This is a genomic window from Microcystis sp. 0824 (assembly GCF_003112475.1).
In the GTDB taxonomy this organism is placed as follows: Bacteria; Cyanobacteriota; Cyanobacteriia; order Cyanobacteriales; family Microcystaceae; genus Microcystis; species Microcystis aeruginosa_C.
Map to the genome: position 1 here is coordinate 55,464 of NZ_BDSM01000003.1, position 57,671 is coordinate 113,134.

The window sequence follows — 57,671 nt, forward strand, 5'->3', positions numbered from 1 at the left end:
TTTAGCCAAGTTAGTTCACAAGTTCCCCATTGCCAGGGGACGCTATCTCTAACATCCCCAAGTTTTCCCTAACTTAAAATCAGTAGTTGGCGCTGTTGTAAAGAACGCACACCAGTTAATCCTAAACCAACTTGAGCATCGATTGCTCCCACGGTTAAACGACCATCACAAGCTTGTAAAAAAGCAAATTCTCTTTCCGAGAGATTAACTGGCCGATAATCGTAGTCTAGAACACTTGCACTAGGCCAACCGTAAAGACAGGGATGAACTTCGGCCACTGCATTCTCTAGGACTTGATCCCCGGACCAATCGGCAGTCAAAATCGGTGGTTTAGCGAGGAAAAATTCATAGTGGGTGATTTCCGGGTCTAATAATTCCGTCAAGCGATAACGTTCCCTTTCCCCTAAATTTTGCGCTCTAGCCATCAATTCGGGGGATTTACCCAATAAACGGTCTAATTGCCAGTAGGAAGGGTTAGAAAAGCCAATAAAGGCTAATCCTGACGCATCAATCAGTTGAAAGAGGGTATCGATATTATAGTCCACTTCCCGGGGGTGAACATACATATCAGCGAAGGACTCGTCGCGATGATTTTCCATTGACCAACGCTCTTTTTCCCGTTTCAAAATGCGATTATTTTCCGGTAGAGAGGCAAAAATCTCTCGGCCGACAGCGACCCCATCTTTATAATCCCCGCGTCGGTCTCCCTGCAAAAGTGCGATCGCAGATTGCATTAACTGGATTTCCCAGCGTCCCAATTGTGCATAGACGAAAATGTGCAGCAGACCACCGGGGGCCAGCTTTTGCGCGAGGGATTGAATACCTTTAATCGGGTCCGGGAGATGGTGCAGCACCCCGACGCAGTTAATTAAATCAAATTCTCCGGGGAGATTAGTGGCCGATTCAAGGGGTAAATGGTGAAAATCCAGAGAACCTCGGTGCTTTGTCGCAACTCCCGAACGATTACAGCGTTCTTTGGCAATTTCTAGAGCTTTTTCACTGATATCTATAGCGACTACATGAGCGAAAGGGTTGAGCGCGAGCAGATATTCGGTTCCCGCACCAGTACCACAACCTGCATCGAGAATGCGGATATCCTCTCGTTCGGGTTTACGATGACAACAAAAGTTATAGGCAGCAATCCAATTCCAGCGCCAATTGTAACCCGGAGGAGGTTCGTCTAGGAGCGGTTCGGGGGGGAAAGGATAGGTATTGTAGAGACGTTGTACAGCAGTGCGAATAGTAGCGTCGTCGGACATGAAAATTGGCGGAGTTTAGGATAACACTCGATCGATTGTCTCACAGACAGCAGCGATCGGGAAAGTCAGCCGGGGTTTTTTTGAGTTGGTCGAGGGTAAATGATAAATAATCATTATGACTATCCGGTTCTGTGCCAAAACTAGATATTATTTCCTTGGTCAATATTCTTTTCTATTCCTTGTCCTACTGTCTCTTAACCCTATCTAAGTTTTACTGGCAATTATTCGAGAGTCATTCTCTAACAATTATCTCAAATATAAGCAAATCTTGCCGATACAAAAGACCATGAAAATTAAGTCTATAAAGCTTGTTAATTATCGAGGTGTAGTCAGTTTAAACATCGACTTTCATCGGCAATTAAACGTATTTATAGGAGTTAATGGTGCGGGAAAATCTACCATTTTAGACAGTTTGGCTATTATGCTTTCATGGTTAGTTAATCGCCTAAAAAATACTAATGCCAGTGGACAACAGATTAGCAAAACTGAGATTAATAATGGTCAGGGGACGGCTATAATTGAAATCACTGGGGTGACGGAAGATAGTCAAGAGATTACTTGGAAAATAGTAAAAACTAGGACTGGATATATCCACGCTGGAGAACGGAGTAATTTTAGCCAATTAAATGAATACACTCAACAAATACAACAACGACAAATTACTGAACATCAAGGACAAATTAACCTACCTTTATTTGTTTATTATTCTGTTAATCGAGCAGTGCTGGATATACCCTTAAAAATTAAAACAAAACATCAATTTGAATCTCTAAGTGCCTACGAAAATGCTTTAACCAGTGGATCAGATTTTCGCACTTTTTTTGAATGGTTTCGCGAGCGCGAAGATTTAGAAAATGAAAATAGAAAATATCAGGATTATCTAATTAAACCAGAAGGTTTTTGTTTTCCTGATCCCCAATTGGAAGCGGTTCGGGAAACGATCGAACGTTTTCTACCCGATTTTAGTAATCTTAGCGTCCGTCGTAATCCCTTGAGAATGGAAGTAACAAAAAAGAATAAAATAGTTACTGTTAATCAACTTTCTGATGGAGAAAAATGTCTGATTGCTATGCTGGGAGATTTAGCTCGAAGAATGGCGATTGCTAATCCTCAAAATCCTTATCCCTTAACGGGTACTGGCGTTATTATCATTGACGAAATTGATTTACATTTACATCCTCAATGGCAAAGATTTGTAGTACCTAAATTACTAGAAGTTTTTCCTAACTGTCAATTTTTTATTTCCACCCATTCTCCTAATATTATCACTCATGTTCAACCAGAAAGTTTACACTTCATGGAACAAACAGAAATGGGAATAAAAGTTCATCCCGTGCAGGAGTCCTACGGCAAAAATGTTGATCGAATTTTAGAAGATTTGATGGGATTAGAGACAACTCGTCCCAAGGAAATCGCTGAAGCTTTGAAAGATATCTATGAACAAATTTCTCAAAATCAATTAGAGGCAGCTAAAAATAAAATCAATGATCTCAGAGCTAAAATTCAAGATGATCCAGAATTAATTAAAGCTGAAGTTATTATTCGACGCAAGGAAATTATCGGAAAATGAAGTATATTAGAAAAATACAAGAACCACCAGAGTTTAAGAATTGGAAAGAGCAAGCTAACTCAGATTGGCAGCCCTACTTTAGAAATTTAGCGGGAAAACCAAAAGAAATACTAATTAAAGCTTTGATGACAGAACAGGGGGAAATATGTTGTTATTGTGAAAGTCGATTGATTGATGGTAAATGGCATATAGAACATTTTAAACCTCAGAGTGATCCCAGTGTTGATCCCCTAGATTATGCCAATTTGCTATGTTCCTGTCAGGCAAATCTTAAGCCTGGTGAACCTCGGCACTGTGGTAATCTAAAAGATAACTGGTTTGATGAAAATCTCTTAATCTCTCCACTTAATCCCGATTGTGAGTCCCACTTTGCCTTTAACTATGATGGTACAATTAAACCTGCACAAGAAGATGATCAAAAAGCAATTAATACTATCGAAAAGTTGGGATTAAACCTCAATAAAATCAACGACTTTCGTCAGAAAGCCATCAAACCTTTTTTGGATGAGGAGATAGATAATGCTCAATTAAAAGTTTTTGTCAATGGATATTTATGCTTAGATGATCAACAAAGATACAATCCTTTCTGGACAACAATCAAATATTTGTTCAGCGATTTAATTGAATAATCTTTCCTTTACAAAAAGACAAGAATTTTTATAAAAGTTTGGATAAACAAGAAAAAATATAAAGTCTTATGAAGATTATTCAAGAATTATCTCAAAAGTCAACAATTGATGAGATTCTGGTCAGATAATTGGGGTGGAGGGGTGAATCAACCTGATCCGAAAAAGAGATTGTTGTCGAGAGTTGGAGAGAAAAGCAATGAATATCAAGGATACATTACACAATTTTGTCCAGTACCTAACAGAGGCTTTCGCTCGCATTTTTAGTCCCAACAGTGATGAATATCCCGATGTGGGGATGCAGCCTTTTGATTCTGAACCTTACCATGCTCCCAAGGGTAATTCTTAACTAAAAATGATGGGTAATTGCTTTGAGATAAAAGTTATGGGTAGGGATAATAACCCTACCTGATTTTATAGAAAAATAATTAATCCTCTGCTTGCCAATCGGGACAACTATCACTATCCCAACCGTAGGGATGGAAACCGCAGACGAGAAGATTACCTCCGTAGATATAACCGTGATAATTACGGCAACCGATACAAGCAGGATGGGTGTTAGGATCGGGGTTAACCTTAGGAGTGAGGGTAAAATCCGAGGGTTCATCTGATTCCGAAAAGGGGTATTCATCGAGGTTAAAAAATTCTTCTAATTCCTGGGGTAAAACCTCTTGAATAAACTGTTCCAGATCGATGATAATCTCCTCATTAATTTCTTCGATAGTTTGGGCTACTTCTTGGAAAAAAGTTTCAATTCCCAGGGCGACAGTTTCGATCACTTCCCAAAAATCTTTCTGCCAATCGTCCATGTTTATACTTGCATCCCTTGTCTGGTAATAATTAATTATTTGCCGCTAAAATCTAGGTTTTAATCCTGTTGCAGTTTCCGTAATTCTTCCTGAAGACGTTCCACCTTTTGCCGCAATTCATCTACTTTTGGATTGGCTGCCTTGGTGTCCTCCTCATCTTCAATAATTTCTATCCGTCGGGGTTCATGGGGAATATTAGATTCGTTACCTTCTACGGTTTGCTGTTGTGCCTGTTTCACCCACTCATCGACGTATTTGCGCGCTTCTTCCGCGTTTATTTCGCCGCGAGCAATCATCTCATCGGCTAATTTTTGGGCTTGATTTCTTAATTCTTGTAAATTTACTTCAGCTTTTTCGGCGGCATAAGCGGCAATGCCTACACCCAAATAAACTGCTTTTTTGACTAAATCACCTAAGTTGACCATAGCAAAAATCCTGAATTGATCGCTCTTACTTCCTAGAATAAACGATCCTTCTCCCAAATGGAGGCGGGTTTTGGGAGTGAGTGAACAGTGAACAGTAATCGGTGAACGCTTGCACCTCTATCCAAGAGAGCCATGAGTGAACTGAACTGAAAACTGATGAGGTAAAGTTTTGTAAAGAGATGCGGTGGTGGCGACAGCAAAATTGATCCCTATAAAGATGAAATTTTAGTCAAATTGCTGGTTTTTCGCCCTCAAAACGACGATAGAGCCTCATTAGGTCATTTTTAACCTAAATAGTGTGATTAAGCTCAAAATGACTAAATATTGCCGATAGCTGCCAGCAGCCCGCAGCCGGCTGAATTGATTTGTGTTCATCCTAACCAAAGATTTAAACTAAAGAATCGAGACCAGATTCCCGATTTAATCACAAAAAACTATGTTTCCTATTCATCGCCCCCGTCGTCTGCGTCAAACCCCTCAAATGCGCCGTCTGGTGAGTGAAACCGTCTTGACAGCCAATGACTTTATCTATCCCCTTTTCGCCACGACGGGGGAAGGTATCGCCCAGGAAGTGAAATCGATGCCGGGGGTGTACCAATTATCAATCGATAAAATTGTTGACGAAGCCAAGGAAGTGCGTGATTTAGGAATCCCAGCGATTATTTTATTCGGGCTGCCAGAAAGTAAAGACACAGAGGCGACGGGAGCATGGCACAATCATGGTATTGTCCAAAAAGCGGCCACAGCAATTAAAGAGGCAGTTCCCGATCTACTCATTGTCGCCGATACTTGTTTGTGTGAATATACCAACCACGGTCATTGTGGTTATCTGCAAACGGGAGATTTAACCGGCAGGGTGTTAAACGATCCTACTCTGGAATTATTGCAAAAAACCGCCGTTTCTCAGGTAAAAGCGGGAGTGGATATCATTGCACCTTCGGGAATGATGGATGGTTTTGTCCAGGCAATTCGTCAAGGATTGGATGAGGCTGGTTATAGTGATACACCAATTCTTTCCTATACGGCTAAATATGCCTCTGCCTATTATGGTCCGTTTCGGGATGCGGCGGATTCTACCCCCCAATTCGGCGATCGCAGAACCTACCAAATGGATCCGGGTAATGCCAGAGAAGCCTTAAAAGAGGTGGAATTAGACGTATTAGAGGGAGCAGATATGTTAATGGTAAAACCTGCCCTGTCTTACATGGATATTATCTGGAGAATCAAGGAAATGACTAATTTACCCGTGGCTGCCTACAATGTATCGGGGGAATATTCAATGATTAAAGCGGCGGCGTTAAATGGCTGGATTGACGAAAAACGGGTGACTTTAGAGACTTTAACCAGCTTTAAACGGGCCGGTGCCGATATTATCTTAACCTACCACGCTAAGGATGCCGTGCGCTGGTTAGCAGAGGGTTAAACTTGTTGATTGAACCCACCATGCTGATTATCGGTTAAACGGCGAAGCATCGGACCTACCATGACAATATAAACGACTCTCTCATGATTCCCTGGCAATTCCTCATAATTCCCACATAATCCTCTAGATTTATGCAACCCAGACCAAGTTCTCTCTATTATCCATCGCCGGGCTGCATTGGTGATGGTGAGATAGGAAGTTTTCCTTTTGGGTGGCCAGTCGTCAATAGCAACTTAGGTTATACTTCATCTTGAGGAGAAACGCTGTAATTATATTCTTTTGCCGCTTGTACTAAGGATAAAAGTTGTCCGGTTTGATCGGTTCCCGATACTCCTAAATCACTGTGACAGAGGATAACTTTTTCGCTTACCCTTGCTAATAAATCCCTTAAAACTCTCTGTAAACGGGCCTGATTTTCCTCTAATTCTGCTTCTGTTGTCCAGCGTTGATAGGGACTTTCTCGCCAAAAAATTGGCGCGGCAAAAAGAGTAGCAGCACCTCCTTGTTCCCAGAGTGGAGAGGAACAATCTAGCCAAAAATGCCAACGATGACTAGAACGAAAAGAACGATATTGAAAGATATTGCCTAGGGTAACTGCTGAGGAAGATTTAATAAATTGTCGCACAGGATAGGGATTAGCGGTAATTGTACCACGGCGCAAAAGTTGGATAAATTGATTAATAGTTTCGCTGGGACTTTGAAAAGAGGGTTCACTCTCACGCAAACGGCGATCGATCTCCCAAAAATGTTGGGCAGTTTCCATTAATTCTCGCAAAGCTGCCAAGTGATCGAAGGGCAAATTTTCCCCATCGTTTAATAATTGTTCGATCGCTTGATTTAAGACAAAAATCGGGAAAAGTTTCGCTTCTTGCTGCCGTTTTTTCATCCCTTCGATCCAGTGACAAATTCTTTCGTAGGCAGTACAAGCTTTTTGTCCTAAGCGATCCCAACGGGGAAAAGTTTTGATCGCTAATAAACGAGGATTTTCTGGATGCACTTGATAACAATGATCGGCAATTAATCCGGCGCGAACTGGATCGATATCGGGAATTAAATTTTGTTCTTCATCCCAGCGATAACGGCTAAAAATCACCAGCATTTCCGCTAGGGCCTCTTGGGGGGCTAAACGCCCCAAATTTGGGTAAACAAGGGCGAGAAGGGTCAATAATGCCCGAATCAGAGGACAACTGATCAGGGGTCGTTGTTCGTTCAGGGGTTGAACGGCTATCCCGGCACCGGTTAAAATTTCCATCAGGCTATAACGGGCGATTTCGTCTAAACCGGGAGCAATAACGGCGATTTCTTCGGGTTTTACTGCTCCTTGCTTGACTGCTTGAATAATAGCTGTGGCTGTCTTCCGTAACAATTCAGCGCGAGAGGTGGTTTGCAGGGAGATGAATTGATCGGGAAGATTGCCACGATAGTCACCGTCGCTAATTAGGGAGAGAACCGTCTCGCTAAACTGAGCAGCTAACCCGTTAGTGGTAGATAATGGCATAGTTTGACAGCGTGCCGCTAATTTTTGTAGATAATCGGGATCGGCAGTTAATCCTAAGCGAATTTTTCCCTGGGGATTGTAGGTAAAAACGCTAAAACAATCGTGATCGAGGAAAAAACTGAGTAAATCCTTGGCAATAGCCGGATAATCGTCCACATCGTCTGCAAAAACTCCCCGGAAGCGTTTTAATAGTTGCTGTTGATAACGACTATCAGGGAATAAATAGCGCCAATAGAGTTCGTAGATGATACCATAACTTAATAAACCACGTTCTAGAGACCAATCACGCCATTGAATGATTAATTCTCCCACTTTTTCTGGTGTTTCCTGCTCATTAATCGCTAAAACTCGTTTTAGATCTGTTTCTGATAATCCGTCGGCTAATTTTTGCGGGATTGTTTCTGCGGGAACACCACTAGCGCCGGCTAATTGTAACAGATCGAGAACTTGACGGACGAAACGATATTCATTTATGCTAGTAAGCTGGAAGAATTTAGCGATCGCTGGTTGCCAGAGACGGGTGGCGAGTTCCTGCTCCGTTTCTGGGCGTAATCGGCGGGGAAATTGGGCTTTTAGCCCCAAAAACTCGAAAATTAACGGCCAAAACAGGATGACTTCATCGGTGAGAAAACCTAAAGGGGTTTTGCAGAGAATCGGATGGCTACCCTTAACAGCAAGGGCTAATCGATCGGCTAATTCCCCTTTATTATCATCGTTGGCAGCGAAAACTAAGATCGATCGAGGAAGGGGGGATGATTTTGAGCGATCGCGAGACACCCAGCGCTGAAATTCCCTGACTAAAGCGGTGGTTTTTCCTGATCGCGTGCCACCTTCGATCCAAATTGGTATGATTGACATCGTTTTTTCTCAATTGTATTTGTTAAGATGACTGATCGGTACTCTAGCTTTTTCCTTGTGGAAGTAATTGTTTTCTATGAATCTTAATCGGATTTTGCAAGGTGTTAATCAATGGTTATTACAAACTCCTGAACGTTCTTTAGATGAGGCGTATCATGCAGCTTTGAAGATTAAGGAGATAGAAGACAAGCATTTTCAAGGGCGAAAAGTGGCGAATGGGTTCTCGAATTATGGCAGCAGCACTAATTCCTATTTTATCTCAGAAGTTAAAGGTTATCTGCAAAAAATTAAAGTCAGATTGACGGAGTTTAAAGCTAGTCGCTCGATCGTTAATACCTTTGGACCAAATCAACCGACAATTAATAATGGGGTGATTACTGTCACCACAGATGTTTGTCTGAAAAAACTTCAGTTTATTGATAGTATTATCGGAAAATATCAAGGTAACTATTGGCAAGAAGATCTTGAAGATGTTCCCAAAAGTCTCCAGAACAGAAATTTTGAGCAGGAAACAGCGAAAAACAAGACTTCTAGAAATCGCTCTTTTTTAGCGGCTGGTAGTCCTGAAGAGGAGGAAATAATCAAAAGTAATAAATCCCAAAAAGCTACGGAAAAACCGGGGGTTTTACCCCGTTCTTTTGTCAATACTTTTAATCGCATTAAACAGGAAATCGATCCGCAAGCGGAGGAATCGGAGGAGGCAGTTTTAAAGAAATTTCGCAATTCTCGTTATAAAACAGCCATTTCCCTCAAGTTTATTTTACTGTTAATTATTGTTCCTTTATTAACCCAGCAATTAACCAAAACTTTTCTGATTACCCCCTTGGTTAATAAATATTTCCAACAACAGGAACAGTTTATTTTTATCAATCAGGATTTAGAAGAAGAGGCTTTTTCGGAATTGAGAAGATTTGAGGAAGCTTTACATTTTCGAGGTATGATTGGTTTAGCCCCTAAATTATCTAAGGAAGAAATCGAGGGAGAAATTACTAAAAAAGCGGCGGTACTAAGTGAAGAATTTCGCCAACGAGGTTTAAATGCGATCTCCAATATTTTCGCCGATATTTGTTCCCTGATTGCCTTTGGTTTTGTTGTTGCTTTTAGTCGTCGAGAAATCGAGATTGTCAAGTCTTTTCTCGATGGCATTCTCTATAATCTTAGCGATTCAGCTAAAGCTTTTTTAATTATTCTCTTTACCGATATATTTGTCGGTTTCCACTCTCCCCACGGTTGGGAAGTGATCCTAGAAGGGTTAAGTCGTCATTTCGGTTTACCAGAAAATCGCCAGTTTAATTTTCTCTTTATTGCCACTTTTCCCGTGATCTTGGATACAGTCTTAAAATATTGGATTTTCCGTTATCTCAATCGCATTTCTCCCTCGGCAGTGGCTACCTATCGTAATATGAATGAATAGGGTAAAATCGGGGAGAAACTTGTTAATTTACCCTTCTAATTTTGGGAGGATAATCTTGCTGCTGTCTCTTGTACTTTGGTAGATTCTAATTGCAAAGCAGTGGCAATCTGTTCTATACTTAAACCTAAAGCTAGTAAACCAGCGATCGCTTCAGTTTTAGCTTCCTCGCGTCCTTCTTCACGACCTTCTTGTTTAGCTTCTTGATAAAGTCGAGTCTGTCTGAGATCATCTAATCCGAACATAGCTTCTAACTCCGTGCGACTAAGATTAGTAAATTTATAGGCTAAGGTTCTTTCAATTAATTCTATAACTTTTTGCTGGAAAACTAGATCATCAATTTGAGCGATCGCTTTTTCTAAAAGTGGTTTTCCTCGTTGCTGTGCTAATTGGGGTGTAGCGACAATTAACTGAATAATTCCTAAACCCAGAGACGGATCTGGACTATCGATTAATTCATCTAAATAAATACGTCTGATCTGTCCCGTTATCTCAAATCCCCGCAGTTGATAGGGAAAGTTATTATCCAGATCCCTGGAGGCAAATAAAGCGACAGCCATCCAATCCTGAACGGGTTTATACTGATTGAGATAGATGACAATTTCTGTTAAAAATCGCCAATAAAAATCACTTTTATCCTGAAATTGCACTTCAACAAAGTAAATAATTAGTTCCGGTGCTGCTGTGGTCGGTAAAAAAATACCGTCAAAACGACGCGCTAATTCTTTGATTTCTCGGGAGGAGAATTGATAATTTTTAGCTTTCTGGGTTGATTCTCCCAGTAATTCAAAAATTAACCCCGGAAAAGTTTGCAATAGTTGATAAAAAATTGTATCGGTCTTCACAAGCTTAAAAAAATCGAGATATTTACTAACAATTATTTACAAATCATCCAACAAGAGCGTAACTAACACCTTATCGACGCGATTACCGTCCATATCCACCACTTCCAAACGCAACCTTTGCCATTCAAAATGATCGGCAGCCCCCGGAATCCTACCAAGATGGGTAATAATAAAACCCCCTAGAGTGTGATAATTCCCCTGTTTTTCCCCCGGTAATTCACTGATTTCAAATAATTCTTTAAAATCTTCGATCGCCACTGTGCCATCGATCAACCAAGAACCATCTTCCCGCTGCACGATCTGAGCATCTTCAATATTATCTAATTGGGGTAAATCGCCGACAATTGCCTCTAAAATATCCTTGCGCGTCACCAATCCTTGAATCACCCCGTACTCATCCACTACCAAGGCAATATGATGACCACTTTGCTGCACCAATTCTAAAACCTTTAAACCCCTAGTGCTTTCCGGCACAAAAAGCGGCTGTTGTAAATCCTTCGTCAGGTCGAAACTTTCACCGTTTAAACAATCCGCTAATAAGTCTGTGACTTCGATTACCCCCAAAACCTCATCTAAACTGCCCTGACAGACTGGAAAACGGTTATGATTGCTCTCAATTAGCTTCTGGCGGTTAATTTCGGCGCTATCTTCCAAATCTAGCCAAATAATATCTGGGCGCGTGGTCATAATCTGGCTTACTCTGCGATCGCCCAATCCTAACACCCTTTCCACCATATCCTGTTCTGCTTCCTCAAAGGTTCCCGCTTCGGTTCCCTGTTTAAGCATAATTTTCAATTCTTCTTCCGTAATGGGGGAATCATTATTATTACCGCTAATCCCCAACAAACTGAGAATCAGATTAGTCGATTGACTTAAAAGATGGACAATGGGCGAAACAATTTTTGATAACCTATTCAGAGGATCAGCAACGAGGATAGCGATTTTTTCAGGATTACTTAAACCTAACCGTTTCGGCACTAATTCCCCCACCACTAGGGATAGATAGGTAATAATTAACACCACTAATCCTAATCCCAAAGCTTGACTGTAGGGGGCTAAAACAGGAACTTGCGCCAATAATTGCGCCACACTGACCGATAAATTAGCTCCTCCGTAGGCCCCGGCAAAGATTCCCACTAGGGTAATACCAATCTGCACCGTTGATAAAATTTGATTGGGATCATTGGCCAATTTTAAGGCCACCGCCGCCCGTCGATCATCTCTGGCTAATTGTTCTAAACGGACTTTGCGGGCCGAGACAATGGCAATTTCCGAGAGAGCAAAGACTCCATTGAGGAGGATGAGGAAGAAGATAACAAGAATTTCGGTAGTCGCCGAGAACATGGTTAAAACTTACAGGTAAAGGGGCGGATAGTTGTTTGGATCATAGGGCGAGAATCGGTTAAGTTCAGTAAAGAATCATCTTGATTTTTAACGAGTTACGAAGGCTTGTGTCTGGAGGGAGGTACTCCCAGTATAAATGGGATAGGATCAAGTTCGCACTCTTAGCTCAGTTAACAGTGAACAGTCAAGAGTGACCTGTTGCCAGTAAAAAAAGTTGTCCCTGGGAGAGTGGGGACAAACCATCTCAATCTATTCGCCTGAAAAATTATGATCGCTACACCCGTATCATCGAAATCGAACCCTATCACGGAAATACGCCCCGGACTACCGACTATTTGCGGTTGGGAACAGGAAATCGCGGCGATTGTCAATCACGATGATCCGATCTTTTTACCGACAACAAATCTCAAATTAGACAATATTAAGGCTGGTTTTGCCTGTGCTTTGCATATGCACCAACCCACCATCCCGGCGGGTGTTAACGGTGAATTAATCTGCAATCTCCAGCATATGTTCGAGAATCAGGGGGATGGTGATAACCATAATGCCAGCGTTTTTGCCTGGTGTTACAGTCGCATGGGCGATTTTATCCCAGAATTGGTGGCGGAAGGCTGTAATCCCCGGATTATGCTCGATTATTCCGGCAATCTCCTCTGGGGTTTGGTACAGATGGGACGGCAGGATATCCTCGATAAACTCAAATTAATCACCTGTAACAGTCAATATCAACCCTATGTGGAATGGTTGGGGACGATGTGGAGTCATGCGGTGGCTCCTTCCACACCGATCCCCGATCTAAAATTACAGATGCAAGCGTGGCAAACCTATTTTGCCTCGATTTTTGGTCTGGATGCCCTAAAACGAGTCAAAGGGTTCTCTCCCCCGGAAATGCACCTTCCTAACCATCCTGATACCCTCTACGAGTATATTAAAGCTCTGAAAGAATGCGGCTATCGTTGGTTATTGGTACAGGAACACTCGGTGGAAAATCTCGACGGTTCGGGATTGAGTCAGGAACAAAAATATATTCCTAATCGCTTGGTGGCCCGCAATTCTCGCGGTGAAGTGATTGCGATTACTGCTTTGATTAAAACCCAGGGTTCCGACACCAAATTAGTTGCCCAAATGCAACCCTACCACGAGGCTAAATGCCGAGGTAAACAGCAAATCGGCGGCGTTTGGGTTCCTTCCCTAGGTTCCCAGATTGCCGACGGTGAAAATGGGGGCGTGATGATGAATGAATTTCCTCGCGATTTTCCCAATCCTTGGCGGGAAATGCAGGGGGGTTCCAGTGTGGCAGGATTTAACGGCACGGAATATCTGGAGTTAATCGAGGCTGCTGGCGTTAATCCCGAAGATTATCCGGCAATTCAAGCCGTACACCAGCATAAAATCTGGCAGCGAGTTAATCCGGATGCCGCTACCCCAGAAGCGGTAGAACAGGCGATCGCTGAGTTAAAACAGTCCGACCACCGTTTTAGCATGGATGGGGCATCTTGGACAAATGATCTCAGTTGGGTGCGCGGTTACGAAAATGTCCTCGAACCGATGAACCAATTAAGCGCTCAATTCCACGAGAAATATGATCCTTTAGTACAGGCGGATCCTAGTTTTACCCGACGACCGGATTATCTGGAGGCACTGCTTTATAATTTGCTTGTGCAAACCAGTTGTTTCCGTTATTGGGGCCAGGGTACTTGGACCGATTACGCCCGCACTTTATACGCAAGAGGCGCGGCCCTAACCCGCTAGGATAGTAAGGTATCTAGGGCGCAGATTCTGCGCCCTAGTAGCACAGATGTATTAAACTAAATCCTGTTTAAAAGGTATCGGGGAGCGGGGAGAAACAATCCATCTTCTTTACATTAATTTACGAACGTTCTCTTAACTGTTTTTTAGCTTACCAAACAGCCCCAAGGTGATTCTCCCCGTTGGCAACCCTAATCCCGCAACAATTAGAGGCAACACCGATGATGACTGGCGCTTCCCCTGCTTTCCACTCACCCGCCGATTCTTCCGGGGCAAAAGTGCAATGCCATGGACGAGTATTATGGCTAGGCATAGGTTGCATCCGTGGCACGGAGAAAGCGGTCATAGATAGGGCAATTAGGGCTGTTTTTCAGCGTTATCACCTCTCTTTAGCCGCTATTGCTGGTATCGCCACCCTTGACATCAAAGCTGATGAACGGGGTTTAATTGCCTACTGTCAGGAGAAAGGATTACCCCTAAAAACTTTTACTGCCGAGGAGTTGAGAGATATTAAGGTCCCCAATCCCTCAGCTATTGTCAACAAGCAAGGGGGAACCCCTAGCGTCGCCGAAGCTGCCGCTTTAAAAATGGGCGAGACTTTGCTAGTCAGCAAGCAAATAGAAGCCAAATCGGTGACGGTGGCGGTTTCTTTGGCAGCAAGGGAATAGAGAGGATACCAAATCGATGCTTAAACAGGTTTTATTTCTTAGTAATGGTCATGGCGAGGATTTAAATGCTAGTTTAATTGTGGGGGAATTACAAAAAATTCAGCCCCAATTATCTATAGCTGCTTTGCCTCTAGTGGGAGAGGGAAAAGCTTACCAAAAATTGCCAGTACCAATTATTGCCCCCACTGCCACTATGCCATCGGGGGGAATTATTTATACCAATCCTTTTAATTGGATTAAAGATATTGGCGCGGGATTAATTAGTCTAACTATTAAACAAATTCAGGCAGCTTTTAAAGTTAGCAAGAATTGTGATTTATTGATAGCAGTGGGGGATATTGTACCGATTGCGATCGCTCGTTTAACTGGTCGTCCTTTTCTGGCTTTTATTGTTTCTACTTCCAGTTATTACGAAGGCACAATTAAATTACCTTTACTCACAGAATTATGCTTAAGATCGAAGAATTGTTTAAGGGTTTTCACCAGAGATAAATATACAGCAACAGATTTACAAAATCGGGGTATTAAAAAAGCAATTTTTGCTGGTTATCCGATTATGGATGTCTTAACACCAACGGGTAAAGATTTAGAATTAGATAGTCAAATTCCCATGATTGCTTTATTAGCGGGGAGTCGTTTACCCGAAGCTTTGAGTAATTTAGCTTTACAGTTACAAGTCTGTGAGGAAATAGTTAAAATTAAACCGATGCAGTTTCGGGCTGCCATCGTTCCTAGTATCAGAGAAACCGACTTAGAAAATTTAGCTAAACAAGAGGGATGGCATTATTTAGGAGCGGGAAAATTAGAGAAAAATGGGGCTTTATTGTGCTGTTATCGTGATGCTTTTGCCGATATTCTACACCATTGTGACGCTTGTTTAGCCATGGCGGGAACAGCAGTAGAACAAGCGGTAGGATTAGGAAAACCAGTCCTACAAATACCCGGATTTGGTCCCCAATTTACCTACCCTTTTGCTGAGGCACAAATGCGCTTATTAGGGGAATCGGTGATAACTATTGGACAGAAACCCACGGAGGTAAATTTATTTAAAAATGCTGCGGTTAAAATTATCGATATTTTGGCAGATTCTCGGTATTTACACAGATGTTTAGAGAACGGCAAAATTAGAGTGGGAGAATCCGGAGGTAGCAGGAATATTGCCGAGGAAATTTATATAAACTTAGGGTGTTAGGGCAGCGTAATCCAGCTTAAAATTAGCTCAATTACCTTCTAATTAAACATCGTCATTTTCCTGAACGGATAAAAACTCAGCCACCGCTTGATTAAAAGTTTCAGGTTCCCCTAAAAATGCCCAATGATTACCCGGTATCTTTTTAATTTCTAGAGACTTTAAATACTTTTTATAGGATTGAATTTGCCAAGCAGTGCGATTTAATCCCTGTTGGGGAAGGATCAATAAACTGGGAATATCTAAAGTTTTAGTTAATCCAGCAAACCCCATGACATCCTCAAAAATTTCCCCGCGTGCCGATAAAGTAAATTTACTGCTCCAACTGCCATCAGCTTTTTGTTCGATGGCATTTTTAAACACCTCTTCCTGTAAATTTGACCAACCTTTATATTGTTTTAATTGACGAGCGATCGCTTCTATGCTCTGATAACTATCAAAGGAACGAGTAATCTTTAAAAAGGGCAAAACTTGATAGAGAATTGGAAAAGTTATCCTAATCCAACTAGGCATTTTATCGATAAAAAAGGGATCGACTAAAATTAAACTCTTAAATACTTCCGGCTGTTGAGTTGCCCAAATTGCCGCTATTTTAGCACTCCAAGAATGACCTAAAATATGTGCTTGCGTCCAACCTAAATGATTAATTAAAGCCCTTAAATCGCCGATATAATCCTGAAAGTGATAACCCGTTGCCGGTTTACCGCTTTCCCCATGTCCCCGCAAATCTGGGGCAATAACTTGATAATTTGAGCTTAAATAATCGCCCAAGCTTGACCAAACCAAAGCATGATCCGCCATGCCGTGCAATAATAATAGAGGCATACCTCGATCGCTCCATTGTAAATAGGAAATTGCCATCGAGTTATTGGTAAAAGTCCGGCGTTGTGGCATAAATTCTCGGCTGATTTTTACTCTATAATTTAAATATCACTTAATAAAACTTCATACAATGGCGCTACAATCTCCGATCACTGCGACTAGCTTAGAGCAATTGTCTTGGACATGGCAAGGTCACACCATCCCCTACACCGTGCGGGGAGAAGGACAACCCCTAGTCTTAATTCACGGTTTTGGGGCATCTATCGGTCATTGGCGCAAAAATATCCCCGTTTTAGCGGAAAATGGCTATCAAGTCTATGCCCTAGATCTTTTGGGATTTGGGGGTGCGGATAAGCCCGCTTTAGATTATAGTCTCAACCTTTGGCAGCGGCAAATAAAAGACTTTTGGCGGGAAAAAATCGCAAAACCGACGGTATTTATCGGTAATTCCATCGGGGGACTGATTACCTTAATGCTGATGGCAGAATCTCCCGAAATCACTGCCGGAGGCGTAATTATCAACTGTGCCGGGGGATTAAACCATCGTCCCGAAGAATTAAATTTCCCTTTGCGTTTAATCATGGCTGCCTTTACTGGTTTAGTTAGTTCTCCCGTGACAGGAAAGTTTATTTTTGAACAGGTAAGACAGAAAAATCGCATCCGGAACACCTTAAAACAAGTTTATCGCGACCATACCGCGATTACCGAGGAATTAGTCGAAATTCTCTATCAACCCTCCTGTGATGCGGGTGCGTGGGGAGTGTTTGCATCGGTGTTGACAGCCCCCCCCGGACCATCTCCCCAGGAATTATTACCGCCAATCGATCGCCCTTTATTGGTACTCTGGGGAGAGGATGACCCTTGGACACCGATCGCCGGTTCGGTAATTTACCAAGAAAGAGCTAAAATGGGAGATAATACCCAATTTTATCCGATTGCCAAAGCTGGTCACTGTCCCCACGATGAACATCCCGAAAAAGTTAATCAATTAATTTTGAGTTGGCTGTCGGAAATGGGGATTTAGCCAGTTATCGAAGATTTTAGCGATTAATAGTTACTGGAGAAATCTGCCAATCGGGGCGAAGATTTTTCGCCCCCCGGAGATAGACGTGCTGCATTTCCCCTTGTAGTTTGGGAGTATTAACGTGGAGAATTACGCGAATACACTTGTCCAGACTACCAGCGACCTGCATCTGTTGCACATCGAGGAGGGGGACATTTTGCCAATGGGGACGTTCGCGAGCGATAGCAGCGGGGAAAATCACGTCTAAATCCTGAGTTGCCGTAAAGATAACACTAACAATATCATCGGGGTCGAGACTATTGTGGATTTCGATCGCTTCGAGGAGTTCTGTTACTGCTTCTCGTATAGCTTCAATAGTATTAACCGTTACTGTCGTCGCTCCCCGAATGGCTCGAACCTTCCACTGCACGATTGTCATCCTCCGCTAATCCTGATGAGTCAATTTTAGGGGTTAACGCGCCCTTTTTCTCGACTTTAATCTGGTCATCAGGGTCGGTATAACCACAATAGTTGTCCGTTAACTTCCAATTCAAATTCTAGACGCTGTAGGGTTTTTTCTAATCCTGGGGGTATTTGGGAACGATTGCCCGTCAGACGACTGAGCAGGGGTTTCGGTTCTTCGATAGTCTGACATTTAGTTTTATCTGGGGGTAATCCTGCCAATTCTAGCGCCCAAAGTCGGGCATCTTCCTCGGTTCCCAGGCGATCAACCACTCCTAATTCTAACGCCTGTTGACCGGTAAAAATGCGCCCATCGGCAAAACTTTTCACCTGATTGACATCTAAATTTCTGGCTCCGGCGACGGTTTGCAGAAATTGCTGATAACTGGTATCGATCATATCCTGGAGAATTCTTTCTTCTTCATCAGTTAATTCTCGATCGAAGGAGAGAATATCTTTATAAGGGCCCGATTTAATCACTTTAAACGAAACTCCCACCTTATCCAACAATCTTTCCAGATTGTTCCCTCTCAGGATAACACCGATCGAGCCGGTAATCGTGCCGGGGTTGGCCATAATATAATTAGCCCCCATACCGATATAAACGCCGCCAGAGGCGGAAATATTGCCAAAACTAGCGATTATTTTCGTGGTTTTTTGTAAGCGCTTCAATGCTTCATAAATTTCTTGGGAATCCCCCACGGTTCCCCCGGGGGAGTCAATGCGGAGAAGTAGGGCGGGATATTGCTTTTCTTTGACGATTTCTAGGGCTTTTAAGACCCTTTTGCGGGTATCGGAGGCAATTGCACCTGTAATTTCTATTCGAGCGATTTGTTTGCGGGTTTTCGGTTTAAAAGGCCAGACCATCAGGTTTAAATATCTCTCAAAAAAGGACTCTTTCTAATCTAACGCTTTGATCGTTCTAGGTTAAGCAGACATTATATTTCAGAATTTAAGGACAAAATGTCTGGTTAAGTGTATAATAGCATTAAGTGACCAGAGTTGAGGTAGGCGAGGTGAACATTTGGGCAAGGTGGAATCCTTTAATTTAGATGGCTTAGATCTGTTTTTCAATTCTCACGATCATTGGCCACCTCATTTTCATGTTCGTAAACCTGGCCAATGGGAAATTAGAGTTTTTTTCTTACTTTGTAATCAAGAAAATGGTCTAAATTTTCAGGTGAAATGGCCCGCCAATGCCAAAATATCTAGTAAGGAAAAAAAGCAAATTCTTGACCACGTTTTAGCGAATCGTTCTGCGCTCCTGATTGAATGGGAGGCAAAAGTCTGTACCCAGGGGAATTAATCATGTTAAATAAGCCAGAAATTACTGTTATAATTGAGGATAAAGAAAGTTATAATTTCTTGCCAGAGTCTCAATCTGTGCAGATTCTTTCTTTACTGGATTTAAAGAATATTGATTCTTTAAAAAACATCTTTATTTGTACTTCTTTGACCAGTTTAAAAGCAGTGTCAGATATTGCCAGAAATGCTAATGATAAACATCATCTGCGAGGTCTTTTTATCCGAGCAGACATTGATTCTATCTGGTTGCCGCAACTATTTAAACGGGCCAATTTACGCACCCTCCGAAATACCCTCGTTTATCGAGATTTTACTTTACCGACAAGGGTGATTAATGCTTGGAGTTGGGGAGCGCAAGAGCATTTAATCGCCACAGCTTTAGTTATTGGGGAAAGTTTATTAATCAGTCGCTGTGATCTCAATGAGCTAGAAATTCCCTTTGCATCTATGCCAGCTTTACAGCGTATTCCTCTAGAAGAAAGAGAGAAGTTTATTATAGCAGAAGATGGTAGTTATATTCATTGGCCAGTCGTGGACATTCATCTTGATATAGAGGCTTTTTTGAGTGTGATTGAACCAGTAGCAAAACAAAAGTTTGCAGCGATTAAATTAAAACATGATCAGATTTTTGGTCGAGCGATTGCCTCTTTACGCAAACAGCATCAACTGCGACAATCAGATATTATAGGAGTATCCGAGCGTCAAGTGAGACGCATTGAACAGGGAGAAGGAACAAAGGTAGAAACCCTTAATTTATTTGCCCAAGCTCACAAAATGGAACTTAATGATTATCTTGATGCTGTTGCTGGGTTAATCGATAATACTTCAGTAGATTTGGATAGTTTTACTCATCCAAATATCCCAGAAATAGATGATTTATTTAAACTTATGGGTACTGAAAATCCTGTTGAAGTAATAGAAAAAAAAGTTAACTCCGAATATATCAGTAGAGAGGAGTGTAACTAATGAAAGTTTTAATTGACCAAGATTTAATCACAGAAATATTGCTTAATCGTACAGGTAATAAATCATGTGAGTCGGGTAGGAAGCTTTGGGAGGTTATTAAAAGTCCCCATCAATCTCAAGAAATAATTTTTTATATAACTAGGCCGTGCGTTCAAAGGGTTTATACCCTGAGCAGTATGAGTTCATCAAAAGATGCTGATAAATTGATTAATCTTCTGGAGTCTAGATTTCATATCTGTGAAGGTTCACCTACTATTTTTCAGAATGCGCGTCAATACGATTCAGATATTGAATCAGCCATCGAAGTAGAGTGTGGTTTGGCCATACCAGTTGATGCAATTATTACTCAATCTCCCCAAAAATATGTCTTTACTAAACAAAATTTATCTCTTTGGTCGGTAAAAAACTTTATTACTCGTTATGAATGGAACCTTTTACTAAAACAAGAGCATAATAATTACAAACCCAAATACGAACAGCTAACTTTATCTCTAAGTTTAGAATTTCTAGTAGATAAACCTTCCTTATCAACTTATATGGTACGAAATTCAATTACTACAGTAATCGAAGCATTAAAAATAATTCAAACAAGTGGCTACAAAGGTATAACCAAAAAAGAACTTAAGCAAAAATTAGAACGAAGAGACACAACAATTAATAGTCTTATTTGGGATTTGGAAAATTTTGACATGATATTCATCAATCATGAGAAAAAAATCTTAGCGGCAAGAGAGCTTATAGGTAAAGGAGAAGATGATATTTCTCAATATTTATCATTCGCCCTCAAAAAACATATTCTTATACAAGAAATCTATAAAGAATTAGAAATTCATAAGTCAATAACCCCCTGGCGAGTAGAAGAAATTATTGCTAGTATCTGTACTTCTACTTCTGGTAAACGACCCAAAGATAAAACCCTTAGAGATTATCGTTCTAGGGTGATTTCTTGGCTTACTTTTACTCGATTGCTAGAAAAGGGAAGATATAATACATTAACTATACCACGAGATAAAAGCTCTCATAAGATTAACTCCTCTATAGAATATAAACAATTACATTTGCCTCTAAATGGTATGTAAAATTATTTAACTTTGCTTCTGTAATATTTTCTCAGAACAAGTCTTTTTAACGTCAAATAATTATATTTAATCCTCGATTAATTCGAGTAATTGTGCTTCGGTTAGCTGAGTAATGCCCAATTCTAGGGCTTTTTCTAGCTTAGAACCCGCCGCTTCTCCTAGCACTAAATAATCAGTTTTTTTGCTGACAGAACCCGTCACTTTCCCCCCAGCTTTTTCGATTAATTCTTTCGCTTCCTCCCGTTTAAGAGTTGGTAAAGTGCCAGTAATCACAAAGGTTTTCCCTGCTAAAGTCGCTTTAGTGGTGGTGGTTTTTGCTGCTGCGGCAAATTGTAAACCAGCAGCCTGTAATTTAGCGACTAAATCCCGATTAGCGGCGATTTTAAACCAATCATAGACCGATTGAGCGATTTCTTCACCGATACCATAGATAGAGGCTAAATTAGTCACGCTGGCGTTAGCTAACTCCTCCACAGTCCGAAAACTTTCGGCGAGAATTTTGGCGTTAACGCTGCCCACATAGCGGATTCCTAGCCCATAAAGTACCCTCGACCAGCTTTGATTTTTGCTCTGAGCAATAGCTGTAATCAAATTTAAGGCTGATTTCTCGCCCATTCGGTCTAATTTGGCAATTTCCGTTTTTTCGAGGCTGTAGAGGTCAGAAATGGCGGTAACTAATCCCTGTTCAATCAGCAAAATCACCACTTTTTCCCCTAATCCCCGAATATCGAGAGCATCGCGACTGGCCCAATGTACTACACTTCCCCGCAAAATCGCCGGACAGGAACTATTAACACAGCGCGTCACCGCTTCCCCCACCGGACGGACTAGGGGAGATTGACATTCAGGGCAATTAGTGGGCATCTGGAAGGGTAAAGTCTGGCTAGGACGCAATTCTGGCAGGATTCTCACCACTTCCGGGATAATTTCCCCCGCTTTGCGGATAATTACCGTGTCACCGACTCGGATATCTAATTCGGCCACTCGATCGCTATTATGTAAAGTAGCCCTTTGTACGGTGGTCCCTGCTACCTGTACCGGTTCCATCACCGCCATGGGTGTAACCGCACCGGTGCGTCCCACATTGACGATAATATCTTTAACTACCGTGGGGACTTCTTCGGCGGGATATTTTAAAGCTATGGCCCACCGAGGGAATTTTTGGGTGAATCCTAAGCGATTTTGTCGCTGTAAATCGTTGATTTTGACTACGACACCATCGGTCATGTAGGCTAATTGATGACGTTTTTCTTGCCAATCTTGATAGTATTGCGCCACTTCTTGCAGGGATGGACAGAGTTGACGGTGGGGATTAACCAGAAATCCCATGGTTTCTAATCTATCTAAGGATTGCCATTGAGTAGTGATATGGTTATCGTCTAAATGCAGGGTATAGGCAAAAAATTGTAAGCGTCTTTTATCAACTATTTTCGGATCTAATTGTCGTAGGGTTCCGGCTGCGGCATTGCGAGGATTAGCAAAGAGAGATTCCCCTTTTTCTTCTCTTTCCTGATTGATTTTATCAAAGGTATCGAGGGGTAAAAAAGCTTCGCCGCGCACTTCCACAATTGCCGGGGGATTATCTATATTTAAGCGTAAAGGAATAGAGCGAATTGTCCGCACATTGGTGGTAATATCTTCGCCAGTGACTCCATCCCCTCTAGTAACACCTCTGACTAAAAAGCCGTTTTCGTAGGTTAAAGCTAACGCGGAACCATCGATTTTTAATTCACACACATATTCCGTGTCTTGGGTTTCATTTACATATCTTTGCCAACGGCTGCCCCATTTATTTAATTCTTCGAGGTTAAAGGCATTTTCGAGACTATACAGGGGAATATTATGACGGACAGAAACAAATTGACTAGAGATTTTATCCCCGACTCTTTGGGTGGGACTATCGGGGGTGATTAATTGGGGATAACGCTTTTCTAGGTCTTCTAATTCCCGATAAAGTTGATCATAAACGCTATCGGGTATAAAAGGATCATCAAGAACATAATAAGCATAACTGGCCCTTTGTAGTTCTGTTTTTAGTTGTTGGCAACGTTGTTGAATTTCTAAGGGGATAGTCATAATCGTTAATAATGCTACTGGGCAAAGACCATTTGAGGAGTTAATTGTAAATCGGGAAATGTCACCGATATTATTCTATCTTCGTTGTTAAATTCTGCCAGTTCATAAAATCCCGAAATCAGGGTTAAAACTGATATTTTTACAGCAATAGGATCGATAATCCAGTATTCAGGAATGCCTCTTACCGCGTATTCTGAACGTTTATAACGGTAGTCATCATCGGCATTACCCGGGCTAACAATTTCTACAACTAAGAGGGGAGGAAATTCAATCACTGCTGTGGTCATATTTCTAATCTCTTGACATTGTTCGGCAGTTAAAATCATTAAGTCTGGAATTCTCGATTTAGCTTTATCGGTGCGAATTCCTACAGTAGCAGGCATGACTTTGCAAGTTAGATTTAATCTTTTAATTTCTGCCATTAAATAATCATAAAGAAAGGCATGAATTAAAGCATGAAAGCCACTAGCGGGAGGCATGGAAATTAATTCTCCGTTAAATAATTCGTACTTATTATCTGTGGAGTCCTGATAATTTAAATATTCCGCAAATGTATATGTTTTTTGTCGGGTAGCAATCATGATAACATAACCTCCAGCCAAGATTTTACTATTCAAAGACCATTTGAGGAGTTAATTTTAAATCGGGAAATGTCACCGATATTATTCTATCTTCGTTGTGAAATTCTGCCAGTTCATAAAATCCCGCAATCAGGGTTAAAACTGATATTTTTAGAGCAATAGGATCGATAATCCAGTATTCAGGAATGCCTCTTACCGCATATTCTGAACGTTTATAACGGTAGTCATCATCGGCATTACTGGGGCTAACAATTTCTACAACTAAGAGGGGAGGAAATTCAATAACTGCTGTGGTCATATTTCTAATCTCTTGACATTGTTCAGCAGTTAAAATCATTAAGTCTGGGATTCTCGATTTAGCTTTATCGGTGCGAATTCCCACCGTAGCGGGCATAACTTGCCAGTCTAATTGTAGCCTCTCTATTTCACTTTCTAACACCTTAAATATATATCTAAGTATCAAAGCATGAAAGCCACTAGCGGGAGGCATAAAAATTAATTCTCCGTTAAATAATTCGTATTTATTATCTGTGGAGTCCTGATAATTTAAATATTCCGCAAAGGTATATATTTTTTGTTGGGTAGCAACCATAATAATCTCTAAAAAAAACTTAATTTAATCTCCTTTAAAGACAGATTTTACCTTTAATCCCCCCTCAATAAGGGGGTTAGGGGGGAGGTGACAATTTTTAAAACCTAGCTTTTTACTTAGATTCGATATCCTCAACTTTTTTGGGAACTGTTGCAGTTAAAACCTCATTTCCTGTGGCAGTAACTAACACATCATCTTCGATACGGATACCGATACCTCGCCATTTTTCCGGCACTTCCGGCTGTCCTTCAGCCGGTTTAATATCGGGGGCGATATAAATACCGGGTTCCACGGTTAAAACATGACCGGGTTGCAAAGTTTGCCAAGTTTCTTCGTTAACTTTATAACCTCCCGCATCATGGACATCTAATCCTAACCAATGGCCGGTTCTGTGCATATAAAAAGGCTTATATTTTTCCTCTTTAATTATCTCATCAATGTCGCCGACCAATAGCCCTAAATCCACTAATCCCTCCACAATTGTCCTCACGGCTGTGTCATGAAAAAGATTATAAGGATTACCGGTTTTTACCACTTCAATCGCCTTTAATTGAGCTTCCAGAACAATTTCATAGATAATTTTTTGTTCGGGGGTAAATTTACCATTAACGGGAAAAGTGCGGGTAATATCACCGTTATAGTAATTGTAGGCACAACCGGCATCAATTAATAAAAGCTCATTTTCTTGTACTTGGCGATTATTGTTGATATAGTGCAGAATACAGGCATTAGCACCACTAGCGACAATAGAAGGATAAGCAGGACCCATACCCCCTTCTAGACGAAAAGTATGCTCAATTTCCGCTTGAATTTGATACTCGTAGTGACCAACTTTGGTAAATTCTCTGGCCCGATTATGTGCCTGTGCTGAAATAGCAGTTGCTTGGCGAATATTGTCCAATTCGGCCTCGGTTTTCAGCAAGCGCAAAGGATGGAGAATAAAATTAGTATCCTCTAAAGCAGTCGGTCCGGTGCCGCGACGGGGAAAAGTGGCGATTAATTTTTGCCAGTGCTTGAGAACATTTGTATTAAAAGTTTTGTCCCGTCCGAGATGATAATAAATTCGGTCGGCTTTTTCGAGATATTGCGGTAATTTTTCCTCCAATTCTTCGATAGAATAGGCCTCATCAGCAGCAAAAATCTCCTTTGCTCCTTCCACCCCGTGGAGATAGCCGGTCCAGGTTTCTTTTTCCGGGTCCTTTGGCTGCACGAACAGGATAAACTGATGTTCGGGGTGATGGGGTGCTAAAACCGCCACCGCATCCGGTTCATTAAATCCTGTCAGGTAAAAAAAGTCACTATCCTGACGATAGGTGTATTCTACGTCATTGTGCATGACCGCCATGGGCGCACTGCGAAAAATTGCCGTTCCATTGCCGATTTTTTCCATTACTTGCTGACGACGGTGCTGAAACTCTCTGCGATCGATGCCCATAGATATTCCTAAAAATGTCACAATAAGTCCTAGAGTCTATTATCGCTAATATTTTTAGTTTATGACCCCTGAAGAACCGGATTTTTCCCAAGATATCATCGAAAGGCGCGAGTTTACCCTAGCAGATTTTATCGCTCAAGAGGGGGCGGATTTCCTCAAAGGGGAATCTCCCGTCCCCAAATTAGTGCAAGTTACCACAGAGATTAAACAATTTATTGCCGCTAATTTAGGGGATTCTTCGGGAGCTTTGCAGATAATTTTACAGCTTATCGTCGATGAAGAATTAACAAAAGTCAGTCAAAATTTAGATAATCCCGTTCAAGCTTTACAGTTAATCCTAGAAGAAATTTTAGACAATCAAGAATTACTCTATGAATTAGTACACCGAGTCGATGTGAAATGGGGACAATTATACGGGGAACGTCCCTATTTTCAACAACCCCATCAAAAACCCCACCCTGAAGACGAATACACCCACAATTCCGTCAGAGATAAGTTAGTCAGTTTATTAGCCAGATTAGAACCGAATAAGTAGTAGAGTTATTAGGAGACTCCGAGACGATGCCCTATCAAGACATACCTTATCTTTATGAAAAACTCTGTATTTTAATTATTTCTTAATAGAAACCAACAGGACTGACAAGGAGAATCTATCCCTAGACAGACAACCGGGGGGCGGTCAGAGGTGAAAATAGTTGTAAGATCAAAAAATTCTCCGATAACTGTTGCCCTATCCCCCGCGTGCCTACCTATTCCTACTATACCGCCGATGTTTTTAGTGATCGCGTTTTTGGCGGTAATCCCCTGGCAGTTTTTCCGGAAGCGTCTGGATTAACCCGCACCCAGATGCAAAAAATCGCCGCCGAATTTAACTTCTCAGAGACAGCCTTCGTTTTTCCGCCAGAAACACCCCAAGGCACCAAAAAAGTCCGGATTTTCACCCCCAGTACCGAATTACCCTTTGCAGGTCATCCTACCGTCGGCACAGCCTATATTTTAGCCCTAATCGGTGCTATTCCCCCTTACCGAGAAACCACGATTTATCTAGAGGAAGGAGTCGGTTTAGTACCGGTAAAAATTCTCATGGAGGGGGAAAAACCGGTCTATAGTGAGTTAAAAGTGGCACAATTGCCGGAATTAGTGACGGATACTTATGCTCTCGATGATTTAGCGGCGATTCTTTCCCTAAGCGTTGCCGATTTCTTACCCGGTTATCCCCCCCGCGCCTTTTCCTGTGGTCTCCCTTTTTTATTCATCCCCGTCAAAAATCGCGATATTTTAGGGAAAATAAAACTAAATCTAACTCTCTGGTCATCATTATTAGGTCAATCCCCCGCTAATTCCCTTTTTGTCTGCTGTTTTGACCTAGAATCACCCCAATCTCGTATTTATGGCCGAATGTTTGCCCCCGGTTTGGGAGTTATGGAAGATCCCGCCACTGGTTCGGCTGTGGCCGCTTTGGCGGGCTACCTAGGGGCCTTAGAATCTTCTGGGGAAGGGATGAATCAATGGACGATAATCCAGGGGGTGGAAATGGGCAGACCCAGCAGTTTACAATTAAAGTTTCAGAAAAATAACCGGTCAATCACGAAAGTTTCTGTGGGTGGTGCATCAGTTCTAGTCTGCCAAGGTAAGATGATAATTCCCGATGGGGAAACAAAAAGCGATATAAGTAGCTGGTTATAATTAAATTAAAAATGGATTTTAGATTCGATCCCCCCTGCCCCCCTTGATAAGGGGGGTGCCGATAGGCGGGGGGATCTGACAACTTTTAACGCCTACCTACTTAAAAAGGTCATTGTGATACTAAATCTGTTGAGTATAGGCTACTTATGAGGACAGGCAAAAGGCAATAGGCAATAGGCAAAAGGGGGAATAAATAATCATTCTTGAATAACCGGATTTAGTATCACTGTCGAGTCAAGAGGCAAAAATACAAATAAAGCGAGAACTGTCGCCCTTGCAGTTCCCGCTCTATTATTGTTGTATTGTTGGAGTATCTAACCCCCGAATATTGAGTTAAATTAGTACAAACCTTCTTCTTTGTGAGTTTCGATCACACAGTCAGAAGTAGGATAGGCAACACAGGTGAGGACATAACCCGCTTCAATTTGATCCGTATCTAAGAAGGATTGTTCGGATTGATCGACACTACCACTTATAAGTTTACCAGCACAGCTGGAGCAAGCACCAGCGCGGCAGGAATAAGGTAAGTCCAGTCCTTGCTCTTCAGCTACATCGAGAATGTACTCATTATCGGGAACATTAATTGTATGATCGCCATCCGGTGTTTTCAGGGTGACTTTATAAGTTGCCATAGGTTGTTCTGCTTAATCAATCTAGTGAAAACGGAAGTCTCAAAATCCCTTCTCTCCCCGTTTAGACTGAACGGGTCGAATGAGTTTCCTTTTTGATACTACGCGAAAATTTACCCGGCTCAACTTACCATTAGTAATGACAGCCTTAAATAAACTTAAAATAATATTTACTTATCTCTTGAGTAAATAACTCCCGATAGTTGTGGATGAATCGTCAAATAATTTCATCAATCTTTAGGTAATAAGTAGTCGGACAACATTAAAGTTTTTTAGCCATCAGCTAGAAAAGCTAAAAGGCAAGAGTTAGGAGTGGGCGAGATGCAGAAGAAAAAAGCTTAATCCTGCAAAAAAGCGAGAGGATAGCTCATATTCTTAGCAAAGCCTAAGATGCCTCCATCTCGATGCTCATAGAGTAAATTTCCTTGACTATCAAATAAAAAAGTCCCTCCCCGTTGGGTGAGATAACTACTATCGGGGACATAGGTTGACCAATTGCCCAAAACTTGACTCATATTACGGAGTCTCAGGGTGGCTAATTCAAAAGGTCGCTGAAAACCTTGACCCCCGGCAAGATTGAATAGGGAACCCCGGAAAGCTGGTAAAGGCCGCGCTTGTATTGTTTCCTCCTCGGCAATTAATTGGGGAGCTTTGCGATCGCCAAGATAACCCCGCAGCACTTCGGCCAGAGTCCCCGGACTACCCACACCCGCACACATCAAAATTAGATTTAACCAGGCATTTTGTCCGGGGGAAAATCTAGGTAATTTTAACGATAAACCGCGATAAAGTCCTAATAAATTGTGTAATTCAGCTTTGGGGTCAACAAAAAGCCAATCTTGCCGAAATTTCGTATATTCAGAGAATTTTAAGCCCGAATTGCGATCGCCGATACCGATGGCACGAATGGTTATCCCGGCATTTTGCCAAAGGGCTGCCTCTTTTTCTAACCACCAAGCATATTCGAGACTGTCAAAATCTCCCAATTGCGGCCAAACAAGAATTAAAAGACGTTTGTAGTCGGCACAATCGCTTAAAATTGGCACTATTTGCCCATCGCTGACCCTTTGGCGTTGAATTGTTGAAAATATTTCATAGCTGCTGCTCATAGGTAAATTTCTCCTAATAAAACCGCTGCTTTTGCCCCCGTGACTTGCGGTAAATTACCGGGGAAATTGTGCCAGCGCCAATAGGCCAAAAGGGCAAAAGCGATCGCTTCTTTAAAATCGCTATTTAATCCTACCTCATCGGTGGTCAAAAGCTTGACATTTGACCCCAAATGTGCTAGAAGGCGTTGCCGCAGGTAGGCATTACGAGCGCCACCACCGCAGAGCAGCACTTCTGCGGGCATTTCCGGCAAAAAGGTTTGATAGCTGTGAGCGATCGAAATGGCGGTTAAATCGGTTAAACTGGCCAACCAGTCGGCATCACTGAGGGAATAAGCTTGGGCATCCTGGTGCAATTGGGCTAGATAGGCGGGACTAAATAACTCTCTGCCAGTGGATTTAGGGGGATATTGTTGAAAATAAGGCTCCTGTAGCCATTTATGAACTAATTCGGAGCAGGGTTGACCCTGGGCCGACCATTGACCGTTATGGTCGTAGGTTTGTTGGCCTTGGCTCAAAAATTGTACGGCCAAATCGATAAGGACATTGCCGGGGCCGGTATCCCAACCGAAAATTTTTTGCTGCCAATTTTCCCTTTGTCGGGGGGGTAGATAGGTTAAATTGGCAATACCGCCGATATTTTGCACGCAGCGGGCTTTAGTGGGGTGAGAAAGCAGATAAGCGTCAATTTTCGGCACTAGGGGCGCACCGTGACCAGCTTGGGCGATATCGGCAGCGCGAAAATTACTAATGGTGGGAATACTGGTAATTTTTGCGATCGCTGCTCCCCGTCCTAATTGTACCGTGTAACCGAGGCGATCGTTTGCGGGGGGTCGATGAAAAACGGTTTGACCGTGACTGCCGATTAATTGGGCTTTTGAGGCTTCTTTTTGGATATTTAAGGCGGATTGGGCGAATTCTGCGGCGATATCATCATCTAAGCTGGCTAAAGCTTCAATAGATAGCTTTTCTCCCCCACAGACTTGCAAAATTGTCTCTCGTAATCGGGGGGAATAGGGATAGGTTTCCCCTGCTAATAACTGCACCTGTGGAGATTCCACTGTACCGCTAATCTCCACTAAAGCGGTATCGATGCCATCCACCGATGTGCCACTCATTAAACCGATAACTAACAAGTTTTTTCCCTCAAGTGTCGATTGTTGATTATTTTATCCCCCTCCGACAATAGTAACAATTTCTAATTTATCCCCCTCCTTGATTTCCGTGTTTTCCCAATACTGACGATGGAGGATTTCCCCGTTATATTCCACTGCAACTAACCGAGGATTCATACCCAAATTTTCTAGCATTTGCGGTAGTTTAGTTGCTGGTAAACAGGTTTGAGTTTTGCCGTTGATTTGCAAGGTTATTTCTGACATGGATTTGGATATGAACAAATGAATTAATCGGAGTATTTAGGAGACAGGAGACAGTATTCAGGAGACAGGAGGCGGTCGGCAGGAGGCAGCTTTTTTCTCCCCACACCCTACACCCCACTTCATAATTCATAATTCATAATTCCCCCTCCCCACACCCTACACTTCACTTCATAATTCATAATTCATAATTCATAATTCCCCCTCCCCACACCCTACTTTAATTGGGTTAATAATTGTTGTGTCACCACATCGGGGTGCTGCGCTTCCATGATGGCCCGGACTACAGCTACCCGTTGCGCTCCTGCCTCTAAAACTTCTTTAATGTTACTACTATCAATACCACCGATCGCAAACCAGGGTAAAGGGCAATTTTCCCGCGCGTAACGGACGTATTCCAATCCTGCGGGAGTTTTTCCCGCCTTGGTGGGGGTGGCATAAACTGGACCGACTCCCACATAATCGGCCTTTTCTTGGATTGCTTTGGCCATCTCTTGGGGATTAGTGGTGGACCTGCCGATAATTGCCGTCGGACCGAGAAATTGCCGCGCTAGGGAAATCGGTACATCCTGTTGACCGAGGTGAACACCATCAGCATGAATGGCCTGAGCAATATCGACGCGATCGTTCATAATAAATAAAGCATCGTAACGGTGGCATAATTGGCACAGTTTAGCGGCTTCTTCTAAACGAATGGTATCAGCGGCGGTTTTGTGGCGGTACTGCACCAATTTTAAACCTGCTTTTAGGGCTAATTCGACGATTTCTAGCAGATTTTCGGCAGGAGAAGTGACTAGATAGAGGGGAGAGGCTTTCAGTTTTTCCAAAGGTGGAGAAATTAATAGTTTACTCTCTAGCTGATAAACCCGATAGCGCAGCTGTTTACAGGCTATCCCTAGCTCCAGATCATAGAGTTTACCGTATTCTTCTAAAACCCTAAAAGCCTCCTGTACGCGAGCGAGATTTGCCTGCAGCAGTCCCTCGACAGTCTCCCGGATTTCTTCCCTGGGATGGCTTAAATCCGTGCCGATATCGCCGGCTGTGTCCCGATGTAGTTTAAGATCGATCGAGTGCCAACTAGCTAATTGATGGCGCATTTCTTTACATTCTTGGGCTAAATCGGGATTATCTAAGCCAAAACGACACCATTCTTCGATAATTCGCAGTCCTTCTCTAGCGCGGTCAAGGTTAGCATCGATAATCCGTTTAATCGCCGTGGTTTCTAGTTTCATTTGCCGTCAATGGGGAGTTATTATAGCCGTTAGCCGTCAGCTAAAATATTACTATTCTTGGCCCTTGTTCGGGGAACAGTAGAAGCAGCATCAGACAGCTAAAAAGAGGGGTAAGAAACCGATGCCAAGAATAATTTTAAGCCACACGGACATTCTTGAGCGCCCCTAGGTATTCTAGTAATTGCTGATGAGCCGGGTTATGTAGTGGATAGAGACGATTGTAACAGATGGTGACGAGGGCTTGCAGATCGTCCACTAAATCCTCAGCTGCAATGGATTCATGGGGTTGATTGAGGAGAATGACTTGGATTTTAAAGAGACTGCACAAACCCAAAATAAAATCATGAGAAAAGCGACTAACAGTTTCCGCATGGGTTAAAACTAGAGATTTCACCTCACCGCGACAAATCATCTCCACTAGACGCATAAAATTAGGGCGATTGTAGCTGACTCCATCGCCGATATCGATGAGAATTTCAAAGGGTTGACCCTGCTGATGACAAAAATATTCTAAAGCTTTTATCTGGGTGTCTAATTGTGGTTTTTGTTCAGGTCGATTAACACGAGCATAGCCAATAATAGATGAGTTTGCTTGGCCTGATTGTAAGAGATCTTGCCGTCGAAATCGGCGATGACCGCCGGGGGTACGAATTGAGGAAATTTTCCCCTGTTGTTCCCAGCGCCGGAGGGTTTTAACGCTAACTCCGAGCAAATCGGAAGCTTCTCGAATAGTGATGAGGTTACTCATATATATAACTCGGTTTTAAATTAAAGAAATTTATCGGGTGAGAATTGTCCAACTTGAGATAGTCAGTTGTCCACTTTCATACTTTGATCATCTCTCATTAGTGATTGTAGATGAGTTAGAAAAATTAATAATATCCCTTGAGATAGAGATATTAAACGGGATTTTTTATTTTTCTACAACCTAAGTTTGACAAGGGATCGCAAGGGGGACATTTTTATAGGAGTAAAAATACGTTGCTGTAGGCGCAAGTGCATTTTACAGAACGTTTTGCCTGTTTTTTACCGTTAGGGAATTGATTGTTATGGAAGTCGACTTTTAAGGAGCAAAACTTTTCATTTTTATATATTATTTCTCTCTTGATTAAAATTTGTAATCACTGGAGATATTTTTAAAAAGTATAGCTTATTTATTTGTCTAAATTTCACGAAAAAGCTTGGGTATATTTGTCCATTTTTGGGCAATTATGTTTAAGAAAAACTCCTATAAATTGGACAAAATATATACAAAATTTTCCCAAAAAAAACTTCCCAAAAAACAAGTTTTTTGGGAAAAATTTTGTTATATTGCTGTTAAGCCAAATAAAAAGTTATCAGCGAGCTTAACGCTTGTCTAAATTTTTTTGATGGCTATAGTACACATAATCAACAATGAATAATTCAGTTATAATGACAACAAACAAATTAACCAAAATCCTTTCCTGTGTAGCCACCCTCGGTATCGCCACCGCTATGGCCACCCCCGCTCAAGCGATTAATCTTAATCCTTCTCCCGTTACACTCGGTACAAATGGTAATGGTTTTGTAAATAGCAAGATTGCCTTTGAAAATGGCACCTTTGGTGTTCAGATTGAGGGCTCTTTCTATGATTCTGTTGAGCTTGGCGACCAATTGTTCTCCGATTTCAGTTTCGGTGGCGATGTTGGTGTAGGCGATACACTGAGATTCATTCTCAATCAAGATGTTTGGACTGTAAATTTTCGTGAAGAAAATAGCTTGGGTGTTGCCAATGGTACATTGGAATACACAGTCAAGATTGTCGCTGTTTCAACCCCCCCCCTAGTTTTCGATACGATTAGATTCGATACAGATATATCTGGACCGGGTGGAAGCACAAATTATCTCGCTACCAAGCAGGTTTTCACACTAGATAATAAGCAGCTTATCAACCTAAAGTCCACGAACGGATCTGACGACTTCGGCAGTATTCTGTCTTTCAATGCTAGTCCCATCAAAGTGGTCGATACCTTCACAAGTGGTGACAATGGTAAATCTCTATTACAATCTTCCACTAACAGCTTCACTCAAGACCTAGACCCCCCTAGTTCTATCCCCGAACCTGGTACTATCCTCGGACTTCTCACCGTTGGTGGTTTAGGATTGGTTTCCCGCTTCAAGAAACAAAAATAACAGTTACCAATGTCTTGCACACATTGATAACTGTGACGTTGAACAAGAACAGCTAAAGGTTAGCTCCCCCTCTGGGTTTCTAGCTTTTAGCTTTCCCTTTAGTATTAATTGTAACCCAAGCCAAGACCTGATTTTTGCTTTTAATCAAGGGGTCGTTAGAGGGTTTTGGGGTTTTCTAGCGATTCTCGCGCCTAAAAACTGGACATCAGACTAAATCCAGTTATTAAAGACTGATTATTTATTCCTCCCCTTGCCTTTTGCCTAAAACCGATAACTTTTGTACCTCAGCAGACTGAAAAACGCTATATATAAGTAGGTAGGCGTTAAAAGTTATCAGATCCCCCCACCTATCGGCACCCCCCTTATCAAGGGGGCTATCCCTTATAGGGATCTTTCTTAACAATTTTTTCAGTAAGCACTCCAACCCTTATCCTGACTTGATTTCAGTTTTTTCTTTGTCAGTAAGGGTGTCAACAAGGAATATTGCAAATTGTTAACCGAGTCTTGAAAGCCTTATGCTACAAAGGTTTGAAATGTTAAGAAAGATGTGACTAAAGGACAGATCAAGGGGGGCAGGGGGGATCGAACCTAAAATTCATTTTTAATTTAATTATAACCAGCTACTTAACTCGGTTTTAAATTAAGGAAATTTATTGGGGGAGAATTGTCCCAATTGGGACAGGAGGAAAATTAATAATACACCTTTAGATAGATGTATTAAACGGGATTTTTTGTCTTTCTAAAACCTGCGTTTGTCCCGGGGTTGCACGGGTTATCTTTTTATAGGAAAAAAAGGAAGTTACTGTAGGGGTGAATTGCATTCGCTCCCTTTTTTCCGTTTTCTTCTGTTTTCTTACGTCAGGGAATTAATTCTTCTGCAACTCTAGTTTTGACGGTCAAAACCATGAAGTTTTATATATTTTTCCTCTCTTGATTAAAATTTTCTAATCACTGGGGAGATTTTTAAAAAGTAGAGCTTATTTATCTGTCCAACTTTGACCAAAAAGCTTGGGTATATTTGTCCATTTTTGGGTAATTATGTTTAAGAAAAACTGCCATAAACTGGACAAAAAATGTAGAAATAACTGCCAAAAAAATCTCCAAAAGCTACTTGATTTTCTTGAAAAATTTCGCTATAGTTCTGTCAGGTCAAACAAAAAGGTATCAGCGTGATTAACGCTTTTTTAACTTCTTTTAATGGCTAAGTACAGACAATTAACGATGGATAATTCAGTTATGATGACAACCAACAAATTAACCAAAATTCTTTCCGGTGTAGCGTTGCTCGGCATCGCCTCCGCTATCGCCGCTCCCGCTCAAGCTGTTACTCTTGCTTGGCAAGGGAAAACCTCCAGTTTCTTAAATGATGTTAAACCCGGTAGCAACGATACTTTCTCGGTCACTTTCAGCCCTAGCACAAACAATCCTAGCCCGGACAATATCGCCTTCATCACGACCGCCACTGGCGTATTCAACCCTGAATTCAACCCCGCTCCCCAAAAATACAAAACGACGACAACAGCCACAGGAAACTTTGCATACAGTGCGAACCAAATGGGTTTAGCTACTGGTCAATTCAGATATGAACTTACCTCCAACCTAGCCTTCTCTTTCCCCGTTACCAATGAAGGTAGCGGAGCGTCGGTGACTTGGGCGACTGGAACCACTTTCATAGGTTTTTTTGAGACCAAAAACTATGTAAAGTTTGACGTAGAGGATCCCTCCTTGCCAACTGTTACTGGGATATCACCAGCCGATGCTATTCTATTTGACAGACTTCACTTCTACGACCGTTTTAATAGTGGTGGTAATGGTTTTGGTAATAGTCGCTATGACGCATTAATCCGAACTACTACTACTCCTGACGTTCCCGAACCGGGTACTATCCTCGGACTTCTCACCGTTGGTGGTTTAGGATTGGTTTCCAGCTTGAAGAAACAAAAATAACAGTTACCAATGTCTTGCACACATTGATAACTGTGACGTTGAACAAGAACAGCTAAAGGTTAGCTCCCCGTCTGGGTTTCTGGCTTTTAGCTTTCCCTTTAGTATTAATTCTAAGGCAAGTCTTGACCTGATTTTTGCTTTTAATCAAGGGGTCGTTAGAGGGTTTTGGGGTTTTCTAGCAATTCTCGCGCCTAAAAACTGGACATCAGACTAAATCCAGTTATTAAAGACTGATTATTTATTCCTCCCCTTGCCTTTTGCCTAAAACCCATAACTTTTGTACTTCAGCAGACTGAAAAACGCTATATATAACTCGGTTTTAAATTAAAGAAATTTATTGGGGGAGAATTGTCCCAATTGGGACAGTAGGATAATTAATAATACTCCTTTAGATAGAGGTATTAAACAGGATTTTTTGTATTTTTAAAACCTGAGTTTGTCCTGGGGTCGCACGGATTATATTTTTATAGGATCAAAAGGACGTTAATGTATTGCCATCAAACTCTAGCTTTGACTGTCAAAACTATTCCTTTTTATATAAGCTGTACTGCATTAGAACTGCCCATTAAAAAATTTAGTACAAACGCTCAGAGCTTTTCTCAGCGTCTCTGTTACTCCCTGTCTTCATTTATTACACCCCTCTTGATTAAAATTTCTAATAACTGGAGATAGTTTCAAAAGCTAGAGCTTATTTATCTGTCCAACTTTCACCAAAAATCTTGGGTATATTTGTTAACTTTTGGGTAGTTATGTTTAAAAAAAACTCCTATAAATTGTACGAAAAAATAGATAAATCTTGCCGAAAAATTTTTCTAAAACACTTGACTTTTTTTGAAAATTTTCGCTATAGTTCTCTCAAGTCAAATAAAAAGTTATCAGCAAGCTTAACCCTTGCCTAACTTCTTTTGATGGCTATAGGACACACAATTAACGCTGGATAATTCAGTTATGATGACAACCAACAAATTAACCAAAACCTTTGCTTCTGGCTCTCTAGCCATTGGGGTTCTCGCCGGCGCGGTGCTTACCGCTACCAGTGCGAGTGCCATGACGTTAACTTGGCAGGATTGGACGGGCGGAACTCCTCTTGAAAATGGCGACAAAAAAGTTACGTTCGTCTCGGAAAGTGGCTTTGGGGCCGAGCCGCTGGATACGGTTACTCTGAGCTTGATTGGTGATGAGTATGATTTCATATACAGTGCTCTTCCCGATGCCATTGACAATAATAGCAATTCTGGGTCTTTCACATATACAATCGAGGTCACTGACCCCAACAAGTTTTTAACTGGGGTTGCACTGGATTCAGACGTAACAGCCACTGACTACGGGACTGTAACCAAGACATTTGCTGAGATACCGCTCACCTTAACTTCAACAGGTGGTTCAGCGGATCCTCTTGTTGGTTTTTACCCTATCGCCCCCACCCAACTGTTGACCGTCACAGATACCCTTGCTCCTAACTCCGGTGAAACTCTATACACCTTGAGCAATGCTTACAAACAAACTCCCGAACCGGGTACTATCCTCGGACTTCTGGCTGTGGGTGGTTTAGGAATGGTTTCCCGCTTGAAGAAACAAAAATAACAGTTACCAATGTCTTGCACACATTGATAACTGTGACGTTGAACAAGAACAGCTAAAGGTTAGCTCCCCCTCTGGGTTTCTAGCTTTTAGCTTTCCCTTAAGTATTGATTTTAACGCAGGTCTTGACCTGATTTTTGTTTTTTTAATCAAGGGGTCGTTTGCTCCCCCCTGCCCCCCTTAATAAGGGGGGTGCCGATAGGCGGGGGCATCCCCCATCCCCCTTATTAAGGGGATTTAGGGGCCAAATCTTCATCTTTCCAGAAAATTAGAGTATAGATATTTTTTTCCTTTTTCCTTTTTTCTTTTAACTTTATCCCTTAAATCATCGCCCATGTTCTCTATCTACATCCTTACCCATAACGAAGAAATCGATATCGCCGCCTGTATTGAATCGGCACAACTATCTGATGATATTATTGTGGTGGATTCCTTTAGTAACGATCGCACTGTGGAGATTGCCCAACGTTATCCCGTCCGGGTTATCCAACACACTTTTGAAAGTCACGGAGAACAACGCACCTGGATGTTACGTTCTATTCTCACTAAACACGAATGGGTGTATATTTTAGAGGCTGATGAACGGATGACCCCGCAGTTATTCCGAGAATGTTTACAGGCAATAAAATCCCCGGATAATGTGGGTTATTACGCGGCCGAAAGAGTGATGTTTATGGGGAGATGGATTCGTCACAGTACCCAGTATCCCCGCTATCAATTGCGTTTATTGAAAAAAGGACAGGTCTGGTTTTCCGATTATGGTCACACGGAAAGAGAAGTTTGTCTAGGAGCAACCGGTTTTCTGCAAGAAACCTATCCCCATTACACCTGTAGTAAAGGTTTAAGTCGCTGGATAGAAAAACACAATCGTTATTCTAGCGATGAAGCAAAAGAAACTCTCTCTCAATTGGAAAATGGTGCGGTGAAATGGTGGGATTTATTCTTTGGTGACAACGAAGTGGCCAGAAGACGCGCTTTAAAAGATTTATCCCTGCGTTTACCCTGTCGTCCCCTCTTGCGTTGGTTGTATATGTACTTTGTTTTAGGGGGAATCCGCGATGGAAAAGCCGGTTTTGCTTGGTGTACTTTACAGGCTTTTTATGAGTATTTAATTCTTTTGAAAGCTGAAGAAATCAAAACCGAGAATTTTACCGTTAATGATCAGATTATCATTGAATCGGAACCAGTGATCGAGGTGACATCCGATTGTTGTTAATTAACTGGTCGGACAGAAATTTTCTTGTCTATCTTAAGAAATGTAAACTTTCCTCACTCACCGTTGATGTAATTCTCTGCGGCCATTTAGGGGCATTCCTCAAGGCTATATAATTAAGCTTTGGGCAATTTGTCCCACCATAATTCTTGACCGCGAAAAACTGATGTCCTCTTTACTCTCCGCTATTCCCCTCGACGCGATCGCTTATAATTCCCAGGGTTTAGTACCAGCGATCGCTCAAGACTATCTTGATGCTACAGTGTTAATGATGGCCTGGATGAATCGGGAATCCCTCGAAAAAACCCTCACCACCGGGGAAGCGTGGTATTGGAGTCGTTCTCGTCAAGAATTATGGCACAAAGGAGCCACCTCGGGCCATATCCAAAAGGTGCGTCAAATTCGCTACGATTGCGATAGTGATGCTATCCTACTGACTATTGAGCAAATCGGTGATATCGCCTGTCATACCGGCGAAAGAAGCTGTTTTCACCAAGTAAATTGGCAAAAATCACCGCCAGCGGCCGACACCCTCTCGGAATTGTTTAAGGTAATTTGCGATCGCAGAGACGATCCTCATCCGGAATCCTACACCTGTAAACTTTTGGCCGGGGGAGATAACAAAATTCTCAAGAAAATCGGCGAAGAATCGGCAGAAGTGGTCATGGCCTGCAAAGATAATGATGGCGATGCTATTGCCTCAGAAGTGGCCGATCTTTTTTATCATACCCTCGTCGCCCTCGCCTATCATCAAGTCCCCCTGCGAGATGTCTATAAAAAACTACAAGACCGGCGCCGGTAATCAGTTATCAGTTATCAGTTATCAGTTTTAAGTGTTAAGTGTTAAGTGTTAAGTTTCCGATTCCTGAATACCGTCTCCTGACTCCTGAATACTGTCTCCTGAATACTGTCTCCTGAATACTGTCTCCTGAATTCCGACTCCTGACTCCTGAATTCCGACTCCTGACTCCTGACTCCTGAATACTGTCTCCTGATTCCTACTTTATATTTGTGGTTTACGACTTAGTAATTATTGGTGCCACTCCTGCGGGGATAGAAGCGGCTTTGTTGGCTGTTCACCTCAAAAAAAGGGTGGCTTTAGTGCAACAGCCTTCTAGGGACAATTTAGAGGCATCTGAGGACGTTTTTAGCAAGGGGTACAGCCAAATTATCCATCTCTATAAACTGCTTAATCATTGGCAAGAAACGGCTATTTATCCCCAATGGCAACGGTTGCGGCAATGGTTAGAGGAAGTGGATAAAACTATTAATAAATATCATTCTTTGGCAAGATTAGCCACGGAAGGAATAGATGTGATCCCGGGTGGGGGGGAATTTGTCCGGCTGCCCCATTTGGGATTCGTGGTTAACGGTCGGCAATTGTTGGCTAAACACTATCTTATCGCCCCAGGTTTTTATCCACAAGTACCGAAAATTTTCGGCTTAGATGAAGTTAATTATTTTACCGCTCAAACCCTTTGGCAAGAGCCAAATTTAGATAAGTTGGGACAACATTTAGGGATTATTGGCAACAGCAGCATGGCTGTGAGTTTAGCGCAAATTCTCCGACGTTTGGGGAAAGAAATTAGCTTAATTATCGAGGATAGTTATCTACTGCCGGATATTGATCGGGAAATTTCCCATTTAGTTACTGCCATTTTAGAAGCGGAAGGAATTAAGATTTTACCCGGTTATTTTCCTAGTCAAGTGAAAGCGATCGAGGGTCAAAAATGGCTACAATTAGGCAATCGTGTTATCCAAGTTGATGATCTGATTTTTGCTGGTAATTATCAAGTGGATGAACAGGGATTAAATTTGGCTGGGGTGGGAGTTAAACTAGAGCAAGGACTAATCAGGGTTAATCAGCAATTACAAACCGATAATTCCCGCATTTATGCCCTAAATTTGCTCAGAAATAATTATCCCGATCCTACTTTAAATCACCGGGCTGCTTTTGGGTTAGTCAAGCATCTGCTCACGGGAGAAAAATTTAACTTTAATCCCAATCAAATTCCCTCATTTATTGCTTTTGATCCGGCTATTGCTTGGGTGGGTTTAACTGGAAAAGCGGCCCAGGAGAGCTATGGTAAGGAGGTAAAGATGATCAACTATCCCATCAAAAATATGGTCTCACAGCAAATCTGGGGAGAAACCACGGGATTTTGTCAGTTAATCTACCGACAAGATGGTAAAATACTGGGAGCGCAAATAGTCGGTAATCAAGCAGCAGAAATGATCGGTATAATCAGTTTAGCTTTACAAGAAAATTTAACCATACAATCCCTCAATAAAAATATTTATACCTGGGGAAGTATGGGAGAGATTATCGGAGAAATGACGCAATTAATCCCCCAGAAAAAATCTTGGTTAACTTGGCTAAAAAAATTATTCAGATAATTAGATTGATAAAGAAGATTAAATTATGAAACCGAAATTTATTGTCTTTGAAGGTATTGACGGATCGGGAACAAGTACCCAAGCAAAACTACTACAAGAATATTTTTTTAAGCGAGGGGAAAAAGCGGTTTTAAGTCCAGAACCTTCCGAGGGAGTTATCGGTCGTTTGATTCGAGAAATAATGCAAACTAATCTTATTTCTATCCAAGATCAAAATCAATTTGACCGACAAATGGCTTATCTGTTTGCAGCTGATCGCCATTATCACTTATATAATGATCACGATGGCGTTTTTAAACTTATTCAGCAAGAACAAACCCACGTTATCACTACGCGTTATTATTTTTCTTCCCTAGCCTACAATGGCAATAATCCCGAAGAATTGGCTTTTATTCGGCAGTTAAATCAGCATTTTCCCAATCCCGATTTAGTCATTTATATCGATGTTCTTCCCGATATTTCTCTGGCAAGAATTAAAAACCGAGCCATCACAGAAGTGTACGAAAAACAAGAAAAGTTAATGAAAGTTCGTCAGATGTTTCTCCAGATATTTAAAGAATATAAAGATGATTGTTTACAACTGGATGGCAGTGATACAATAGAACAACTTCACCAAAATATTATTAATTATCTTGAACGATTAATTTAAATCCATGCTCAGTATAGAAACCACCCCTAAATTCATCTACCAACCCCACTATAAACCTAATCAATTAATCTGCGGTCACGGCCAAACGGCAATTATCACGGGATGGACAGTAAAACAGTCCCTTGCTAAACATTTAAATCCCGACCAATACGCAGTAATTGGCAATCTTTATAGTCCCACCAGAGGAATTAATCCCCTGCTGAGAAACTTAATAGCAAATCCCCACGTTAGATATTTAGTTATTCTCAACGCTACCAAGGAAGATAAAAACTCCGGTAGCTGTCAATGTTTACTAGACTTTTTTAGTCAAGGATTTCAGTTAGGAAAAAGTGACACAGGTAGAGAATGTTGGTTAATTAATTCTCCTATCACGGGATATATTGACAAAGAAATTGACCGAGAAACCCTCGAAAAATTACGTCAATTGATTCAATATCAACCAGTTAAATCCATCCAAGAAGCGATTGAAACTGTCAAAAATTATGCAGAACAATCTCCCTTACCAACTTGGGGAGAACCCTTAATCTTTCCTCTCTTAGAAAATCTTCCTTCTCTCCTACCCGGGACAAGATACGGTCATCGTATTGAAGGAAAAACTATTGCCGAAACTTGGGTAAAAATTCTCCAAAAGATTAAAACCACCGGCACAATTAGACCCACAGGATATGATGGTAAATGGCAAGAATTAATTGACCTAATGGCCGTTGTCACCGATGAACCCCCAGACTTTTATTTTCCCGAACCTAATTATTTGCCTATAGATAGAGCTTTTCTCACCGAATATATCGGACAAATTCTCGATGATTCCCCTATACACCAAGGAGTTAAATACACCTACGGTCAAAGATTGCGCTCTTGGTTTGGCCGAGACCAAATTGCACAGGTTATCAATAAATTAATCTCAGAAATTGATGCCGCTAGTGCAGTCATGTCCCTCTGGGATGTAAAAGACCACGAAAAGGGAGGTAGTCCCTGTTTAAATCATATTTGGGTGCGAGTGGTGGAAAATGAATTATCTCTCACCGCAATATTTAGAAGTAATGATATGTTTGCCGCTTGGCCGGCAAATGCCATGGGATTGCGTGCTTTACAGCAACATATTAGAGATGAGATTAGCAAGCGCTCCGACTACAATTTATCCATGGGTCCATTGATTACTATCAGTCAATCGGCCCATATATACGATGATACTTGGGAGAATGTCGAACGATTAATCGCCACCCAGTACGATAAAATTGTCAATCAGCGCGATTTCTTTGACCCTAGTGGTAACTTTTTGATTTCTGTGGAAAAAGAACAAATTCTTGTCCAACAAACTACCCCCGGCAGCGGGGAAGTTGTCGCTTGTTATCAAAGCAAAAATCCCCTGAAATTAATCCGCGAGATTGCCGCTACCAATCCCGCAATTATTCCCGAACATATCGGTTATCTGGGAATCGAGTTACAAAAGGCATACAATTGTCTCAAAAATAATCAGCTTTATATTCAAGACCAGTAGGAATTGGGAATTATGAATTATAAATTATGAATTATGAATTGGGAATTGGGAAGTATTTTCAGTGAACAGTGAACAGTAAACAGTAATCAGTGGGGTGCATCTCAATAATATTATTGTAGGGGCGAATTGCATTCGCCCTCTTTTAATAACTTCTGCTGCTCACCATAAGTGAGAGAAAATCACAAATACAAGATGCACCTAATCAGTGAACTGAAAACTCAAATCTGATAACTGATAACTGATAACTGATTACTGATTACTGATTACTGATTACTGGTCCTTGTTTGCCGAACCAGCACCGCGATATTTGAGAGATGAGGAGCGAATTGGGTTAGCCACCGTGGGATTATTGGTGATTTTAACCTCCGCACCGCGATATTTACCCCCTCGCTCCTTGACAGGAGCCTCGGCGACTGTTGGCTCGATATAGGTGGCCCCACGATACTTTTTCTCGCCGGCGGTTTCCGGAGTAGGGACGGGGACATTCTTCTGCTCTTCTCGTCCTTGCCATAAAAAGGTGACGACAATCACAACTGTTAAGAGAATTAATAGCTGAATCTGCCAAGGAGCTAAAACCAGACTCAACACTAAACTAATTACCGTGGCAGCACTGGCGAGATAAGCGATCTCATCGCTGGACTTCTGCCAGAAATAGGCAGCCAAGGCAGCGGTGAACAGTGGCAACAAAAACAAATAGGACATTCTGGGTACACCTTGTCACGCTAGTGAACCAATCTCCCTATATATTACCTCCCTAGCTTCGATCGGCGAAAAATATTAAATCAGCTTATAGCTCATATAAGTTTTATTTTGTCAATCCTTCTTTACAATTCGTAAAAATATTGTTACATTTATTTACATGAACTAAAAGTTAAAGCAAAACAGCCAAGACAGCAAGCCAGTTCAAATTGTCTCGAGGAGTATCAGACAGCTTATGATTCGTTTGGCTCCAGACAATGGCGAAAAACTTGGCCTACTAGCTTAAAAAAGTTTTCGGGGTTTGGGTTTACCCCATTGACAGATTTGCTTGAGTTCTCCTACATAACTTAGCGCTACCTCGGCTGGACACCGGGGTTTTTTATTTAGTTACAACGTTTTCGACTAAGTCAAACGTAGATAAATTATTGCTATCTAACAATTAATTGAGATTACCTACTTAATTAAAAATTAACTTCATTTTGATGCACGGAATCCAAATAAAACTTGATTACATCTTCTGATGTACCCTGACATTGCAACTGGCCTTTATTCAGCCAAATTGCTTGGTCACAGGACTCTTGAATTAAAGTCAAATCGTGGGAAACTACTAAAATAGTAGCGTTAGAATTCCAGAATTTTTTTAAACGTCGTTTACACTTATTTTTAAAACTTTCATCCCCAACGGAAAGGACTTCATCAAGAATAAGAATATCGGGGTGAACCTCTGTGGCGATCGCAAATCCTAAACGAGCCACCATCCCGGAAGAAAGAGATTTCACCGGCGCTCCCATATATTCTTCTAACTCAGCAAAGTCAAGAATATCTTTGGTTTTTTCCTTCATTTCCTGACGAGAAAATCCCAGCATTACCCCATAGAGAATAATATTATCTTTTACTGGTAAATCTGGATCAAAACCTGCTCCTAATTCAATTAGAGAGGCAATTTGTCCCCTGACTCTCACCTGTCCTTTTGTCGGTTCCAGAATACCACAAATGACTTTTAGGAGAGTAGATTTTCCCGCGCCATTAGCTCCAATGATACCTAATTTTGCTCCAGAATTAATGACTAAATCTATATCATCTAGAACTAATTTTTTGGCAGGTTGACGATATTTACCTTCAAGAATAGAGAAGATTGTCCTTTTTAGATCGTAGGAAAATTCTTCTTGAGTACGTCTTTCGAGAGACACTTGATCGAGTCGAATTACTTCTGTCATTTATAATAAATCCATAAATAAATGTCGCCAGAGTCGGAAGCAAGTCCAACCAATTCCTAAGATGATAATCCCCCCAAGTAGAGATTGAAAAATCAAACCAAAATCTGGTAATCCGGGGGAAAGGGACAATTGGCGAATACTTTCAATTACTGGTAATAATGGGTTTAATAGCAGGAATGGTTTTACGGAAGGAGGAATAATTTCTGGAGGATAGAAAATCGGGCTGCTAATCCAAGCGACAAAACAAACAATTTCGTAAAAATAGGGTAAGTCTCTGAAGAAAACGTAGAGGGTACTGACAAAAAAACCCACTCCCGTGCAAACCAGAGAAAGACCGATCACAGGAAAAATCAGAGCAATTACATTAATTAAACTTTGAGACTTCCAGAGAGTTACTATAGCCAAAAGGGGAAAGATACTAATAGCAAATTGAAAAATATTTGCCACTACCATGGAAACGGGAAAAATGCTAACTGGCAGACGAATTTTATTTAAAATACTGCCATTACCAACGATACTAGGTAAGGCTTGGTTAGTGGAAGCATTAAAGAAATTTATTACTACTAAACCAGTGAAAGCCGCTAGGACATAGTTAACTATAGAATTATCAAAATAAGAGGCGAAAACCGTGCCGAAAATTGCCGTGTATAGTGCCGTCATAATCACGGGATTTAACAAAGACCAGTAAACCCCCAGAAAAGAACCCCGATAGCGTCCCTTGAGATTACGTTCCACTAAAACACTAAGCAATTCGTAATATCGCCGCGCTGTTGACCATCTAGTTTTTGCTTGGAGATCGGTCATAGGGATAATTGTCATCTCTTCAGTATTCAGTGCTTTATTCTAAACGATTAACGTCAATTTTGTCTATCGATCGAGGGGGGACTCTAGTTTTTATCCAGTCCCCGACGACTCTCCCTCTCGGGAAAAAGTTCCCCCACTAGGCCATTTATCCGGCTCAAAAAGCTTAAAAAACGCTAAAAGCCTCTTTTTTTAGGGTTGAATTCGGTTTTTAGGGACAGCCTCAGCTAATTGACCTAGACTCTAGCAGGTTTGCCAATAAAATAGACACCAGATAAAAGTCAAGAAATGCCGATTTAAACAGAGCTAATCTCAGAAAAACTGGAGTCAAAAACCGATAACTGAACAACTTCCTAACAGCTAAGTAGGTAGGTGTTAAAAGTTGTCAGACACCCCCCTTATCAAGGGGTGATTAAGGGGTGATTAAGGGGGGATCAAGGGGGGATTAAGGGGGGATTTATCTTCAATTTAATTATAACTACTTACTTAAACCAAGAATTTAATCTAATTGATGTCCTGTGAGTTCCACAAAGATATCTTCGAGGTTGGAAGGGCGACACATTACTCCAGTTTTATCGCTCAAAGTGTCGAGATAGGCATTGGCATCAGCGACGGTGGGGAAGAATTTATAATCAATTTTATCGCCAACTTGTTTGATAACTAAACCCTCACCATACTTAGCACGAAAATCCGTTAGAGTTCCTAATTCGATTAATTTGCCCGCATCCATAATGCCAATTCTGCCCGGTTTTCCTGCGGCGTTATCCTGACAGAGAAATTCCACTTCTTCCATGTAGTGAGTGGTTAACAAAATTGTCATTCCTTGCCGGTTTAAATCCCGAATTACTTCCCACAAACGACGACGATTTTGGGGATCTAAACCGACTGTCGGTTCATCGAGAAAGAGAATTTTTGGTTCGTGAAGAAGAGCGCGAGCAATCTGTAAACGTCGTTTCATCCCTCCAGAAAGAGTTTTGGCAAGGGCAGATTTTCGATCGCTTAAACTGACATAATCTAAATAGCGCTCGATTAATTCCTGTCTCTGGGGATTGGGGATATGGTGCATCCGGCCGTGAAATTCCATATTTTCCCAGACGGTTAATTCCCCATCAACGCTAATCTGTTGCAAGACTACCCCAATATTTCTTTTCACCTGATCGCGGTATTTTTTGACATTATACCCCGCCACTTCGATTTCTCCTTGACTTGCTTCGGTTAGGGTGATAATCATGCGGATTGTCGTCGATTTTCCCGCACCGTTGGGACCGAGTAAACCAAAGATTTCCCCTTTTTCGATGGCAAAGGAAAGCTCGTTAACTACTGGCAGATTGTTATAGATTTTAGAAACGCGATCGAGAGCAATAGCGGCGGTCATAGTTACAAAAGTTAATATTCTAGCTATGGATTAGTGTAACCGAATTAGCCCAACTCGACGGCGATTTTATCCTTCCCTCTCAAGGTACTCCTATCGACTTTGGTTTGACATCTTCACAATCAGATTAGAATACGGATAAAAAATCTTGACTTTGCCGGTATCCGATGGGAGTTTTTCTGCCAATTCTGTGTTTATGTCTAGGAATAGGGGAATTTTTCCTCAATCCCCCCATTAGTCTCGGTAATTCCCCCCCCGCAACCACGGTAATCCGAACGGAAACCCGTTTGCTGCTAAATTTAAAAAAAAGACGAGTTTTTGTTTACCAAGGACAGAAAATAATTGCTTCTTACCCTGTGGCGATCGGTCGTCCGGGTTGGGAAACCCCAACGGGACAATTTAGGGTGATTCAGATGGTGCGGGAACCAGTCTGGGAACATCCTTTCACCGGGCAACTGGTGCCATCGGGAAAAAACAACCCTTTAGGGGCGCGTTGGATTGGATTTTGGACCGATGGCGCGAATTTTATCGGTTTTCACGGTACACCCCAAGAAAATCTCATCGGCCGGGCCGTCTCCCACGGTTGCGTTAGGATGCGCGATCGAGATATAAAGGCTTTATTTGAAAAGGTACAAATCGGCACTTCAGTGATAGTAATCGCTCAATAGAAACAATGGCACAAAATGTCACATTTACGAACACTTTACCCCCATGATGTCGAGAGAGCCGTCTTAACCAGTAATTTAGATAGCCAACAGTTTAAAATGAGAGAAACTGAGCCAAGAGGATAATCGGTGAATATTATTGAACTAATCGGGATCGTGGCGGGAATATTAACCACTGTATCTTTTTTACCCCAAGTGATTAAAACTTGGCGTTATCGTTCGGCTAAGGACTTATCCCTAACTATGTTTATTTGCTTTTGTCTGGGGGTTTTTCTTTGGCTCATATACGGCCTTTATATGAACAGTAAACCGATTATTATCGCTAATTTTGTTACTTTTATCTTAGCGGGGACAATTCTCTATTTTAAGATTAAATATGATTAAAATAACTGACAATCCCTTGCGGCCCTATTGGCTCACGTCATGACAATTCTACAATTTATTGGGCCATCTAGGGGCGCGGATAGGATTTTTAGGTTAATTTATTGTTAAGATAATCATCTTTGACCATTGAGACCAAATTTGGGGTCAAGAAACATGAGCAATCGCATCGAGTGGATTAATGCCCTATCAACCCGTCCCTCCCTAGAAGCGGCGGTGACGGAGGTAGTAGAAAAAGTGCAAGATAAGTTAGTTGGATCGGCAGATCTAGCCATAATTTTTATTTCTTCTGCCTATGCCAGCGACTATCCCCGTTTAGTTCCCTTAATCTTGGATAAACTCCCCGTTCCTGTGCTGATCGGCTGCGGTGGGGCGGGGATTGTCGGCATGGGTGAGAGGGAAAAAGCGCGAGAAATCGAAGCGAGTCCGGCTTTAAGTCTCACCGTCGCCCATTTGCCCAATGTGGAAGTGCAGCCCTTCTATATCGAAGCGGCGGAAATGCCCGATCTCGACAGTTCCCCCTCTAGTTGGACAGAATTATTAGGGGTAGAAGCGGCCAAAAATCCCCAATTTATCCTTTTAGCCGATCCTTTTTCCAGTCGCATCAATGATCTGTTAGAGGGTTTGGATTTTGCCTACCCCGGTTCGGCCAAAATCGGCGGTTTAGTCAGTGGTGGCATGATCGAACGTTCTGGGGGTCTATTCTACCACGATCAACAAAAACCGCGTAATACCTATCTCTATCGTCAGGGAACCGTAGGAATCGCCCTTTCTGGCAATATTATCGTCGAAACTATCGTCGCCCAGGGTTGTCGTCCCATCGGACCGATTTATCAGGTGAGTGAGGGAGAACGCAATATTATCATCTCCATGACCGGTAAAGGGGCCGATGGTACTCCGCAACCACCTTTAAACCTACTGCGGGATTTAATCCCCTCCTTAAGCGAAAAAGACCGAGAATTGTCGCAACACTCCCTTTTTATCGGTATTGCTAGGGATGAGTTTAAAATGCAGTTGCGGGCCGGGGATTTCTTAATTCGCAATGTTTTGGGAGTAGATCCTCGCCAAGGTGCGATCGCAATTGGCGATCGAGTGCGTCCGGGGCAGCGGGTACAATTTCACCTGCGCGATGCCGACACTTCCGCCCTAGATTTAGAATTACTTTTGCAAGCTTTTCCCCGAGACAAACCTAATAGCTCAGAGGTACTAGGTGCTTTAATCTTTTCCTGTCTCGGTCGCGGGGAAAATCTCTACGAAAAACCGGACTTTGATTCGGGTCTTTTTCAGCGTTATTTCGCCAATGTTCCCCTTGCCGGTTTCTTTTGCAATGGAGAAATCGGGCCGGTGGCTGGGCGCACTTTTTTACACGGTTATACCTCGGCTTTTGCCCTCTTTCGTCAGGGAATTTAATGTTATACTAAATAGTTAGTACTCTAGGGAGTAGAACGATGGTAAAAGCCCAATCTTTCTCTGAGTCGGAGATTATCTATCCCGATAGTGACGGTAAACCGATGGCCGATCATACCAAACAGTTTCGCTGGATCGTGAAGATCAAGGAAAATCTCGAATGTTTATTCGCAGAGAATGACCATGTGTTTATCGCCGGCGATCTGTTGTGGTATCCCGTCGAGGGGGATAATAAAACTTGTCAAGCACCGGATGCTATGGTGGTGTTTGGCAGACCCAAGGGCGATCGAGGTTCCTATAAGCAATGGTTAGAAAACCAGATTGCGCCGCAGGTGGTCTTTGAAATTCTCTCTCCGGGCAACACCAAAGCGGAAATGCGCCGAAAATGGCAATTTTATCAGCGTTTTGGCGTAGAAGAATATTATCTCTACGATCCCGATGCTAATTATCTACAGGGTTGGTGGCGAAGGGGTGATCAATTGGAGTTGACATCCTCGCCGCACTTTTAGGGCGGCGATTCCTAAACCTCACGATTTAAGTTTCTGCTTCCACCGCCGTCGCATACCACAGTTAAAAAACCATGTACTGTCTTACACAGAGTCCACAGACTTTCGCCCCATTTCAGAAGCCCGATTCCGTGTGTCCCACGGTACGTTGACCGCCTATAGCTTCTTGTACTTGTTGCGCGCGACTTTTTACCCGGCCAAGCTTTTCTGGTCGGAACCCCCTAAGCCGAGTTTTCAAGGTGCTGCGCCGTCCACTTGGTTTTCGAGACTGGCCTTTTAATTCTAACGTAAAGCCAACCTAGAACGGCGGGGTTTCAGACCCAAAATTTCCGATGATTCCCGTGATCGATAATTGGCTGAGTCCGCGGCTACAGATTCGTTTTCAACTGGAGAGTCCCCAGTTAGCTATTTTTTATCCCGATGGCTCCCGGTTTTTGACCACCCTAGAAATCAAGCAAAAGGCTGAATTAGCCGAACAAAGGGCCAGGACCGCCGAACAGCAAGCCCAACAGGAACGGCAACGGGCCCGGGAAGCTGAGGCAAAATTAGCCCGCTTAGAGGCGCAATTACGGGCCCTGGGGATTAATCTAGAGGAAAGCTAACGAGAGGCGGGAAGAACGGGATTTAACCACTGGAGAATCTCATCTTTGAGACGGGAATTATCCCGGGCAAGTCCCTGTTTTAACCATTGGCCGATCGCATCGAGGGGAGTAAATACTTCTCCGGTTTGCCAACTGACATCTTGACTCAAGGGAGTGAGATGATTGCCCGGGAGAGTTCGCAGGGTAATTAAATCATTAAAGCGTTTTTTTAGCAGGGGATTTAATACCAGCGATTGATCGATCGTGTCGTCTTGAAAACGGATTAAAAGATTGCGACGAATGGCATAATCTTGGAAAATTAACTCGTTTGTTTCTTCGGGGGAAGGGGTAAATTCGAGGTTAAAAGTGGTGTCAATTTGCAAAGGTTCGATAAAAGGAATAGCCCGACGAATGGGATAATTATTAAAGGAAATGAGGATATTTCCTTCCCGTTCCACTTCGTAGAGACTACCGATTAATAAATGCAGTTTACAACCCATACTATGACCCAATCCGTAGATGGGGAGATAACCTTGGGGCAGACTATGATTCCAGCGCAGACGTTCAATAATATTATCAAAACGGTTTAAAACTGTGCGGGCGATCGATTTGTGATCGAGGGTATTAACAAAGGGAGTAGCGACAATAGCGTATCCTGAATTGCCAAGACTTTCTAATAACCAACGATAGGTAATATTCGGGGCCGCCGCTACAAATGCCCCACCTAAAAAGTGAATGATACCCCGGGGACGACGGGGGAGAAAAACCCAATTACCTGCTATTTCTTGCCAATTCATAATTAGTTAGGGTTTGCTTAAAAAGTCTATTGGTGGGGTTAGGAGTCAGGAGTCAGGAGTCAGTAGCCAGTCGTTTCAGGCTTTGTTATCCTTCTTTTTGTACCAACTTATGTACTGCATTAAGAATAATGCAAGGTTTTTGAATGTCCCAATCCTATTTTCGCAGCATGAACATCGGATTTTAACAGGTCAAAAGCCTTATTTTAAAAGGGTTTTACCATTATTCAGCAAGCCCTAGTTATCAGTGAATTAATACTAAATCTGGTTATTAAAAACTGATTATTTATTTCCCCTTTTGCCTGTTGCCTTTTGCCTCCCCTCTATAAGTAGCCTATACTCAACGGATTTAGTATTAGTCACTCACCAAATAAATACCACTTCATATTATACTAAATCCTGTTTAAAAGGGATAGGATATTAGTCAGAGATTGGCACGGCTGGATAAGGATAACTGCTTACCCAAGTCATCAAAAATCGGGATGAATAGTTCTAGTCGAGTTTTTTCTTAATAAAAGCCACTAATTGAGACATTTGTTTCTTGATAGTTTCCATTTCTGTTTGCATTTGGGCAATTTGGGCATGGAGAGTCTGAATATCGGTGCTATAATCCCCGGTGAGTTCCTCTAGTTTCGGGCTAGAAACTGTCGGTTTGGGAGAATACTGTTTTGCCTTGGCTATCGCTTCTTTAATCGCTTGTATTAATTGTTTTTGGTCGAAAGGCTTCTCAATAAAGGCAAAATACTGGAAAGGTTCGGGTATTTTCTCTACTAGCTCCTCTTTCCTTCCCGACATTAACACTAGGGGGATACTTTTGAGATTATCTTCGCTTTGGATTTGCTGAAACACCTCCCAACCGCTCATTTTTGGGAGAAGGAAGTCCAAAATAATCAAATTCGGGTTTTCAGTACGGATGAGATTATAGCCCTCTAATCCGTCTTTAGCTTCGAGGAATTCAAAGTTACCCTCTGGTAACATATCGCGAACGCGCATCCTAATCACTTTACTGTCATCGATAACGAGAATTTTATGATTTGACACGATAGACACCTTAGACAAGAGACAATAGATAAACTCGATGATTCGAGGGGATATTGGCGAAAACTTTCGGCATAGGCATTGAGGATTCCCAAAAACCCCTTAGAAGTTAACATACATCATAAAGAAAAAACCTCGGTTAATGTCCGAGGCTGCTGTTGTAGGAGAACTCAATGCAAAACAAAAGGAAGATACCAAAACCAAAGAGGTTTTTATCGGTAAATCACCCTTATTGTCCCATTGTAACCCCTGTTTAAGCGTATCGGGAGGAAGTAGCACTTTTTAGGGCTAAATAACCTAAACCGAGACATAAAAGCGCATTTACGCCCAAAAATGCCTGAGCGCTCCTACCAGAACCTAACCAGACCAGAGTAGGATCGATAACAGCACTGATCCCTAAAGTCACCGCCATGGCTAAACTTACCCCCACCGCTAACCATTTAGCTTGGGGATGACCTAAAAGCAGAGCAATCAGGACAAAAGGCAGGATAACACTGGCAAAAAGCGGATTAAGGGCAGAACTTCCCTGAATAACACCTCCTAGGTCGGAAAGAGAACTCCCCATGACTCGGAAAGGCCATTGGGGTAAATCGAAGATATAAAGACCTCTGAGGAAAAATAAGCCAGAACTGCCAAAAATTAGACCAGCATTCAAAAATCCGTTCCAGGAGAAGGGAAAATAATTTCTCAGCCACCAAGCGAGGAGATAAGAACCCAAAACCATAGCCATTTTGGGTAAAACCGCCACCGCACCGCCATCAATCCAGAAACGAGGATTGAGATAACCGTTATCGCGCAACCAACGCCAAAAATCCCGGAAAGTAATCTGTCCTTTTAGGGCCAATTGTAGGGCATTGCCCGCGTCTAATTGTCCGGCCCCAAAATGATTAAAGGGATCATCCTTGATCTTACGGGCCGACTGTTGCAAAACCTCTAAAACTGCATTGGGTTCTTTAATTCCCGCAGCCTTGATTAAAGCTACCACCCCAGCAACGTGAGGGGCTGCCATGCTGGTTCCCTGAAAACCGAGGAACGCCGGTTCCCCCCCCTTAGCCGGATCGATGGTTTCTTGGATAATTTTACCCGTATCGGAGCCGCCTGGGGCAGCAATATCGATTCCGGCCCCGAAATTAGAATAGGGGGCTTTATTTCCGGAGGCATCTACCGCAGAAACGCCGATAACGTGCGGAAAACGGGCGGGATAGGCGGCGGAATTATCATCGCCATTACCGGCAGCGGCGACGATTACCACACCTTTACTATAGGCATATTCGATCGCCTCTTTCATTACTTGGGTTTCCCCTCCACCCCCTAAACTCATATTGATGACATCGGCTTGATTATCGACGGCAAAACGGATCGCTTCGGCGATATCGCCCACGGTTCCCCCACCCGTCCCGGAAAGTACCTTGAGTGGCATAATTTTGGCTTTGTAGGCGATGCCGGCCACCCCGTAGTTATTATTGGTCGATTGGGCAATTGTTCCCGCTACATGGGTTCCGTGACCGTTATCGTCCTCGCTATTGCTGCGATCGTTGACGAAGTCGTAGCCTTCCACAAACTCGGTTTCTCGCAGATCGGGAACTCTTGATACACCTGTATCAATGACGGCGACGGTGATCCCTTCACCGTGATTTTCTTCCCAAGCGCGTTCGATATTTATCCCCCTCAGGTTCCACTGTTTGCTATAGTCGGGGTCGTTGGGGGCGATGAAAGCATGATAAATATAATCGGGTTCGATCGATTCGGTGTATTTTTTTAGGTCGGAATTGCGGAGAGTTTTCAGGAGTTTGCTATCTCCATCAACGATGTAAAGATGTTCATCGATGGAAAAAATACTATTTAAACTGGTGGTTTTTCCCGCTTTTTTGTTAATAGCATTTAACTGCTCATCGAGTAAGCTGACCGGTAGATCGTCCTTAAAGTCGATTAAAATTGATTGATATTCGCCCCGATTTGCTAATCCAGTAAAGTTAAAGAGGGCAAATCCTAGACCGATAATGAATAGGGTTAACAATAAAATTTTTTTCATATATTTCCTAATAATTTATCGTTACAAGCCAAGGTTTTTTTAGTTTTGATGAGAAAATTTGATCGAAGTTCCCCTATTTTTGTCGCAGTTGAAGATAGAACTAACCAGTTACAAAAAAGTCACCTGTTGTTTATTTTAAGCTCGATCGCCAATCGCTGTTAATTGCCGACTGGCAAAAATAGCTTCATAGTGGCGATAATGTTTAAATTCGAGGAGATTATAGAAAGGATCCTCCAGGAAAAAGGTTTTATGTTCGGTTATCTCCCCAGTAAAGCGAGTTTTTGGTTCTAGATAAAATTTTAGTTGACTGACTCGTGCTTGTGCGAGAAGATTGTCCCAATCTCTGGCATCCAGCAGAATTAGACCAAAATGGCGAGGATAAATGCTATTTTGGGGAGTAAGAGGCATTTCGGTGACGTGAGCGACCACCTGATGACCATAGAAATTTAAGATTATCGCTTTCTCGGTTTCCCTTCCCGCTAAACAACCTAAACCATCACAGTAAAAGCTTTTAGCGGTGGACACATCGGTAATCGGAATAGCGAGATGAAAAATTGCAGGTTGATTCATGGCGATCGATTTTATCCGCGCTCTACTAGGTTCTATTGTAGTGATCGAGGGGCGACTTTTCCGAAAAATTTTTCTTGAAATTGGCAATTACCTAGGATTGGCCGAATAAATCTCAAGACATCAAAAAAGTGCTGGTCTTTGCAGTAATCGGGGGGAAAATTAGGCACTTTTTCCCTGAAAATTAGGTAATTGACCCCCTAAAAATGGGTAAAACCCCACACCCCACACCCCACCTAAAGACTTTGTGCGATTCTAAAACCAGCGTGTTGATAAAAATTCCGGCGAAACCAATTGCGATAGTAGGGTAGGATTTCTGTGCCGTTAGTCACCCAAGCTCCTCCTAACATCATTTTATGTTGACTATTAAAGAAAGGAGTGGAATTGTCAGCATAGAGGTAATGGGGTTGAAAGTCAGTTAAGGGATTAAAATCATCTTCTAGCCATTCCCAGACGTTACCGCGTAAATCATAAATTTCTGAGTTATTGCCCGTATTTTTTAACATTCCTACGGGAGTGGGAGAACAGAATTTTAAATTGAGGTTATAGTCATCAAAGTTATCGTTTTCTAGGGTATAACATCGATTTTTTTGACTGCCATAGGTGACTAAATTCCACTCAGCTTCCCTCATTAAACGTATTCCTTGACCTTGAAAACGACAGTAAGCGATCGCTTCATAATAGTTCACTTCTACCGGCCAATCGAGAGGTAAATCGAAAACATCAAACATGGCTCGGTATTGATAATTTCCGCCCTCATCTACCAGCCAAAATTTAGGATATTTGACTCGATAATGATTTTTCCATTGCCAAGCTTCCTCATCCCAATAACTGGGATTTTCGTAGCCACCATTATGGACAAATTCTTTAAATTCTCCGTTGGTAATCATATATTTACTCACCAGAAAATTGTTAACTTGAATTTGACGATAACCATACTCGTTATCCCAACCATAAACAGGAGAATCCTGGGGTTTACCAATTTCTACTATTCCCCCAGAAACCTCCACCATTTGATTAGGATAAGCTTGACCAAAAGAAGGGGCATAATGCCACCCTTGAGGACGTTGTAGACAATCTAAGGGCAGTTGTCTGAGTAACATTGAAGATGTTTCAAAGTGAACACGCTGATGCTCAATTCCCATCATTAATGACCAGAGAGAATGCTGAGGATGAATAGGAAGATTAAGGGGTACATTTTTAATTATTTCGACCACAATTTCATAGACTTGTTGCCGATATTCCCAAACTTTAGCCACCCCAGGCCACTGAATATGGGCGGTAGCAGAGTTTAATTCTTCAGGAGTTGCTGGATCTACTCCCACTCCAAACAATAATTCATAGTCAGGATTAGGGCTTTTTTTTAATAGGTTAACCAGCTGCAATTTATTCAGATAAAAAGCGGCCGCATGACCTAAATAAAAAATGAGGGGATTTCTTAAATCGTCAGGGTTACAGTAAAAAGCTTCTTCTTTGATAATGCTTTTTAACAGCATATCTTCTAATTGCCAAGCATTGTCAAAATAGTCTAGTATATTTTCTCGACTACAGTTTTTTAGGGAGATAGGAGCCTGAGCTTGAATCTTTTCCATGTTTTTATGCCTCTATTACTGATAAGAATGTTTTCATTATTTACAGAGATATAGCGTTTCCTAAGCTAGTGAGGTACACCTGTTTTTCTTCCCCTTTGCCTTTTGCCTCTTGCATGAGTGCCTAAAACCCATAACTTTTGTACCTCAGCAGACTGAAAAACGCTATAATTGACAGAGAATTAAACCGAATAAATTTTCAGGATCGGTGAAAACCTTGAGCGGTTTTAATCCCTTTGATTCTAGGTCTTTTTGCATAGTTTCTAGGTTGAATTTACGCGAAATTTCTGTTAAAATACTCTCCGATGCTTGAAAATTAACCGTTAAATCGAGTTTTTTAAGATGAACAGGGTGAGTTTTTTGACCAATTAAATACATTTCAATTTGAGATTGATCTTGATTATAGATAGCTTTATGACTAAATAAATCAAGATTAAAATCAGCTTGAAAACGCCAATTTAAATGGGAAAGCATATTTAAATTAAAAGCGGCCGTCACCCCTTGAGCATCATTATAAGCTGCTTCTAATATTGCCGATGGTTTTTGGAGATCAATCCCT

55 protein-coding genes and 1 pseudogene (1 of these 56 only partly in view) are annotated in these 57,671 nt (G+C 41.9%); 27 read left to right on the forward strand and 29 right to left on the reverse strand.

The genetic code is table 11. The features are described from left to right. Positions 1-68: 68 nt before the first annotated feature. Entirely contained in the window at positions 69-1,259 is a 1,191-nt protein-coding gene (locus tag N0824_RS00835; protein WP_108935339.1) for a bifunctional 2-polyprenyl-6-hydroxyphenol methylase/3-demethylubiquinol 3-O-methyltransferase UbiG, read from the reverse strand. A gap of 286 nt (positions 1,260-1,545) precedes the next feature. Here N0824_RS00835 and N0824_RS00840 point away from each other — a divergent pair, with 286 nt between their 5' ends. The 3 genes from N0824_RS00840 (at position 1,546) to N0824_RS00850 (ending at position 3,804) form a co-directional block, all read left to right on the forward strand. Beyond that, complete coding sequence (locus N0824_RS00840; protein WP_108935340.1) at positions 1,546-2,829, forward strand: AAA family ATPase; 1,284 nt, start codon at positions 1,546-1,548, stop codon at positions 2,827-2,829. Further along, positions 2,826-3,458, forward strand: coding sequence for a retron system putative HNH endonuclease (locus tag N0824_RS00845; RefSeq protein ID WP_108935341.1), 633 nt, complete (start codon positions 2,826-2,828; stop codon positions 3,456-3,458). The genes N0824_RS00840 and N0824_RS00845 overlap by 4 nt, the downstream gene beginning before the upstream one ends. A 196-nt stretch (positions 3,459-3,654) precedes the next feature. Next, on the forward strand, positions 3,655-3,804 hold the full coding sequence (locus N0824_RS00850; RefSeq protein ID WP_108935342.1) for an isochorismate synthase: 150 nt from the start codon (positions 3,655-3,657) through the stop codon (positions 3,802-3,804). Positions 3,805-3,883: 79 nt separating this feature from the next. Here the strand turns inward: N0824_RS00850 and N0824_RS00855 are convergent, their stop codons facing one another. Next, positions 3,884-4,264, reverse strand: a complete 381-nt coding sequence (locus tag N0824_RS00855; protein ID WP_066029793.1) for a hypothetical protein — start codon at positions 4,262-4,264, stop codon at positions 3,884-3,886. Between the two features lie 59 nt (positions 4,265-4,323). After that, the gene (locus N0824_RS00860) at positions 4,324-4,689 is read right to left on the reverse strand and encodes a phasin family protein (protein ID WP_002779946.1); all 366 of its coding nucleotides are present in this window, start codon (positions 4,687-4,689) and stop codon (positions 4,324-4,326) included. Between the two features lie 436 nt (positions 4,690-5,125). Here N0824_RS00860 and hemB point away from each other — a divergent pair, with 436 nt between their 5' ends. Next, the gene (gene hemB / locus N0824_RS00865) at positions 5,126-6,112 is read left to right on the forward strand and encodes a porphobilinogen synthase (RefSeq protein WP_108935343.1); all 987 of its coding nucleotides are present in this window, start codon (positions 5,126-5,128) and stop codon (positions 6,110-6,112) included. A 238-nt stretch (positions 6,113-6,350) separates the two neighbouring features. On the opposite strand, the gene N0824_RS00875 is transcribed toward hemB, so the two are convergent. Beyond that, positions 6,351-8,468 (reverse strand): hypothetical protein, encoded by a 2,118-nt coding sequence (locus N0824_RS00875; protein ID WP_108935344.1) that lies wholly within the window; start codon positions 8,466-8,468, stop codon positions 6,351-6,353. 76 nt (positions 8,469-8,544) lie between these two features. Between N0824_RS00875 and N0824_RS00880 the strand changes: the two genes are divergently transcribed. After that, the gene (locus N0824_RS00880) at positions 8,545-9,882 is read left to right on the forward strand and encodes a proton extrusion protein PcxA (RefSeq protein ID WP_108935345.1); all 1,338 of its coding nucleotides are present in this window, start codon (positions 8,545-8,547) and stop codon (positions 9,880-9,882) included. Between the two features lie 35 nt (positions 9,883-9,917). On the opposite strand, the gene N0824_RS00885 is transcribed toward N0824_RS00880, so the two are convergent. Both N0824_RS00885 and N0824_RS00890 read right to left on the reverse strand, forming a co-directional pair. Next, on the reverse strand, positions 9,918-10,724 hold the full coding sequence (locus N0824_RS00885; protein ID WP_108935346.1) for an Rpn family recombination-promoting nuclease/putative transposase: 807 nt from the start codon (positions 10,722-10,724) through the stop codon (positions 9,918-9,920). 36 nt (positions 10,725-10,760) lie between these two features. Then, positions 10,761-12,068 (reverse strand): hemolysin family protein, encoded by a 1,308-nt coding sequence (locus tag N0824_RS00890; RefSeq protein WP_108935347.1) that lies wholly within the window; start codon positions 12,066-12,068, stop codon positions 10,761-10,763. Between the two features lie 267 nt (positions 12,069-12,335). Here N0824_RS00890 and N0824_RS00895 point away from each other — a divergent pair, with 267 nt between their 5' ends. From N0824_RS00895 to N0824_RS00905, 3 genes are all read left to right on the forward strand, one after another. Continuing rightward, a complete protein-coding gene (locus N0824_RS00895; protein WP_108935348.1) occupies positions 12,336-13,820 on the forward strand; it encodes a glycosyl hydrolase family 57 in 1,485 nt (494 codons plus the stop codon). A gap of 221 nt (positions 13,821-14,041) precedes the next feature. Next, positions 14,042-14,485 (forward strand): cobalamin biosynthesis protein, encoded by a 444-nt coding sequence (locus N0824_RS00900; protein ID WP_108935349.1) that lies wholly within the window; start codon positions 14,042-14,044, stop codon positions 14,483-14,485. Between the two features lie 16 nt (positions 14,486-14,501). Next, a complete protein-coding gene (locus N0824_RS00905; protein WP_108935350.1) occupies positions 14,502-15,677 on the forward strand; it encodes a lipid-A-disaccharide synthase-related protein in 1,176 nt (391 codons plus the stop codon). A 42-nt stretch (positions 15,678-15,719) separates the two neighbouring features. On the opposite strand, the gene N0824_RS00910 is transcribed toward N0824_RS00905, so the two are convergent. Beyond that, the gene (locus N0824_RS00910) at positions 15,720-16,568 is read right to left on the reverse strand and encodes an alpha/beta fold hydrolase (protein ID WP_108935351.1); all 849 of its coding nucleotides are present in this window, start codon (positions 16,566-16,568) and stop codon (positions 15,720-15,722) included. 58 nt (positions 16,569-16,626) lie between these two features. Here N0824_RS00910 and N0824_RS00915 point away from each other — a divergent pair, with 58 nt between their 5' ends. Continuing rightward, positions 16,627-17,520, forward strand: coding sequence for an alpha/beta fold hydrolase (locus tag N0824_RS00915; RefSeq protein ID WP_108935352.1), 894 nt, complete (start codon positions 16,627-16,629; stop codon positions 17,518-17,520). 16 nt (positions 17,521-17,536) lie between these two features. On the opposite strand, the gene aroH is transcribed toward N0824_RS00915, so the two are convergent. Both aroH and sppA read right to left on the reverse strand, forming a co-directional pair. Continuing rightward, complete coding sequence (aroH, locus tag N0824_RS00920; RefSeq protein WP_066029804.1) at positions 17,537-17,938, reverse strand: chorismate mutase; 402 nt, start codon at positions 17,936-17,938, stop codon at positions 17,537-17,539. Positions 17,939-18,006: 68 nt separating this feature from the next. Continuing rightward, a complete protein-coding gene (sppA, locus tag N0824_RS00925) occupies positions 18,007-18,828 on the reverse strand; it encodes a signal peptide peptidase SppA (RefSeq protein WP_108935353.1) in 822 nt (273 codons plus the stop codon). A gap of 166 nt (positions 18,829-18,994) precedes the next feature. Between sppA and N0824_RS00930 the strand changes: the two genes are divergently transcribed. The 3 genes from N0824_RS00930 to N0824_RS00940 are packed head-to-tail and all read left to right on the forward strand — an operon-like array spanning position 18,995 to position 21,311. Next, entirely contained in the window at positions 18,995-19,267 is a 273-nt protein-coding gene (locus tag N0824_RS00930; RefSeq protein WP_233256324.1) for a DUF4160 domain-containing protein, read from the forward strand. Positions 19,268-19,269: 2 nt separating this feature from the next. Next, positions 19,270-20,232, forward strand: a complete 963-nt coding sequence (locus N0824_RS00935; RefSeq protein ID WP_233256325.1) for a DUF2442 domain-containing protein — start codon at positions 19,270-19,272, stop codon at positions 20,230-20,232. Continuing rightward, a complete protein-coding gene (locus tag N0824_RS00940) occupies positions 20,232-21,311 on the forward strand; it encodes a hypothetical protein (RefSeq protein ID WP_045358080.1) in 1,080 nt (359 codons plus the stop codon). Before N0824_RS00935 ends, N0824_RS00940 begins: the two co-directional genes overlap by 1 nt. A 66-nt stretch (positions 21,312-21,377) precedes the next feature. Here N0824_RS00940 and ligA read toward each other — a convergent pair whose 3' ends face one another. The 4 genes from ligA to N0824_RS00960 form a co-directional block, all read right to left on the reverse strand. Then, on the reverse strand, positions 21,378-23,387 hold the full coding sequence (ligA, locus tag N0824_RS00945) for an NAD-dependent DNA ligase LigA (protein WP_108935355.1): 2,010 nt from the start codon (positions 23,385-23,387) through the stop codon (positions 21,378-21,380). Between the two features lie 14 nt (positions 23,388-23,401). Then, on the reverse strand, positions 23,402-23,968 hold the full coding sequence (locus N0824_RS00950; protein ID WP_108935356.1) for a Uma2 family endonuclease: 567 nt from the start codon (positions 23,966-23,968) through the stop codon (positions 23,402-23,404). Positions 23,969-23,996: 28 nt separating this feature from the next. Further along, entirely contained in the window at positions 23,997-24,560 is a 564-nt protein-coding gene (locus N0824_RS00955) for a Uma2 family endonuclease (protein ID WP_108935357.1), read from the reverse strand. Between the two features lie 112 nt (positions 24,561-24,672). After that, on the reverse strand, positions 24,673-25,995 hold the full coding sequence (locus N0824_RS00960) for an aminopeptidase P N-terminal domain-containing protein (protein WP_108935358.1): 1,323 nt from the start codon (positions 25,993-25,995) through the stop codon (positions 24,673-24,675). Positions 25,996-26,056: 61 nt separating this feature from the next. On the opposite strand from N0824_RS00960, the gene N0824_RS00965 reads away from it, so the two are divergent. Together N0824_RS00965 and N0824_RS00970 are read left to right on the forward strand one after the other, a co-directional pair. Beyond that, positions 26,057-26,530, forward strand: a complete 474-nt coding sequence (locus N0824_RS00965; protein WP_066029806.1) for a hypothetical protein — start codon at positions 26,057-26,059, stop codon at positions 26,528-26,530. A 206-nt stretch (positions 26,531-26,736) separates the two neighbouring features. Next, positions 26,737-27,681 (forward strand): PhzF family phenazine biosynthesis protein, encoded by a 945-nt coding sequence (locus N0824_RS00970; protein WP_108935359.1) that lies wholly within the window; start codon positions 26,737-26,739, stop codon positions 27,679-27,681. A gap of 338 nt (positions 27,682-28,019) precedes the next feature. On the opposite strand, the gene N0824_RS00975 is transcribed toward N0824_RS00970, so the two are convergent. From N0824_RS00975 to N0824_RS01000, 6 genes are all read right to left on the reverse strand, one after another. Then, positions 28,020-28,313 (reverse strand): ferredoxin, encoded by a 294-nt coding sequence (locus tag N0824_RS00975; RefSeq protein WP_108935360.1) that lies wholly within the window; start codon positions 28,311-28,313, stop codon positions 28,020-28,022. Positions 28,314-28,648: 335 nt separating this feature from the next. Next, positions 28,649-29,419: a peroxiredoxin-like family protein gene (locus N0824_RS00980; RefSeq protein WP_108935361.1), complete on the reverse strand. Its 771-nt coding sequence runs from the start codon at positions 29,417-29,419 to the stop codon at positions 28,649-28,651. Beyond that, complete coding sequence (locus tag N0824_RS00985) at positions 29,416-30,552, reverse strand: anhydro-N-acetylmuramic acid kinase (RefSeq protein ID WP_108935362.1); 1,137 nt, start codon at positions 30,550-30,552, stop codon at positions 29,416-29,418. Before N0824_RS00985 ends, N0824_RS00980 begins: the two co-directional genes overlap by 4 nt. Before the next feature lie 33 nt (positions 30,553-30,585). Next, entirely contained in the window at positions 30,586-30,795 is a 210-nt protein-coding gene (gene thiS, locus N0824_RS00990; protein ID WP_002751314.1) for a sulfur carrier protein ThiS, read from the reverse strand. Between the two features lie 212 nt (positions 30,796-31,007). After that, entirely contained in the window at positions 31,008-32,024 is a 1,017-nt protein-coding gene (locus N0824_RS00995; protein ID WP_108935363.1) for a thiamine phosphate synthase, read from the reverse strand. A 136-nt stretch (positions 32,025-32,160) separates the two neighbouring features. Beyond that, positions 32,161-32,772, reverse strand: coding sequence for an IS607 family transposase (locus tag N0824_RS01000; RefSeq protein WP_002781138.1), 612 nt, complete (start codon positions 32,770-32,772; stop codon positions 32,161-32,163). 647 nt (positions 32,773-33,419) lie between these two features. Between N0824_RS01000 and N0824_RS21155 the strand changes: the two genes are divergently transcribed. From N0824_RS21155 to N0824_RS01045, 8 genes are all read left to right on the forward strand, one after another. After that, positions 33,420-34,178, forward strand: coding sequence for a PEP-CTERM sorting domain-containing protein (locus tag N0824_RS21155; protein WP_233256326.1), 759 nt, complete (start codon positions 33,420-33,422; stop codon positions 34,176-34,178). 1,236 nt (positions 34,179-35,414) lie between these two features. Continuing rightward, positions 35,415-36,125 (forward strand): PEP-CTERM sorting domain-containing protein, encoded by a 711-nt coding sequence (locus N0824_RS21160; RefSeq protein ID WP_233256327.1) that lies wholly within the window; start codon positions 35,415-35,417, stop codon positions 36,123-36,125. 948 nt (positions 36,126-37,073) lie between these two features. Then, positions 37,074-37,709, forward strand: coding sequence for a PEP-CTERM sorting domain-containing protein (locus N0824_RS01020; RefSeq protein WP_108935365.1), 636 nt, complete (start codon positions 37,074-37,076; stop codon positions 37,707-37,709). A 331-nt stretch (positions 37,710-38,040) separates the two neighbouring features. After that, on the forward strand, positions 38,041-38,922 hold the full coding sequence (locus tag N0824_RS01025) for a glycosyltransferase family 2 protein (RefSeq protein ID WP_108935366.1): 882 nt from the start codon (positions 38,041-38,043) through the stop codon (positions 38,920-38,922). A gap of 163 nt (positions 38,923-39,085) precedes the next feature. Continuing rightward, a complete protein-coding gene (hisIE, locus tag N0824_RS01030; RefSeq protein WP_002804335.1) occupies positions 39,086-39,721 on the forward strand; it encodes a bifunctional phosphoribosyl-AMP cyclohydrolase/phosphoribosyl-ATP diphosphatase HisIE in 636 nt (211 codons plus the stop codon). A 209-nt stretch (positions 39,722-39,930) separates the two neighbouring features. Continuing rightward, positions 39,931-41,316: an NAD(P)/FAD-dependent oxidoreductase gene (locus N0824_RS01035; protein ID WP_108935367.1), complete on the forward strand. Its 1,386-nt coding sequence runs from the start codon at positions 39,931-39,933 to the stop codon at positions 41,314-41,316. A 25-nt stretch (positions 41,317-41,341) separates the two neighbouring features. Then, positions 41,342-41,965 (forward strand): dTMP kinase, encoded by a 624-nt coding sequence (gene tmk / locus N0824_RS01040; RefSeq protein WP_108935368.1) that lies wholly within the window; start codon positions 41,342-41,344, stop codon positions 41,963-41,965. Between the two features lie 4 nt (positions 41,966-41,969). Then, positions 41,970-43,463 carry a thymidylate synthase gene (locus N0824_RS01045; protein WP_108935369.1) on the forward strand — a complete coding sequence of 498 codons (1,494 nt, stop codon included), beginning with the start codon at positions 41,970-41,972 and terminating at the stop codon, positions 43,461-43,463. Positions 43,464-43,733: 270 nt separating this feature from the next. Here the strand turns inward: N0824_RS01045 and N0824_RS01050 are convergent, their stop codons facing one another. The 4 genes from N0824_RS01050 to N0824_RS01065 all read right to left on the reverse strand — a co-directional run bounded on the left by N0824_RS01050 (position 43,734) and on the right by N0824_RS01065 (position 47,555). Further along, positions 43,734-44,165: a DUF4278 domain-containing protein gene (locus tag N0824_RS01050; RefSeq protein ID WP_108935370.1), complete on the reverse strand. Its 432-nt coding sequence runs from the start codon at positions 44,163-44,165 to the stop codon at positions 43,734-43,736. 458 nt (positions 44,166-44,623) lie between these two features. Beyond that, positions 44,624-45,379: an ABC transporter ATP-binding protein gene (locus N0824_RS01055; protein WP_002771944.1), complete on the reverse strand. Its 756-nt coding sequence runs from the start codon at positions 45,377-45,379 to the stop codon at positions 44,624-44,626. Then, positions 45,380-46,183: an ABC transporter permease gene (locus N0824_RS01060; RefSeq protein ID WP_199224870.1), complete on the reverse strand. Its 804-nt coding sequence runs from the start codon at positions 46,181-46,183 to the stop codon at positions 45,380-45,382. A gap of 496 nt (positions 46,184-46,679) precedes the next feature. Further along, complete coding sequence (locus N0824_RS01065) at positions 46,680-47,555, reverse strand: ABC transporter ATP-binding protein (protein WP_108935372.1); 876 nt, start codon at positions 47,553-47,555, stop codon at positions 46,680-46,682. 164 nt (positions 47,556-47,719) lie between these two features. Between N0824_RS01065 and N0824_RS01070 the strand changes: the two genes are divergently transcribed. The 5 genes and pseudogenes from N0824_RS01070 (at position 47,720) to N0824_RS01090 (ending at position 51,113) form a co-directional block, all read left to right on the forward strand. Continuing rightward, complete coding sequence (locus N0824_RS01070; protein ID WP_046661983.1) at positions 47,720-48,220, forward strand: L,D-transpeptidase; 501 nt, start codon at positions 47,720-47,722, stop codon at positions 48,218-48,220. A 126-nt stretch (positions 48,221-48,346) separates the two neighbouring features. Further along, the gene (locus N0824_RS01075; RefSeq protein ID WP_002739519.1) at positions 48,347-48,601 is read left to right on the forward strand and encodes a SemiSWEET transporter; all 255 of its coding nucleotides are present in this window, start codon (positions 48,347-48,349) and stop codon (positions 48,599-48,601) included. Positions 48,602-48,754: 153 nt separating this feature from the next. Continuing rightward, a complete protein-coding gene (locus tag N0824_RS01080) occupies positions 48,755-50,008 on the forward strand; it encodes an FIST N-terminal domain-containing protein (RefSeq protein WP_108935373.1) in 1,254 nt (417 codons plus the stop codon). 38 nt (positions 50,009-50,046) lie between these two features. Then, positions 50,047-50,493 (forward strand): annotated as a pseudogene (locus tag N0824_RS01085) (Uma2 family endonuclease); the annotation flags it as partial. Between the two features lie 350 nt (positions 50,494-50,843). Then, positions 50,844-51,113, forward strand: coding sequence for a hypothetical protein (locus N0824_RS01090; protein ID WP_373456612.1), 270 nt, complete (start codon positions 50,844-50,846; stop codon positions 51,111-51,113). Here the strand turns inward: N0824_RS01090 and N0824_RS01095 are convergent. The 6 genes from N0824_RS01095 to egtD form a co-directional block, all read right to left on the reverse strand. Beyond that, positions 51,110-51,889 (reverse strand): DUF1350 family protein, encoded by a 780-nt coding sequence (locus N0824_RS01095; protein ID WP_108935374.1) that lies wholly within the window; start codon positions 51,887-51,889, stop codon positions 51,110-51,112. The two genes, N0824_RS01090 and N0824_RS01095, sit on opposite strands and share 4 nt — an antisense overlap. A gap of 489 nt (positions 51,890-52,378) precedes the next feature. Next, positions 52,379-52,927: a response regulator gene (locus N0824_RS01100; RefSeq protein ID WP_046663685.1), complete on the reverse strand. Its 549-nt coding sequence runs from the start codon at positions 52,925-52,927 to the stop codon at positions 52,379-52,381. Between the two features lie 250 nt (positions 52,928-53,177). Further along, positions 53,178-54,956 (reverse strand): S8 family peptidase, encoded by a 1,779-nt coding sequence (locus tag N0824_RS01105; protein WP_108935375.1) that lies wholly within the window; start codon positions 54,954-54,956, stop codon positions 53,178-53,180. Positions 54,957-55,091: 135 nt separating this feature from the next. After that, positions 55,092-55,526: a VOC family protein gene (locus tag N0824_RS01110; RefSeq protein ID WP_108935376.1), complete on the reverse strand. Its 435-nt coding sequence runs from the start codon at positions 55,524-55,526 to the stop codon at positions 55,092-55,094. A gap of 233 nt (positions 55,527-55,759) precedes the next feature. Continuing rightward, complete coding sequence (gene ovoA / locus N0824_RS01115) at positions 55,760-57,115, reverse strand: 5-histidylcysteine sulfoxide synthase (protein WP_108935377.1); 1,356 nt, start codon at positions 57,113-57,115, stop codon at positions 55,760-55,762. Positions 57,116-57,277: 162 nt separating this feature from the next. After that, positions 57,278-57,671 carry the 3' end of an L-histidine N(alpha)-methyltransferase gene (gene egtD, locus N0824_RS01120; RefSeq protein WP_108935426.1) on the reverse strand. The gene runs 611 nt beyond the window's last position, so the window shows 394 of its 1,005 coding nt (coding positions 612-1,005); its start codon lies off the right edge, out of view; it ends in the stop codon at positions 57,278-57,280.

Bases quoted from the DNA above. Each gene is read 5' to 3' on its own strand.
- N0824_RS00950 (WP_108935356.1), bottom strand. From the start codon at position 23,968: ATGATTGCTACCCGACAAAAAACATATACATTTGCGGAATATTTAAAT.
- N0824_RS00915 (WP_108935352.1), top strand. From the start codon at position 16,627: ATGGCGCTACAATCTCCGATCACTGCGACTAGCTTAGAGCAATTGTCT.
- N0824_RS00980 (WP_108935361.1), bottom strand. From the start codon at position 29,419: ATGAGCAGCAGCTATGAAATATTTTCAACAATTCAACGCCAAAGGGTC.
- N0824_RS01110 (WP_108935376.1), bottom strand. From the start codon at position 55,526: ATGAATCAACCTGCAATTTTTCATCTCGCTATTCCGATTACCGATGTG.
- N0824_RS01055 (WP_002771944.1), bottom strand. From the start codon at position 45,379: ATGACAGAAGTAATTCGACTCGATCAAGTGTCTCTCGAAAGACGTACT.
- N0824_RS01065 (WP_108935372.1), bottom strand. From the start codon at position 47,555: ATGACCGCCGCTATTGCTCTCGATCGCGTTTCTAAAATCTATAACAAT.
- N0824_RS01000 (WP_002781138.1), bottom strand. From the start codon at position 32,772: ATGAGTAACCTCATCACTATTCGAGAAGCTTCCGATTTGCTCGGAGTT.
- sppA (WP_108935353.1), bottom strand. From the start codon at position 18,828: ATGGTCTGGCCTTTTAAACCGAAAACCCGCAAACAAATCGCTCGAATA.
- N0824_RS01020 (WP_108935365.1), top strand. From the start codon at position 37,074: ATGATGACAACCAACAAATTAACCAAAACCTTTGCTTCTGGCTCTCTA.
- N0824_RS00975 (WP_108935360.1), bottom strand. From the start codon at position 28,313: ATGGCAACTTATAAAGTCACCCTGAAAACACCGGATGGCGATCATACA.
- N0824_RS01060 (WP_199224870.1), bottom strand. From the start codon at position 46,183: ATGACCGATCTCCAAGCAAAAACTAGATGGTCAACAGCGCGGCGATAT.
- N0824_RS01080 (WP_108935373.1), top strand. From the start codon at position 48,755: ATGAGCAATCGCATCGAGTGGATTAATGCCCTATCAACCCGTCCCTCC.
- N0824_RS01025 (WP_108935366.1), top strand. From the start codon at position 38,041: ATGTTCTCTATCTACATCCTTACCCATAACGAAGAAATCGATATCGCC.
- N0824_RS21155 (WP_233256326.1), top strand. From the start codon at position 33,420: ATGAATAATTCAGTTATAATGACAACAAACAAATTAACCAAAATCCTT.
- N0824_RS01095 (WP_108935374.1), bottom strand. From the start codon at position 51,889: ATGAATTGGCAAGAAATAGCAGGTAATTGGGTTTTTCTCCCCCGTCGT.
- N0824_RS00845 (WP_108935341.1), top strand. From the start codon at position 2,826: ATGAAGTATATTAGAAAAATACAAGAACCACCAGAGTTTAAGAATTGG.
- N0824_RS00910 (WP_108935351.1), bottom strand. From the start codon at position 16,568: ATGCCACAACGCCGGACTTTTACCAATAACTCGATGGCAATTTCCTAT.
- N0824_RS00955 (WP_108935357.1), bottom strand. From the start codon at position 24,560: ATGGTTGCTACCCAACAAAAAATATATACCTTTGCGGAATATTTAAAT.
- N0824_RS00875 (WP_108935344.1), bottom strand. From the start codon at position 8,468: ATGTCAATCATACCAATTTGGATCGAAGGTGGCACGCGATCAGGAAAA.
- N0824_RS00850 (WP_108935342.1), top strand. From the start codon at position 3,655: ATGAATATCAAGGATACATTACACAATTTTGTCCAGTACCTAACAGAG.
- N0824_RS00895 (WP_108935348.1), top strand. From the start codon at position 12,336: ATGATCGCTACACCCGTATCATCGAAATCGAACCCTATCACGGAAATA.
- N0824_RS00960 (WP_108935358.1), bottom strand. From the start codon at position 25,995: ATGGGCATCGATCGCAGAGAGTTTCAGCACCGTCGTCAGCAAGTAATG.
- N0824_RS00905 (WP_108935350.1), top strand. From the start codon at position 14,502: ATGCTTAAACAGGTTTTATTTCTTAGTAATGGTCATGGCGAGGATTTA.
- N0824_RS01070 (WP_046661983.1), top strand. From the start codon at position 47,720: ATGGGAGTTTTTCTGCCAATTCTGTGTTTATGTCTAGGAATAGGGGAA.
- N0824_RS01045 (WP_108935369.1), top strand. From the start codon at position 41,970: ATGCTCAGTATAGAAACCACCCCTAAATTCATCTACCAACCCCACTAT.
- N0824_RS00840 (WP_108935340.1), top strand. From the start codon at position 1,546: ATGAAAATTAAGTCTATAAAGCTTGTTAATTATCGAGGTGTAGTCAGT.
- N0824_RS00940 (WP_045358080.1), top strand. From the start codon at position 20,232: ATGAAAGTTTTAATTGACCAAGATTTAATCACAGAAATATTGCTTAAT.
- hisIE (WP_002804335.1), top strand. From the start codon at position 39,086: ATGTCCTCTTTACTCTCCGCTATTCCCCTCGACGCGATCGCTTATAAT.
- thiS (WP_002751314.1), bottom strand. From the start codon at position 30,795: ATGTCAGAAATAACCTTGCAAATCAACGGCAAAACTCAAACCTGTTTA.
- N0824_RS01090 (WP_373456612.1), top strand. From the start codon at position 50,844: ATGATTCCCGTGATCGATAATTGGCTGAGTCCGCGGCTACAGATTCGT.
- N0824_RS00995 (WP_108935363.1), bottom strand. From the start codon at position 32,024: ATGAAACTAGAAACCACGGCGATTAAACGGATTATCGATGCTAACCTT.
- N0824_RS00900 (WP_108935349.1), top strand. From the start codon at position 14,042: ATGACTGGCGCTTCCCCTGCTTTCCACTCACCCGCCGATTCTTCCGGG.
- N0824_RS00880 (WP_108935345.1), top strand. From the start codon at position 8,545: ATGAATCTTAATCGGATTTTGCAAGGTGTTAATCAATGGTTATTACAA.
- N0824_RS00860 (WP_002779946.1), bottom strand. From the start codon at position 4,689: ATGGTCAACTTAGGTGATTTAGTCAAAAAAGCAGTTTATTTGGGTGTA.
- N0824_RS00855 (WP_066029793.1), bottom strand. From the start codon at position 4,264: ATGGACGATTGGCAGAAAGATTTTTGGGAAGTGATCGAAACTGTCGCC.
- aroH (WP_066029804.1), bottom strand. From the start codon at position 17,938: ATGACAATCGTGCAGTGGAAGGTTCGAGCCATTCGGGGAGCGACGACA.
- N0824_RS00890 (WP_108935347.1), bottom strand. From the start codon at position 12,068: ATGTTCTCGGCGACTACCGAAATTCTTGTTATCTTCTTCCTCATCCTC.
- hemB (WP_108935343.1), top strand. From the start codon at position 5,126: ATGTTTCCTATTCATCGCCCCCGTCGTCTGCGTCAAACCCCTCAAATG.
- ovoA (WP_108935377.1), bottom strand. From the start codon at position 57,115: ATGGAAAAGATTCAAGCTCAGGCTCCTATCTCCCTAAAAAACTGTAGT.
- ligA (WP_108935355.1), bottom strand. From the start codon at position 23,387: ATGACTATCCCCTTAGAAATTCAACAACGTTGCCAACAACTAAAAACA.
- N0824_RS00835 (WP_108935339.1), bottom strand. From the start codon at position 1,259: ATGTCCGACGACGCTACTATTCGCACTGCTGTACAACGTCTCTACAAT.
- N0824_RS21160 (WP_233256327.1), top strand. From the start codon at position 35,415: ATGATGACAACCAACAAATTAACCAAAATTCTTTCCGGTGTAGCGTTG.
- N0824_RS01050 (WP_108935370.1), bottom strand. From the start codon at position 44,165: ATGTCCTATTTGTTTTTGTTGCCACTGTTCACCGCTGCCTTGGCTGCC.
- N0824_RS00965 (WP_066029806.1), top strand. From the start codon at position 26,057: ATGACCCCTGAAGAACCGGATTTTTCCCAAGATATCATCGAAAGGCGC.
- N0824_RS00935 (WP_233256325.1), top strand. From the start codon at position 19,270: ATGTTAAATAAGCCAGAAATTACTGTTATAATTGAGGATAAAGAAAGT.
- tmk (WP_108935368.1), top strand. From the start codon at position 41,342: ATGAAACCGAAATTTATTGTCTTTGAAGGTATTGACGGATCGGGAACA.
- N0824_RS01105 (WP_108935375.1), bottom strand. From the start codon at position 54,956: ATGAAAAAAATTTTATTGTTAACCCTATTCATTATCGGTCTAGGATTT.